Origin of the sequence: Streptosporangium sp. NPDC005286 (genome assembly GCF_040607515.1) — a bacterium.
In the GTDB taxonomy this organism is placed as follows: domain Bacteria; phylum Actinomycetota; class Actinomycetes; order Streptosporangiales; family Streptosporangiaceae; genus Streptosporangium.
Map to the genome: position 1 here is coordinate 1 of NZ_JBEXGU010000025.1, position 57,671 is coordinate 57,671.

Below are 57,671 nucleotides of genomic sequence, written 5' to 3' on the forward strand. Positions count from 1 at the left end.
GGCGGCGGGGGGGGGGGGGGCGGCCGGCGCGGCGGGGGGGGCGCGGCCCCCCCCCCCCCCGCCGGTGGTCCAGACGCCGGGTCGCTCAGAGGATCAGTTCGTAGGCCTCAGGCTTCGGCCTCCGGGTGCGTGCCCAGTACTCGAAGCTGAAACCGGGCCAGATGGTCCTGTTGACGCCGTGCTCGTCGAGATACCAGCTGTTGCAGCCGCCCTCGTTCCAGACTCGCCGGCTCAGTCGGCTCTGGAGGCGGTCGTTGTAGTCGCGCTGCGCCTCGGGGCGTACGTCGATGGCCCTGGCCTTCGTCCTCGACAGCAGGCGCAGGCAGTCGAGAACGTACCGGACCTGGGATTCGATCATGAAGACGACCGAGTTGTGGCCCAGGGCGGTGTTGGGGCCGAGCAGGAAGAACAGGTTCGGGAATCCGGCGGTGGTGATGCCGTAGTAGGCCTCCACGCCGTCCTGCCAGGCCTCCTGGATCTTCCTGCCGTTCCTGCCGATGATCCGCTGGTCCTTCAGGGTGTCGGTGACCTTGAAGCCGGTGCCGTAGACGATCACGTCGACCTCGATCTCCCTGCCGGTGGAGTCGATGATCGAGTTCTCCCGGATCTCGCGTATCCCGTCGGTGATCACCTCGACGTTGTCCCTGACCATCGCCGGGTAGTAGTCGTTGGACAGCAGCATGCGCTTGCAGCCGATCGTGTAGTTCGGGGTCAGCTTGGCACGCAGTACGGGGTCGGAGACCTTGCTGGTCAGGTGGTACAGGGCCGCCCGCTGGTGGGTCTTCATCAGGCGCGGGTCGACGGCGAAGCCCATGGCGAGACTCTCCATCGCCCAGTAGATCGAGGTGCGCAGCGTCCGTGCGGCTCCCGGCAGGGCGAGGAGCCTCTTCGCGCGTGTGGAGAAGACGAAGTCGGGCTTGGGCTGGATCCAGGGCGGCGTCCGCTGGAAGAGGTGGAGTTGAGAGACCCGCGGGGCGATCTGCGGTACGAACTGGACGGCCGATGCCCCGGTGCCGATGACCGCGACCCGCTTGCCGGTCAGGTCCACCGAGTGGTCCCACTCGGCGGAGTGGAACGAGGGGCCCGCGAAGCTCTCACGACCGGGGATCGCGGGGAAGGACGGCACGTGCAGCGCGCCGCCGCCTGAGACCACCGCGTTGGTGGTGAAGGCCTCCCCGTTCTCGATGCTCACCCGCCAGTGACGGGCCGTGTCGTCGTACTCCAGCTCGCTGACCCTCGTGCCGAGACGGAGGTGCGGCTCCAGGTCGTACTTGGCGACGCAGGCCCGCAGGTAGTCCCAGATCTCGGCCTGGCCGGAGAACATCCGAGACCAGTTCGGGTTGAGCTCGTAGGAGAAGGAGTAGAGGTGTGAGGGGACGTCGCAGGTGCAGCCCGGGTAGGTGTTGTCCCTCCATGTGCCGCCCACCTCGTGGCCCTTCTCCAGGATCACGAAGTCGTGGTAACCGGCTTCCTTGAGTTTGATCGCCATGCCGAGTCCGGCGAAGCCGGAGCCAATGATCGTGATGCCGGGGCGCGTGCTCATGCGTCTCCTTGCTGGGTTTCCGGCGGCGCCGGTCCTTCCGCGGTGCCGGGTTCTCCGGCGGCGCGGTTCGCGAAGTCTGGACGGGACGGGTGAGGCGCGGACGCGTGCGGCACGACCGAGGGGAGCATCCAGCTGTGGTTCACGCTATTGGACGCCTTGTTTATGATGGATGGCAGATCTTGTGTGGTCCATACTGGTTGAATATGACGCACCTCACATCGAGGTGATGGGCGTGTCCCTTACTCCAGGAACGCCAAAGGCGGCGGAACCGACCCGGCGCGGCGGTGGCAGCGCGCTGGTGGTGAGCGAGCGAAGGTAGCCGCTCGCGGCGGTACGCACGGACGTCCGGCGGCGCGGTCTCGGCCGCGCCGCCGGTTTCGGTGACCGAGCGGGCGATTGAGCGACCAAGCGGCCGATCCGCCACCGGCCGGTGGGGGGCGACCCCTTCAGCGGATCAGTTCGTAGGCCTCCGGCCTCAGCCTCCGGGTGCGTGCCCAGTACTCGAAGGTGAAGCCCGGCCAGATGGTCCTGTTGACGCCGTGCTCGTCGAGATACCAGCTCCGGCAGCCGCCCTCGTTCCAGACCAGGTGGTTCAGGCGCCCCTGAAGGCGGTCGTTGTAGTCGCGCTGTGCCTCGGGGCGTACGTCGATGGCCCTGGCCTTCGTCCTCGACAGCAGGCGCAGGCAGTCGAGAACGTACCGGACCTGGGATTCGATCATGAAGACGACCGAGTTGTGCCCCAGGCCGGTGTTGGGGCCGAGCAGGAAGAACAGGTTCGGGAACCCGGCGCTGGTGATGCCGTAGTAGGCCTCCACGCCGTCCTGCCAGGCCTCCTGGATCTTCCTGCCGCTCCTGCCGATGATCCGCTGCTCGTCCAGCGCCTCGACGACCTTGAAGCCGGTGCCGTAGACGATCACGTCGACCTCGATCTCCCTGCCGGTGGAGTCGATGATCGAGTTCTCCCGGATCTCCCGCACCCCTTCGATGATCAGCTCGACGTTCTCCCTGCCCAGTGCCGGGTAGTAGTCGTTGGAGATCAGGATGCGCTTGCAGCCGATCGTGTAGTCGGGGGTGAGCCTGGCGCGCAGCGCCGGGTCGGGGACCTGCTTGGCGAGGTGGCTCAGGGCCATCCTCTGGTGGACCTTCATCAGCCGCGGGTCGACGGTGAAGCCCAGCGCGCGGGTCTCCAGCACCCAGTAGATCGAGTTGCGCAGCGCCCTGGCGGCGCCGGGCAGGCCGAGGATCCGCTTCGCCCGGGGGGAGAAGGGGAAGTCGGGCTTGGGGTGGATCCAGGGAGGCGTGCGCTGGAAGAGGTGGAGGCGGGAGACCTTCCCGGCGATCTGGGGGACGAACTGGATGGCCGAGGCGCCGGTGCCGATGACCGCGACCCGCTTGCCGGTCAGGTCCACCGAGTGGTCCCACTCCGCCGAGTGGAAGGAGGGGCCCGCGAAGCTCTCGCGGCCGGGGATCGTGGGCAGCGAGGGCACGTGCAGCGCGCCGATGCCCGAGATCACGGCGTTGGTGGTGAACGGCTCCTCTCCGGCGACGCTCACCCGCCAGTCGCGGGTCGTGTCGTCGTACTCCAGCCCGACGACCTCCTTGCCGAACCGCAGGTGCTCCGCCAGGCCGTACTTGTCGACGCAGGCGCGCAGGTAGTCCCAGATCTCGGCCTGGGGCGCGAACATCCGCGACCAGCCGGGGTTGAGCTCGTACGAGAAGGAGTACATGTGCGAGGGGACGTCGCAGGCGCAGCCGGGGTAGGTGTTGTCCCGCCAGGTCCCGCCCAGGTCGCCGGCCTTCTCCAGGATGACGAAATCGTGGTATCCGGCTTCCTTGAGCTTGATCGCCATGCCCAGTCCGGCGAAGCCGGTGCCAATGATCGTGATCCCGGGATGCGTGCTCATGCGATCTCCTTGCTGACCTCTGCCGTCGGCGACCTCTCGGGCGGCACGGGCTCTCCGCCGGTTCCGGCTGCGGCGATGAGAGCGTTCCGTGCTCGTTACTATTAGATTCCGTGTCTAATTTAATGAGCGGTGGTCGCGCCGTCCATACGCGTGGCGCGGTGAGCCTCCTCACACCGACCGGTCGGCACGTTCCCGTCGTCAGGGAACGCGAAAAGCGCCGAGGGCGGTGCCGTCGGCGCTCCGGACTGTTCGGTTGTTAGAGCAGCAGGTATGCGGCCACAACGACGATGACCAGCACCGCGACCACCACGGCCGCCGTGATCGGCAGGGCGAGCGACCGCTTCTCGGGGGCGGCCTCCGGGTCCTTGCGCTGGGCGAACGCGCGGAATGCCTGGGTGTTGCCCGCGGGGTCAATCTGCTGAGGATCAGACATGGGGATGACTTTAGCGATATCGGTTGCCTCCCCAACACTGATTTGTCCACTTTCACGGGAGGCTCGTTCTCGCGCCGGGCCGAGGCGGGTGCTGAAGACCGGACCGCCTACCGGGGCGGATAGCGTGGTGTCATGCTCCGCATCCTGTTCTCCGCCCGCGTGGTGGTGCTCCACCTGCTCGCGATCGGAGCCCTCGTCGTGTGCGGGCTGCTGGGCAGGTGGCAGCTCGGCGTCTTCGAGGAGTCCGGTGGGCCCCGGGCGTCGGTCGACCCCGCCCCCGTGGCGGTCGCCACCCTCACCGCACCCGGAGAGCACATGACGGCCGACGCGGTCAGCCGCAGGGTGACCGCGGAAGGCACCTACGACGCCTCGAAGCAGCTGCTGGTGGCCGAACGCGACGGGGGCCTGTGGCTGCTCACGGCGCTCGATCTCGGCGACGGAACCTTCGTTCCCGTCGTGCGTGGCTGGGTGGCCACGGCGCAGGATCCCGCCGTGGCGGCCGTGCCGGAGGGTAGGGTGACCGTCAGCGGGCGGCTGCAGCCCTCGGAGGCCACCGACAGCGTCCAGCGCCGGACCCGGCAGCTGCCGCAGGGGCAGGTGCTGACCGTGTCGTCGGCCGAACTGATCAACCTCTGGCGGGACACGAAGCTGCGTAACGGGTTCGTGGTGGCCGCCGAGCAGTCACCGGCTCCCGCGGTCGCGGCCAAGCCGGTGAACGTCCCCCCGCCGACCCAGTCCGGGGTGCTCACCTGGCGCAACCTCGCCTATGCCGCCCAGTGGTGGATCTTCGGGCTGTTCGCGGTCTTCATGTGGTGGCACTTCGTACGCGACGCGCTGCGCGGCCGCGCGCGGGAGGACACCCCCGACCCCGCTCCCGACGCCGCTCCGGAAACCCCCGCTCTGCCCGCTCGCACCGTTCCGTGAACCGAACCCCAAGACCGAGGTAACCGACCGTGGAATCCGCTCTCAAGCCCTTTCGCATCCTGGCGTACATCGTCGGCGTGATGCTGCTCGTCCTGGTCACCTGCATCGTGCTCAGGTACGGCTTCGGCATCGAGGAGCCCTCGAAGATCGTCTCCCCGATCCACGGCTTCCTCTACATGCTCTATCTCGTGGCCGCGATGAACCTGGGCATGAAGGCGCGCTGGACGTGGCCGTACATTCTCGGGGTGATGCTCGCCGGCACCGTGCCGCTGCTCTCGTTCGTGTTCGAGCGCAAGGTCACCCGCCGGGTGGAATCGGAGCTGGTGACCGCCACCGCCTGACCGGCGGCCCCTCACGGTCCCCCGCAGGCCCGGCTGTCGCGACCCCGGAACGTGGGCTCGCGAGGCCGGGCCTCGACGGGTGGGACGGTCTTCGCGTCAGCGGCCGAGACCGCGGCGTCGGGCGCGCTTGAGCCGCTCGCGCTGGGACGGGTCGAGCATCAGGTAGCCGACGACCGGGGCGACGACGACGCCCAGGAGGATCAGCAGCGTCAGGAAACCTGGCAGGAACAGCCACGACAGGAACACCACTGCTCCGGCGCCGATCGCGTACTTCTGGATTGGCGACATCCTCAACATCCTCCGAACGCGGGGCGGACGCCCCGTCTATTTTCATTGTGCGTCGCCAGTCCAACGGTTGGACCTGCCGCGCGGTTCCAACCGAGATATATCGTGATTCCCGCTGCTCCGCCAGTGCCCTGAGCACCGCCACGCCTGCTCTGGGCGCCCCGGCACGTTCCGTGACCGTGGTCCTGCCGGGGATCGCGGCGGCCTGTCCAGATAGTGGTGGATTGGCGGTTTCGCCGGAGGCCGGAACGATCATGTTTACCGGGAACGACCACGCGACCATCTGGAGGACACGTTGTGGACGGCGCTGAGCGGGAGCCGGTGCGAGCCGAACTCGGTGCGATCGGGCAGGCGCTGGCGATCCTGGGAGACCGGTGGGTGCTGCTGATCCTGCAGCGGGCTTTCCTGCTGCGGATCCGGACCTTCGCGGGCTGGCGCGACGCACTGGGCATCTCCGAGTCGGTCCTCGCGGCCAGGCTCAGGGAACTGGTCGACCACGGCATCTTCGAGCTGTCGGCGTACCGCAACGGCCGCACCCGCTACGAGTACCGGCTGACGGAACGCGGGCTCCGGCTGTGGGCACTGCTGGTGGCCATCCAGGCGTGGGAGCGCGACTGGGTCTCCCCGGGGCGCTTTCCCCCGCTGCTGCACGAGCTGTGCGGTCAGGACGCCGAGCCCCGCCTCGGGTGCGGGGTCTGCCTGGAGCCGATGAGCGCCCGCGACACCAGGACCGAGCCGGGGCCGCAGGCCGCCTTCTCCCGGATCGGCCCGCCTCGGCGGCACCGCCGCACGGTCCGCTCCGGAACCCCGGCCGACCTGATCGGCTACTGCCCGGCGTCGATGGAGATCCTCGGCGACCGGTGGAGCACCAGCGTGCTGGCCGGGGCGTTCCTCGGCACCCGCCGCTTCGTCGACTTCCAGTCCGGCCTCGGCATCGCGCCCTCGGTGCTCACCGACCGGCTGCGCCGCTTCGTCGAGCTGGGCGTCTTCGAGCCCCGGTCCGACGGCTCCTACCGTCTCACCGACCGGGGGCTGGCCTTCTTCGAGGTCTTCGCCCTCCTGGTCGACTGGGCCCAGCGCGAGCTCCCCGCCTCCGAGGGTTCGGCCCTGTCCATCACCCACCTGCGCTGCGGCGCGGCCTTCCGGCCGGTACTGCTGTGCAGAGCCTGCGGCCGGCCACTCGAACGCCGCGAGGTCCGCTTCCTGCTGCCCGGCTGAGGTCCGGACCGGGGCTCAGCTCTCGCGGCTGAGCCTTTCGAGGATCCACCGGGTGGTCTTGAGTGCTCCCTCTCCGGTGGTGCCGTTGGCGTCTTCGGGGACGCCGCGCTGGTACTGGACGATGATCACGAGGTTGGCCGCGCGGAAGCCCACGGAGCTGTTGTAGGTCAGCTGGTTGGTGACCTCGTTGCGGTATGCCTCGGAACCGATCCCGGCCAGTGCCTCCACCGGTTTGACGTGGGTGAGGGGAGCTCCCACATCCGTCCTGGTCCGTTCGCGGGTCTCCTTGAGGAACCTCGCGTAGTTACGCCGGGCAGCCTCGTCGGAGGTGAAGCCGAAGGCGGAGATCCACAGGGTGTACCTCAGGTTCGGAGGCTGCCCGGAGTCATTGGTCTTCCATTCGCACTCTTTGCCCTTCTTTGTGGGAGTGGTGTCCAGTGCCAGGTCGTCCGCCTGCTTGGTGGAGATGAGCGCGCAGGGGTCGGGCGTGCGCGCGAAGGCGGTGGGCAGCGCGACCGGCGTGGACCCCGCAGTGGACCCCGCAGTGGACTCGGTGGCGCGGGGCCAGAACCAGTAGGCGGCGCCCAGGAGGAGCACGGCGAGGGCGGCGGCAGCGGCGGCGAGGACAGGCGTCCTGCGGGGGCCGCTGCGGACACCGGGATCCCCGTGTCCGCCGTGGGCGGGCCGGGGGGCGACCCGCTCCAGGGTCAGCCGTACCGAGGTGGCGTCGGGCCGGTGGCCGGGCCCGGCGGCGAGCAGTTCCTCGACCAGCGGGGCCAGCGGGCCGGAAGCCGTCGAGCCGCTGCCGGGCTCGGCCAGCGGCGCACCGTCCGCCGTCAGCGGAGCCGGACGGGAACCGGTGTGCGGAGCCCGGCCCTCGACGGCGGTGAACAGGGTGGCGCCCAGGTCGCGCAGCTCGTCGGCGGACCCGAGGGCGGCGACGCCGGTCAGCACCACCCGCCCGTCGGGGGCGAGCAGCACGCTGTCGGGAGCGGCGGCCAGGTGGACGCCCAGCTCGCGGGCGGCGGCCAGCGCGTCCAGCACGCGGAGCCCGATCTCGGCCGCCCGCTCGGCGGGGAGCGGGCCGTCCGCCCGGACGGACTGGAGCAGCGAGCGCCCCTCGACCGACTCCATGATCAGCCACAGCCGGTCGGGACCCGAGATCACGTCGTGCAGGGCGGTGACGCCAGGGTGCCGCAGGCCCGCGGCCGCGCGGATCTGGTCGAGGAGGCGGTCGCGGGACGGTCCGGGCGGCGGCAGCGGCACCTCGGAGATCGTGACGTCGCGGCGGAGCAGTTCGTCGCGCGAGCGCCAGCTCGTGCCCGCGCGGTCGCGGCGCTCCAGCAGGCGGTAGCGCCCGGCCAGGAGACTGGGATCGGTCACGCGAACCCTCCCGTCGCGGCGCGTTTCTCAGTCACGGCTGTTCAGCTCCTCGGAGACCTGGCGCGCGATCTTCAGAGCATCCTGCCGCAGCGCGGTTCCGGCACGCTTTCCCATCTCCGACAGGTTGACCTCGACCAGCAGGTTGCTCACCCGGAACCGGATCACGGAGTGGATCCGGTTCAGGGCGACCACGTCGTAGGAGAACGCCTCCGCCCCGACCCGGCCGATGTTCCTGAGCGGGCCGGTGGAACCCAGGAGGCCGTTGCCCTGGTCGGCGACGACCGAGGTGCGTTCGGAGACGAAGAACGCGTGAGCGGTGTCAGGGCCGCTCTTGCCGGGGGTGGGGGCCTTGTGACCGACCGCGATTCGCAACCTGCGGTCGGTACGGTTGTCGCCCAGGGGATCGTCCCAGCTGCAGTAGGGCTCACTGTTCTGGGTGGCCTTCATGGACAGCGGCGACGCGCTCGGCACCGCGACCTCGACCTGGGGTCCGGTCAGCAGCATGCACGGGTCGGGGGCGGTGGCGAACCGCCCGGCGTTCGCCGCCCGCGACGGTGCCTCGGGGGTCTCCGGCCCGCCCATGGTCAGCAGCACCGTACCGGCCACCGCCGCCGCGACCACGGCCAGCGAGGCTCCGACGATCAGGCCGGTACGGCGCGGTCTGGCCGGTGCCGGAGCCGTGGCCTGGGGTGCCGCGGCCTGGGGCGGCGGAACCTGCGGTCCGGTCGCCGGGGAGAGCGGTCCCGCCGGCAGTCCCTGGGCGACCTGCCGCAGCGCGGCGCGCAGCCCCGACTCTCCCGGGCGCTGCCGGGGATCCTTGGCCAGCATGGCCAGGAGTACGGGAGCCAGCTCCCCGGCCCGGGAAGGAAAAGGGGTCTCCTGGGTGAGTACCGCACCGATGGTGGCGACCGGTGTGTCGCGCCGGAAGGGCCCCTGGCCCTCGACCGCCGCGTACAGGGTCGCGCCCAGGGACCACAGGTCGGCGGACGGGCCGTCGCCGGTGCCGCGCAGCCGCTCGGGGGCGATGTAGCCGGGGGAGCCGACCAGCGCGTCCGGTGAGGTGAGCTGGGCGTCGCCCTCCACCGCGGCGATGCCGAAGTCGGTCAGCAGCACCCCGCCGTCCTGGGCGAGCATGATGTTGGCCGGTTTGACGTCGCGGTGCATGATGCCCCGGCTGTGCGCGAGTGCCAGCGCGTCCAGCACGGCCAGGCCGATCACGGCCACCCGGTGCGGCGGCAGCGGCCCGTCGGCGCGGATCGCGTCGTCCAGCGAACGGCCCCTGACCAGGTCCATCACGATCCACGGGCGGCCGTCCTGGGCGATGACGTCGTGGACGGCCACGATGGACGGGTGCCCGAGCCTGGCGGCGGCGCGGGCCTCGCGCATGGTGCGCTCCCGCATCTCGTCACGGTGCTCCTGAGGCAGGTGCGGGGCGAGCGTGACCTCCTTGATCGCCACCTCGCGGTGGAGGAGCTCGTCACGGGCCCGCCACACCACGCCCATCCCGCCCGCGCCGAGCCGTGCGAGCGCCCGGTAGCGGCCCGCCAGTACAGGCAGCGGGCCGGCCGCCGGGTCAGCCATCGGTCTTCAGGGACTCGGTGAGCCAGCGCGCCGCCTGCAACGCGCCTTCGGCGATCTTGCCGTCCGGGTCCTCCTTGACGCCGCCCCGCTCGTACTCGACCTCGGCGATCAGGTTGCTGATCCGGAAGACCACCGTCGTCTTGTAGGAGCCGCCGTACAGGGTGATGGGGTTGTAGCCGCTGGAGGTGAACGCCTCCTCGCCGATCCCCCGCAGGTCCTTGGGCGGGAGCGGCTTGGGGGTGGCGAACTGGCCCTTGTCGAGGATGTCCTTCTTCTTGCCGGCCAGGTACTCCTTCGCCCTCGCGACCTCCGACCCGTTCTGCTTCTGGGCGATCAGCCGGACCCGCAGGTCGTACTTCTCCACGTTGGGCTTGCGCCAGTCGTGCCGGTTGAGCCAGTCGCACGCCGAGTGTTCGACCTCCGAGCTGTTGAAGCCCGGTACCAGCTGGTTCACCTGCCTGTCGTCGAGCAGGCCGCAGGCCCGGGGCGCCGCGGCGAAGCGCCCCTTGGCCCCGGAGGGTTCGGCGGAGATGTCGTCGTCTGCGTTGGCGAGCACCGAGGTGAGCAGGATGCCGATGCTGACCGCCATGCCGAAGAGCAGCGCCCCGGTCAGCGCCACGACCGGCCGGGGCACGAGTATCCCCGTCGCCCGGGTGGAACGCTCGGTGGGCTCGTCCGCCGTCTCTCTCGCCGCGTCGGGGACGGAGGCCGGCTCGCGTGAGGTGGGGGCGTCCGGGGGGTTGGAGGGGGATGGCGGGGCACCGTGCTGGTAGGGCGGGCCCTGGGGCAGGCCCTGCCAGGCGGCCGGTGTGTCCAGGGGAGGGAGCGGGCCCTGCCAGGTGGTCGGCGCGTTCGGAGAAGGGGGCGCGGCCTGCTGGGGGGCCGGGACGTCCTGGAGGGTGAGTCCGGCGGTGACGGCGGATATCTGCTCGGTCAGGTTCTTCCTCAAGGGCGCGGTCACCTCCGCCTCGGTGACCGGAACGGTCCCGCCCTCCTGCCCTGTGGAGGGTGCTCCGAGGCCGCCCGGCGGTTGGGGGGCCGGTACCCCGGCGGCCGGGAGGGTCGCCTGCCCGAAGGCCGCCGGTGCCCCTGGGGCGGCGGGGACGGAGACCGCGGGGCCCGCGGGGCCGGAGACCTGGGAGGGCGCACCCCCGGGGGGTGGTGAGGCGAGAGGTTCTGGACGGTGCTGGGAGACGTCGAGCAGGATCTTGCGCAGGGTGTCCGGGTCGGGCCGCTGGGTGGGGTCGCCCGCGAGCAGCCGGAACAGCACGGGCGCGATCGGGCCCGCGTTGTCCAGGGAGCCGCCCGGCGACGGCGGGCGGCCCTCGACGGCGGTGTAGAGGGTCGCGCCGAGCGACCACAGGTCGGCGGCGGGGCTGGTCACGCCCTCGGGAGAGGTGAAGAGCGAGGACGGCAGGGAAGGCGGGGCGAGGATGATCTGCTCGTACGGGCCGAGCAGCACCGAGCTCGGCCGTACATCCCCGTGCAGCATGCCCTGTCTGTGCATCACCACGAGCTGGTCCAGCACGGCCACGCCGACCACCGCGGCCCGCTGCGGGGGCATCGGCCCGAACCGGGTGATCACCTGCTCCAGCGAGCTCTGCTCAAGCATGGGCGGGACCCCGGCTCCGGCGATCCCCGGCCCCGGCGCGGGAGCGGTGTGCCCGCCCGCGTGCCTGCCCTGCGATAGGGGGACGTCTGGATGGTTCATTCGCCCGCTTTCTGGTTGTTCAACGCGTTCGCGACCCACGTCGCGGCTGTGTGGGCGCCCGCCTGGATCGCCGGGCCGTCCTTGCTGCCGTCCACCACGGTGTAACCGACCTCCAGCACGAGGCTGTCCACGCGGATGATCACGTAGCTCTGCTCCAGCCTGCCTGTCATGCGGTTCTCGTAGACGTCGTAGCCGAACGACTCCTCCCCGACGGGGGCCACGGCCGTCGGCGCCGTGGAGCGGGCGGAGCGGACACCGGCCTGGATCTCCGGCCAGCTCCAGGCGCTCTCCCCGCTCGGTATGGCGCCCTGGCGCTGGTTCACGAACAGCTCGTGGGCCTGCCGGGGGCTCCTGCCCCACTGTTTGTTGGTACCGGGGAGACGCACTTCCAGTCCCATGCCCCTGGCCGCCCACTGGCAGCCCCCGTCGTTGGTGGGCTTGCCCTCGCCCGCCAGCGCGGGCAGCAGTTGCCTGGCCCTGGTACCGGGGATGAGCTCGCACACGTCCACGGGGGTGCTGAAGGCGCCGGGACTCTCGCTGAGCCTGACCACCCTCTCGGCGGACGTCGGGTCCGAGGTCAGCAGGAACGTCACCCCTAAGGTGACCCCGATGACCGCCGCGATCCCGGCCATCTCGGCGGCGGCCCATCGCATCGCACGCCCCCGGCCCGGCTCGGGTGGCCGTACCGGGGCGGGAACGGGGTCGGTGACGGCAGGGATGGCGTGGTCGGCGGGCGGCGGAGAGAGGTGCGGTGCGGCGGCTGGAATCCCGCCGACCCCGCCGACCCCGCCGACCCCGGCGGCTCCGGCGGCTCCGGCGGGCGTATGGCCGGTGGCCAGCTCCGCCAGGGAGCGGGCGACGGCGTCGAACGACGGCCGGGCCTCGGGAGCCGGGTCGAGCATGAGCATCAGCAGCGGGCCCAGCCCGCCCGCGCGCTCCGGCGGCCTGGGCGGCTCGGTGAGCACCCGGCCGATCGCCGCGATGGGGGTCTCCGCCGGGTGCGGCGGTATCCCCTCGACGGCGAAGTAGAGCGTGGCGCCGAGGGACCACAGGTCGGAGGCGGGGCCGCCGCGCTCGCCGCGCAGCTGTTCCGGCGCGATGTAGTTGGGCGAGCCGATCAGGTGGCCGGTCCGGCCCGAGGTGACCTCGCCGTCGACGACCGCGATGCCGAAGTCGGTGAGGACCGCCTTGCCGGTCCTGGCGAGGAAGACGTTGCCCGGTTTCACGTCGCGGTGGACCACCCCGGCGGCGTGGGCGGCGCCGAGCGCGCTGAGGATGCCCACGCCGATCCTGGCCACCTGGTGCACCGGCAGCGGGCTCCGGTCGCGGACCGTCTGCTCCAGGGACGCGCCCGACAGCAGCTCCATGACGAGCCAGGGCCGTTCCTGGTCGATGACCACGTCGTGGACGGTCACGATCGAGGGATGCTTGAGCCGGGCGGCGAGGTTGGCCTCGCGAAGCGCCGAGGCGAGGACCTCCTGCCGCCTGGCGGGATCGAGGTCGGGCGGGAGCCGCACCTCCTTCACCGCCACGTCACGGCCGAGCATCTCGTCGGCGGCGAGCCAGACCGTGCCCGCCCCGCCCTCGGAGAGAGGGTTGAGCAGCCGATAGCGGTCCGCCAGCACTTGAGTGTCGATCCTGCTCACCCCGTTCGCTATCCCATCGCGGACAGCAACATAGTCACTTAGCGGCACATGAACCAATGAAAAGGGATTCCGCCTGCCGCATTGAGCCCTGGTTTCCGCTTACGCGGTGTCATGGGCATCCTCACAACGCGATGGAGCCGGGACCGGGCGCCCGCACATTTCGATCGATCGAGCGTGCCGCCGACGGCCTGGAGCTGAGATCAGGCGCTCGTACGGGTGGGGGAGGTCATGTCTCCCGGTTCGACCGAGCCGCCGCTCGAATCATTGGAAATCAGACCATCTCTCGTGGGCGGTCCACAGGCGCTGCCAGAGTTTGGCGCGTTCGGCAGAGGTGACGTCGGACAGATGGAGGGCGAAGACGTCGGCCAGTATCTCGAAGTAGTCACGTTCGGTCTGCGCGGTCAGGGTGTGCTCGCGGTCGCCGACACGGGTGAGGACCAGGCCCCGCATCGCGTCGACACCGCTCGCGTCGCGCCGCTGGACCGTGGCCACCCGGACGAAGCCCGACTCGGGGGAGGTGGACAGGAACTCGTGCATCGCGGCGAACTCCGACATCTCGGCGGGTCCGATGCGGAAGTCCATGCCGAGGAAGCCGCCGCGCGGGTCGTGGTCGAACCGCCATCCGCCGGGCTCCACCTCGGAGGGGCGCAGGCCGTAGGTGAAGGGGCCCTGCCGGTAGGTGCCCTCGACGAGCGGGAGCGGGTCGTGGATCGCGTCGCCGAGGCCCTGGTCGACCAGCCACTCGCCTTTGGGGTTGTCCGGGCAGGACAGGCCGGAGACGGTGAGTACGAGATGACCGCCGTCTATGTTCGGCGACCCCTCGGCCTTGCCCTGCACCCCGCCCACGTGCCTCCTCACCCGGTAGCCGAGCGCCTCCAGCAGCAGGGAGAACGCCCCGTTGAGGTGGTAGCAGTAGCCGCCCCGGCCCCCGATGATCCGCGCGGCCGACTCCGCGGGGTCGACGGTCGTCGGCCGGCCCAGCCAGATCTCCAGGCATTCGTACGGCACTCGCTGCACGTGTGCCCGGTGTAGCAGGTGCAGTGACTCCACGCTCGGGGGTCCGTCGACCCTGACGCCGATCCTGCGGAGGTACGCGGTGACATCGATCACTCCGTCACGGTAACGCCGGAACGGTCGTGGACCTAGCGATGCCGGGGCGTGGCGCGTCCGGTGAGGGCAGGCACGGCGCACGGCCCGGGTACCGACACGGCCGGCGCCGGGGGTAGGCCGTATGGCGCCGGCCACCCGGTCGCCGGTCCCGCCGGGACGATGCCCGTTTATCCGGTTGAGGATGGGACGGGCACATCGGTAGCCTGGCCGTCCCTTCGAGCGTGAGGAGGTGAGGAGCACATGTTCGCCGCCCTGGTCACGCGCTCCCGCCTCGGGCGACAGGCCGCCTGAGACCCGGGAAGCGCACCCGCTTTCTGGAGCTTTCCTTGTCCGAACTGCTTTTCCGTCCGCTCGACGCGGACGAGTTCGACCTGTTCCACCGTTACGGCGCGCTGCCCGCCTCCGGCGTGGGCGCCCGCAACCTGCCCTTCGACAAGCTCGACTACCGGTCCGGATGGGTCTGGGTCGCGCTGCGCGGCGACGAGGTCGTCGCCAGGGCCGGATTCTGGGGGCCTCCAGGCTCCGAGCATCCCTTCAGCCTCGACTGGTTCGACCCCGGGTTCGGGCCCGACCGGGTCGAGGTGGGCGCCGCCCTGCTGCGGGCCGCGTACGCGGCGCTGGTCACGCCCGGGTACGCCACGCCGTCCGGCACCCGGCCCGACTACCACCTGTTCCTGCCCGCCGACTGGCGTGAGCGTCCCGACGCGCTCGCCGACGCCTCCGACCGGATCGCCGCCGCCGAGCGGGCCGGGTTGCGGCAGTCCGTCGAGCGGCTCAACCTGCGCTGGTCTCCCGAGTACGGCCTGCCGCCCAGGCCCGCCCGGCTCACCTTCGCCCCGGTGGACGACGACGAGGTGATGCTGGACCTGCTGGCACGCGTCACCGAGGGCAGTCTCGACGACTGGGACCGGCGCCACCTCGCGGAGCAGGGCGCGCGGGCGACGGCCGAGCAGACCGTGACCGACGTCGCGAACATGCCGGGCGGGCGTGGCCGGTGGCGGCTCGCCCGTGACACGTCGGGGGAACTCGTCGGCGTCGTGATGCCCACCCGCAACTCCAGGAGCGCCACGATCGGCTATCTCGGGGTGGACCCGGCCCACCGCGGCCATGGCTACGCCGACGACCTGGCCATCGAGGCGTTGCACATCTTCAGCGCCGAGGGTGAGCCCGAGGTGAACGACAACACCGATGTGGGCAACAAGCCGATGGCCGCCTCGTTCGCCCGGATCGGCTACCGGATCACCGGCCGCCGCCTGATCCTCGCCTGACCTCCGGCCCGGGCGGGGCCTTCGATCTCGCGGAGGTCCCGCCCGGTGGCGATGGCGAGCCTGGTGAGTGCGCAGAACCTTCACAATTCACCGCAGGTCTTCTGCACGGCTCCGGTCTACGCTGCCGAGCATGGCAACCCCTCAGCAACGACGTGTCCTCGTGGTCGAGGACGACGAGACGATCGCGCGGGCCGTACGCCACAGGCTGGCCGCCGAGGGCTTCGACGTGCTGGTCGTCGGGGACGGGGAGGCGGCGCTGGTCGCCTACGCGAAGACGGGGCCCGACGTGGTGGTGCTCGACCGGCTGCTGCCCGGCCTCGACGGTCTCGAGGTGTGCCGGCGGATGCAGGCGGCCAGACCGGTCCCGGTGCTCATGCTCACCGCACTGGGCGAGGAGACCGACCTGCTCGTGGGGCTCGGGGTCGGGGCCGACGACTACATGGCCAAGCCGTTCAGCATGCGCGAGCTGGTCGCCCGGGTGCACGCCCTGCTCCGCCGGGTCGAGCGGGCCTCCCAGCTGGCCGTGGCCGACACGGTCATCCGCGTCGCCGACGTCGAGATAGACACCGCCGAGCGCCGGGTCTACGTGCGGGGCGACGAGGCCCAGCTGACCAGGACCGAGTTCGACCTGCTCTGCCGCCTCGCCGAGCGCCCCGGCCAGGTCTTCGAGCGGGAGCGGCTGCTGGCGGACATCTGGGGCTTCTCCGAGGCCGCGGCGACCCGTACCGTCGACAGCCACGTCCGTGCCCTGCGCCGCAAGCTCGGCCCCGGCGTCGTCCGTACCGTTCACGGCGTCGGTTACGCCCTCGTCCGGCAGTGAACGCACGCCCGGGGGCACCCCTCGCCGGCTCAGACCGCCCCGGCGACCTCAGGTTCGCGACCTCCGCTGCGGAACGGAGCACAGACAAGCGGTGAACACGTATCACGCCGTCGACGCGGGTTCCGATACGGCCCTGAAACGCGCTCGCGTCCGGCGGGGATTCCGTCCGCGCCGGGCGGGGAGCCCCCGGTCCGAACCGATCGCCCTCCCCGGCACTCAACCCCTTTATGCCCTTTCCCTCCGACACCGGGATGCGCCGACCCTTGAGACCTCTCGACTTCCTTGGCCGGATCAAGGTGAAGCTCGGCATGGTGATCCTGCTGGCCGTGGTGGCGGCGTTCGTCGTCAACGAGGTCGGCCTCAACGCCGGCTACTCGCGCAACGTGCGCGTCGCGGTGGCCGCCGTGTTCGCGCTGATCATGGTGCAACTGCTCGCGCGGGGGATGACCAAGCCGCTCCGCGAGATGGCCGCCGCCGCGCAGACCATCGCCAAGGGCCGGTACGGCCTGCGGGTCACCGCGACCTCCCGTGACGAGGTCGGCGAGCTCGCCCGAGCCTTCAACGCGATGGCCGCCGATCTGGGCGAGGTCGACCGGCAGCGGCGGGATCTGGTGGCCAACGTCAGCCACGAGCTCCGCACGCCGATCACCGCGCTCCGGGCGGTGCTGGAGAACGTGGTCGACGGGGTCTCGGAGCCCGATCCCGTCACCCTCGGCACCGCGCTCGCCCAGACCGAGCGGCTGGGCCGGTTGGTCGCGCAGCTGCTCGACCTGTCCCGGCTGGAGTCCGGTGCCCGGCTGATCGAACGTGAGGACGTCGAGCTGCGCCCGCTCTGCGAGCAGGCCCTCCGGGAGGCCGTGCTGGCCAGGGAGGGCGTGGCGGCCCGCTGCGAGGTCCCGGAAGGACTGAGCGTGCGCGCCGACCCGGACCTGCTCGCGCAGGTCCTCGCCAACCTGCTGGACAACGCGGTGCGGCACAGTCCCGACGGCGGGACCGTGGTGCTGGCGGCGGCGGCCAGGGGAGAGGGCGTCCGGCTCCGGGTGAGCGACCAGGGACCGGGGATCGCGGCCGAGGACCGGGCGCGGGCGTTCGAGCGCTTCTCCCGCCTGGACGCCGGACGGGCCGCCGACGACGGCGGCGCCGGGCTGGGCCTGGCCATCACCAAGGAGATCGTCGAACTCCACGGCGGCTCCATCCACGTCGAAGACGATCCCGGCTGCCACATAGTGACCGACCTTCCGGAAAGGATTGAGATGAACCCCCCGTCTCCGCCTGCCAAGGACGATTCCTCCTCCGAGGTGAACTCCGCGGCGGTGCACGACGGCGCCCCGGACAAGGCTCCTGCGAGTAAGGCTCATACGCCTTCTGTATCGGACAGGACCCCTGTGCGCGAGATCGCGGATCCCGTCGTCCCGACGCCTTCCGCCCCTGGAAAGGCCCAGGTGAGCGAGGTCCCCGAGGACCTCGCCGCCGCCACGCCTTCCGCCCCGCACGCGAGCGGCACAGCAACGGGGATCGGCGAGCGTCACGAGGTCACCGGGAGCGCTCAGGAACGGGAACCTCATGAGATCTCAGGGGATGCTCAGCAGCCGGATCCTCGCGAGGCCGCCGGGATCGACTCCGGTTCCGGTGAACCGGCCGGGGCCGACAAGGCATCCGGGGCCTTGGGGCCGACCGTGACCGGTGCTCCTCGACGGGAGGTCGCCGCCGGGGAGCCTGGGCACCAGGTGGTGTCCGTCCCCATGTCCGCCCCCACGGACTCCGAAGCCTCCGCTCCCGAGTCCGACGCGCCCGCCGTGCCACCTCCTCCGTCCTCTTCGCCCGCGCAGCCGTTTCCCCCCCAGCCGGTCCTCGTCCGGGACAGGCGGGACGGGGACGTGCGCCGGGAGCAGGTCGTGGTGCGGAACTGGCTCGGGGCCTTCAGCGGTCTCTTCCTCGGGGGTGTCGCCGGGCTGGTCTGCGCGGTGATCGTGGGTATCGGCCTCGCGAGCATCGACGTCCTGCTGGCCGCGTTCGTCGGTGCCGTCCTCTTCATGATCGGCGTGTTCGTCGGCACGGTCATCGGCGCGACCACGCCCACCAACGAGATCTGGTCCGCCGGCGAACCGCTCTCGCACCGGCCTCCCGCGCGGGGACCCGTCGCGCAGCGCGTCACCGTACCGGAGGTCCAGGAGAAGGAGGGAGCGGCGCAGCCGGTGGGCGCCAGGAGCGGCTCCCCGGGAGCCCCGGGGGGTTTCGCGCCGATCCGGGAGGAATACCGACCGGCTGTTCAGCCACCGGGAAGACCCGGAGGCTCCGGCGGGTACGAGGCGCCGCCGGTCTTCCCCCGGCCCGACCTGCCGGACACTCCCCGGTGGGTGCTGCCGGTCTCCGCCGCCGTCGGGCTGCTCGCCGCGATCGCGGTGCCGTACAGCAGGGCCGGTCTCGGACTCGTGCTGGTGTCGGTCGCCATGGGGGCGGCGGCGATTCCCGCGGTGCGCAGCAGGATCACCCCGTGGTCGGCGGGGATGGGGGCGATCGCCTACGGGCTGGTCGCGACGGTGATGTTCAGGGACGCCGACTGGCTGGTCGGGGTGGTCCTGCTGGCCGGGTTCCTGCTGGCCGCGCTCGCTCTGTCGGGGGCCGGGCGCGGCTGGCTCGGGGTGCTCAGGGGAGGCGCGTCGGTGCTCCTCGGCCTGCTGCCGGTGCCGTGGTTCCTCGGTGCGAGGCTGAAGGGTCTCGCGGACCGCAGGAGGGTGGTCCCCCTGCTGTTCGGGGGCGGACTGACCGTCGTGCTGCTGGCGGTGTTCGGGGCGCTGTTCGCCTCGGCGGACGCGGTCTTCGCCGAGGCCGTCCAGCAGGTGTTCAGCGCGCAGGCCTGGGCCGAGTCGCTGCCGCTGCGGATCCTGCTCTTCGTGGTCTTCGCGGTCGTGGTGGCCTCTGCCGTGCTGGTCGGCCTGCGGCCGGTGGCCGAGCCGAAGGCCCCCGACCTGAAGGTCACGGTCGGCCGCGGTATCTGGGTGACCCCGCTGACGGCGCTCAACCTGCTGTTCGCCACGTTCGTGGGGATGCAGCTCACCGTGCTGTTCGGCACCACCCGGTGGGTGGTCTCCGCCACCGGGCTGACCTACGCCGAGTACGCGCGTTCGGGATTCTTCCAGCTCGTCGTCGTCAGCGTGTTCGTGCTGGCGATCGTCGCGGTCGCCTCGGGAACGCTGGATCTCAAGGGCTTCGACCGGTGGCTGATGGCCGGGCTGCTCGGCCTGCTCTGCGTGCTGACCCTGGTGATCCTCTTCTCCGCGCTGCACCGCCTGGACCTGTACGCCGAGGCCTACGGGCTCTCCCGGCTGCGGGCCTCGGTGGCGGCGACGGTCTGGTGGCTGGGCGGGGTCTTCGCCCTGGTCCTCGCGGCGGGCGCGGCCCGGCTCACCAGGCGTGGGCACGCGCGCTGGCTGCCCAGGACCCTCGTGCTGATGACGAGCGCCTCGCTGCTGGCGTTCGCGGTGTGGAACCCCGACCTGCGGGTCGCGGAGACCCAGATCGCGGTACGGGGTGTGGACCGGATCGACCTCGAATACCTGGGCGCCCTCGGCGCCGAGGCCGTACCCGTACTGGACCGGCTGCCCGAGCCGTCCCGCAGCTGCGTCCTGCTGGACGTGATCGCGGCCAACGACCTCGCCGGACCCGACCCCTGGAACGGCTGGAACCTGGCCCGGCGCGAGGCGAGGGAACTCCTGGCCCGGCGACCGGTGATCAGGAACGCCTCGTGCTCGCAGAGCATCTCCCGCCTGGAGATCCCCAACCAGGACTGAGCGACTTCGGGGGCCGCCGGGCCGGACGACTCGTCCGCCGGCGGCCCGCACCGCACGGGTGCTCGACCGAACCGATCCTGGGTTACCGGCCGGTCCCCCCGCCACCAGCAGGCTCCAAGCCATCGACAAGACGCCCCCGACAGGCTGGGCGGCGAACGTCATCACCCCTCACAGGGGCGACGTGAACGGCTAGCACCACAGGCTCGATTTCCGCCTAGAGCCCGCCTGCCAACGGGAAACGAGGAGCACATGAACAACATCCTGTCCAGGGTGGGCACTCTGGCCGCCGGGCTGACACTCGTCGCGGCCCTTGCGTCTCCGGCCCAGGCCGCCGAGCCCCCCGCTCTCGGCGCCGATACGGCCGCCGCCGGACCCCTCCTCAAGATCGTGTTCGGCTCGCTTCAGGCCTTCGACCTGGAGGAGAGCGGCGAGGACGAGATCCGTGTGCGGATCATAGGTCAGAACGGCGCTGAGTACATCGGCTGGCCCACCAACGGCGACGAGGCCGATACCAAGGCCGGAACCTGCTGGGTATGGGAGTATTCGGTGTGCACCGCCGGCTCCACAGAGCGCGCCGCCGGGGCGTACAAGAGCCAGACCACCGTCGCCGGAGGCTCGTTCACCATCGAGGTGTGGGAGGACGACTACATCGGCGACGACCTGCTGTTGCGCATCCCGGTGACCGCCACGGGCGGCTATCAGGAGATCGACGCCTACTCCCCCGCCGGCAAGGGATTCTCCTACCGGTTCAGGGGACACCTGGAGCCCGCGTAACAAGGTCCGCCGACTCCGCACGCGGTCCGCGCCGGGCCACGTGCGGTTTCCGGTGAAGCTCCATGCCGTGCCGGCCCGGATTGAGCCGATCGGAACAAGCGCCTTGACCACTTTCCAGTCTTGATTCGCTTCTTCCGCGTGCGGCGTGGTGACTTCAGGACCAGCGACCGATCACGTTCGTCTGCTGCCGTGTCAAGCTTGATGCCGCCGCGCCTCAACAGATTCCCTCCACCGGGCACGGTCTGAACCTCTGGAGGGACTACAGCCTCCAGATGTTCAAGAGCTGCCCGGCCATCGGGGAGGTGGTGGATCGAGACCCGGATCTATGGCACTACCTCGCACCTTTGCGCACTGCTCCGGCCACCTGATCTTCAGGCCGGTCCCCGCACGCCCGGCGCCCACGGCCGCGGGAAGGATGCGGCCCCCGCTGGAGGGCGGGGGCCGTATCGGTTCGTGCGAGGGTCAGGGCACCCAGTGGTTGCCGGTTACGGTGATCATGACTTGGAGTTGGATGCTGGTCGAGTAGTAGTCGCTGGCGGTGAACGGGGTGTTGAGCATCTTGGTCCACAGGGCGTCCAGCCAGGCCTGGCTGCCGGAGTCGGTCATCGCCGCCACCGCGAACGGGGCGAAGTAGGCCGGCTCGCTGCCGCTGGAGATCTGGGTGCCGTTGAGCGAGTAGCCGACCGCGATGTTGTTCGGGTTGCCGCCGGTCTTGCTCTTGATCCAGGTGTTGAGCTTGCGCGCGGCGGCGAGGGACTTGGCGTCGCCGCTGGTCACCGCGTCGTTGCCGATCCGCCACGGGTCACGGCAGGCGTTCCACCAGAACTTGCCGTCGTTAGGGTCCTCCAGGACCTGGCCGGGGGCCGGCTTCGGGGTGGTGTTGGTGTTGACCACGAAGTCGGCCAGCAGGCCGGTGCTCGCCGCGTAGGTCGACTGCTGGGAGGCGATCAGGTTCTGGTGGTTGGTACGGACGGTGTCCCAGGTCGTGTCGCCGGTGGCCTTGCGGAACGCCCTGAAGTGGTCGATCATCCAGTCCGAGGAGCGGCTGATCCAGTAGTACTGGTCGCCCGAGCTGCTCCAGTCGCCGAGCTTCATCAGCTTGGTGGTCGGGTTGACCTCACCGGCCTTGATCGCGTTGATGTGGTTGATCGCGAGCTGCTTGTAGTTGTAGGTGCCCGTGCTGCCCCACTGCCGGTCGGCCAGGAGCAGGCCGTAGGCCACGTCCAGGTCGCCGTCGGTGGCCGAGTCGCCGCCGTTGACACTCTGGCAGGCGGTGTTCTGCTCGGCGGCGAGCAGACCGGGGGTGATCGACGACGGGTGTGCCAGCACGTACTTCACCAGGCCGTCGAAGATCTTCTTCGCGTCCGGGTCGGCCCCGGCCATCGTGGCGGTGATGACCATGCCATAGCCCTGCGCCTCGGCCACGTACGGGTGGTCGGCGTCGGGGGAGATGATCTGGTACCAGCCGTTGCCGCAGTTCTGCTTGACGAAGGCGGCCTTCCAGCGCTGGTAGTAGTCGATCACCTTCTGGTCGAGCGTGGCCTGGGCGCCGCCGGGGCGCAGCATCCCGGCCGCGTAGGGAATCGTGTGCGAGCCGAACGGCACGCCGGGGCCGCCGGGAGTGATCGTCGGGGTCGGACTCGGGGTGGTGCCGCCGGTGCTGCCGTAGACCTCCATCTCGTACAGCGAGTAGCCGTAGACGGTGCCGCGCGCGGTGCCGTACATCCGCACGTAGCGGCCGGTGCCGGACAGGGTCAGGTCGTCGACGCCACCGTCGCCGGAGGTGGTGGAGTAGACGGAGGTCCAGACGTTGCCGTCGGGAGAGGTCTCGATCCGGTACGACTTGCCGTACGCGGCCTCCCAGGTCAGCTTGACCCGGGAGATCGTGGCGGAGCCGCCGAGGTCGACGCGGAGCCACTCGGGGTCGTGGCCCTCGGCGGAGGCCCAGCGGGTGGCGGTGTTGCCGTCGAAGGCGGCCGAGGGGAGGAACGTGGCGTCCTCGTTGGAGGACGAGGTGGCCGGACGGCCCTGGGACAGCAGGGAGTCGGCGGCGAAGCCGGGCGGGGCCGCCAGCACGAACACCGATGCGATCAGTGCCGACGCCAGTGCCAGAACGAGGACGGTCGAGGGGCGTTGGAGACGCGGTCTCGCATGCACAGGGGGTGCCCTCTCTACGATCATCTAGTTAGGAAAGGTTCCTAACTAGGAAAAGATGCCACCATCCATGACACGTCACGGTCAAGAGGGCAGGGGGCCCAAATTCCCGGTTGCGTGCGATGTAGCGGAAAACCAGGGAGAACGCAGACAGGTGACGGGTGCCTCGAACACCTTCCCGGTGATTGAATCCGGGCATGTCGTTTGATGTGTTGATCAGGGATGGCTGGGTACTCGACGGCACCGGTGCCCCGGCCTGCCGGGCCGACGTCGGCGTCACCGGTGACCGGATCGCGGCCGTGGGCCGCCTGGACGCGGCGGCGGCCACCACGGTGGTCGAGGCCGCCGGGCGCCATGTCATGCCCGGCCTCGTGGACTGCCACGCCCACGGCGACGCCCTCGTCCTCGACAAGGAGGTGCAGCTCGCCGCGCTCCGGCAGGGGGTGACCACCTTCGTCCTCGGCCAGGACGGGCTCTCCTTCGCACCCTCCACCACTCCGGAGACCTTCGCCTACGCCACCCGCTACTTCGCGGCGGTCAACGGCGTCCACCCCTCGGCCGACGGGCCGATCGGCGTCGGGGAACTGCTCGACGGCTACGACAGGGCGACCGCGCTGAACACCGCCTACCTGCTGCCGCACGGCACGATCCGGTACGACGTGATGGGCGCCGCCGAACGGGCCGCCTCCGCCGACGAGCTGGCCGCGATGCTGGCCCGCGTCGAGCGCGGCCTGGCCGAGGGAGCGGCCGGCCTCTCCACCGGGCTGGAGTACGCCCCCGGCCGCTATGCCGACGCCGCCGAGCTCGCCGCGCTCTGCGCGCCGCTCGGCCGCCTGCCGTACGTGACGCACATGCGCGGGTACGGGGCGGCGGCCCCGGAGGGGATGGCCGAGGTGACCGACATCGCCCGGCGCTCGGGTGTCGCGGTGCACGTCTCGCACTACCACGGCCCGGCCGCGATCCTCCTGCCACTGGTCGACGAGGCCCGGCTCCGGGGGCTGGACATCACCTTCGACACCTATCCCTATCTGCGGGGCAGCACCATCCTGGCGATGGTCGCGCTGCCTCGGTGGGTCCCGGCCGCCGACGTCGACCGGGCGCTGGAGACGCTGGAGTCCGAACGGATCGAGTGGGACGAGAGGCTCTGGCCGAGGGTCACCCTCTCCCACGTGCCAGGTGCCGAGTGGGCCGAGGGGCTGACGCTGCCCGAGGCCGCCGACGAGGCGGGGCTGGAGCCGGGAGAGTTCTGCCGCCGGATCCTGATCGACACCCGGCTGGAGGTCGGATGCATGGTGGCCCGCCCCGACGAGGGCCCCGAGGGGGAGGCCTCGGTCCGCGCGATCCTGCGCCACCCGGCGCACACCGGCGGCTCCGACGGCATCTACGTGGGCGGCCACCCCCACCCCCGGGGCTACGGGGCGTTCGCCAGGATGCTCGGCCACCACGTCCGCCAGACCGGGGACTGGACCCTGGAGCAGGCGGCGGTCCACCTTGCCTCGCACCCGGCACGCCGCTTCGGCCTCGAAGGGCGCGGGCTCGTCCGCCCAGGACAGGTCGCCGACCTGGTCGTCCTCGACGCGGGAGCGGTCGCCGACCTGGCCACCTACGCCGCCCCGCGCACCCCGGCCACCGGGATCGGCGACGTCCTCGTCTCCGGGGTCCCGGTCCTCGCCGGAGGCCAGCTCACCGGCGCCACCCCCGGCAGGGCGCTGCGCCCCTGAAAACCGCGCTCCTGAAAAGCCACAGCCCCGAAAGCCGTAGCTCTGACGAGCCGCGGCTCTGACAACACGGCACCGGAGAGGGCGCCAGGAGGATAGGGTCCTCAGGGCGACCAACGGGGATGTGACCTCCCACGCCCGGATTCAACGGCCGATGGCCCGCTAAATCCGCACAGGTGACCACAGGAAGGGCCGGGACGTGAAGGGGATCGTGGATCCCGAGGGGGCGCTGGGGGCCTCGCTGTTCGGCGGGGCGTTCACCTTTCCGGTGATGGTGGCCCACAGAAGCGCGCTGGAGCACAACATCGCGACGCTCGCGGCCTTCACCGGGGCGTACGGGCTGATCTTCGCCCCGCATGCCAAGACCACCATGTCGCCAGAGCTCATCAGGGCGCAGCTGGAGGCGGGCGCGTGGGGGATGACCGTCGCCACCCCCAGCCAGGCGCTCACCCTGCGTGAGTTCGGAGTCGCAAGGATCGTCCTCGCCAACCAGGTCTTCGACCCCGCGGGGCTGGACGCACTCGCCGCGCAGCTGGCGGAGGACCCCGCGTTCGAGGTCCTCTGCTTCGTCGACTCGGTGGCCGGGGTCGAGACGCTCTCCCGGCACGCCGGGGCCAGGCCGTTCCGGGTCCTGGCGGAGCTGGGCCATGAGGGCGGCCGGGGCGGCAGCCGTACCCTCGCCGAGTTGCTGGAGGTCGCCTCTGCGGCGCAGACGGCCGAGGGCGTGCAACTGGCCGGCGTCGCCGGGTACGAGGGTTCGCTGGGATCCACCGGCGAGGTGCGGGCCTACCTGTACCGGTTGCTGGAGGCGCTGGAGCACCTGCGGGTGCGCGACCCGATCCTGTCCGTGGGCGGCAGCCAGTGGTTCGACGTGATCGGCCGCGAGCTCGCCACCTGCCGGGCCAGGGTCATGTTGCGCAGCGGCGCCTACGTCTCCCACGACGACGGCTACTACCGCGAGCGCACCCCGTACACCCGGATGGACGGGGAACTGCGCGCCGCGCTGGAGATCTGGGCACACGTGCTGAGCGTTCCCGAGCCCGGCCTGGCCGTGGTCGGGTTCGGCAAGCGCGACGCCCCCTTCGACGAGGGGCTGCCGATCCCGCGCGGAGCCGTCGCGGACGCGACGGTGCTCAAGGTCCAGGACCAGCACACGGTCCTGAGACTGGCGCCGGGATCGCCGGTGAAGCCGGGGGACCTGGTGTCGTTCGGCATCTCCCATCCGTGCACCGCCTTCGACAAGTGGCGGGTCATGCCGGTGGTCGACGAGGAGTACGTCGTCGTCGATCTGATAAACACCTTTTTCTGATCCCCCTTTTCCCCTTTTGAGGAGTGACGAGATGAGCGGCAAGCAGGAGCTGCGTACCGACGAGGGTGCGGCGCCCGTGGGGGCGTACTCGCAGGGCCTCGTGGTCGGCGATTTCGTCTACACCTCGGGCATGGGGCCGCTGAGCCCCGAGACCGGCGAGGTCGTCGGGACCGAGGTGGCCGAACAGACGCATCAGGTGATGCGCAACCTCGGCGCCATCCTCGCGGCGCACGGCCTTGGCTTCGACGACGTGGTGAAGTCGACGGTGCACCTGCAGCACCTCAAGCGTGACTTCGCCGCCTACAACGAGGCGTACAAGTCGTATTTCACCCGCCCTTATCCCGTCCGCACGACCGTCGGCTCCGACCTGATGGACATCCTTGTCGAGATCGACTTCGTGGCCTACAAGCCGCGTTAGAGTCTGACCGACTTCATGGGAGGGCGGCGGCTTGGACAGCTCGCTATACGTCTACGTCGAGGACGTACGCGGGGAGGGCATGGAGGCGGTCCTTGACCGGATCACCGGATACGGCCTGACGGGGATGACCGTGGCCGCGGCATACCGCCGCGCCCGCGACGTCACCCCGCACGGCCGCTCCCGGGTGACGCTCCGCAGCGACGGCGCGCACTTCACGCCGCCCGCCGACCTGTTCGGCGAGCTGCGGCTGGTCCCGCCGGTCCAGGAAGGCGCGGAAGAGGAGCCGCTGGCCGCGCTCCGCCTGGCCACCGCCGAGCGGGGACTCGCGCTGCACGGCTGGACCGTCTTCCTGCAGAACACCACGCTCGGCCTGGCCAACCCCGACGTGACGGTACGCAACTGCTTCGGTGACCGGAGCTCGCCCGTGGACCTGTGCCCCTCCCACCCCGACGTCCGGCGGTACGCGGTCGCGCTGGGCAGGGCGGTGGCCAGGCAGGGCGTCGACAGCGTGGTGGCCGAGGCGCTGCACTTCTCGACGTTCGGCCACGGCTACCACCACGAGCGCAGCTTCGTCCCGCTCGGGCCGATGGACACGTTCCTGCTCGGCCTCTGCTTCTGCGACTTCTGCATGCGCGGAGCGGCCGGCCTGGGGGTCAACGCCGAGGTGGCACGCGAGGAGTGCACCAGGATCGTGGGCGCCGTCCTCGACGGCGACCCGCCCGCCCAGGGCGAGGTGACCCGCGCGGCACTGACCGCGTACGCGGGTCCCGAGGTGGTCGCCTACGCGCGGGCCCGCTCCGAGGTGGTGACCTCGCTGGTCTCCGACGTCTCCACCGCCGTCACCGCCGAGGGCTCACGACTGGTCTTCCTGGACGCCACCGGCTCCGTCAAGGGCTACCGCGACGGTCTGCCCTCGCCGGGGCTCGCCGCGCACGACTCCTGGCAGCTCGGCGTCGACCTGGTCGCCCTCGGCGACCTGGTGCCCTCGCTCGGCGTGCTCGCCTACGCCCGCGACGCGGGCAGGGTGGCGGACGACGTGGTCGCCTACCGCCGCTCGACGGGCAAGGACAGGGAACTGCGGGTCGTCCTCCGGCCCGGTCTCCCCGACACCGACTCGGCCGAGCGCCTCGCGGCCAAGGTCCGCGCCGTGCGGGCCTCGGGGGCGGACGCGGTCGACTTCTACGCGTACGGGCTCATGCCCTACCCGATCCTGGACCGCATCCCGGGCGCGCTCTCCGCCTGACCTCACCTGACCTCACCGGGCGAGGGAGCCGTCCAGGACGGCGCTCACGGCCCGGGCGGCGAAGTCCTCGTCGAGGGGGAGGGCGCGGAAGACCGCGCGCAGCCAGACCGCCCCGGCGAGCAGGTCCACGATGAGCATGGGGTCGGCCTCGGCCGACAGCTCGCCGCGCCGCCGCGCGCGGTCGAAGACGGCCTCCTCCCGCGCGAACCGGTCGGCGAAGAAGCTCCGGGTCGCCTCTGCCAGCTCGGGGTGGTGGACGGCGGCGCCGAGGGCGGCCACCGCGACATCGGAGGCCGGGGGACGGGTGAGCAGCGCGGCCACCCCCTCGACCAGGGCCTCCAGATCGCCCCTGAGACCGCCGGTGTCCGGTGGCTCCATCGTGAGCAGGTCGGCCTCGACCAGGGCGGCGGCCAGCAGCGCCGCCTTCGACGGCCACCAGCGGTAGATCGTGGTCTTGTTGACCCCCGACCGCTCCGCCACTCCCTCCACGGTCAGGCCCTCATAGCCCTTGGCCGCGAGCAGTTCGAGCGTCGCCTGGAAGATCTGCTGTTCCTTACGGGGTGCCATGCGTCCAACCATAACAACGCAACGGTGCGTTGTGTTTTAATCGAGACATCCATCTGAACCGGAGGTCTCATGCTCCCCATCGTTTTCGTCCACGGCATCCGGCTCAGCGCGACCATGTGGGGCCCCGTCATCTCCCGCCTCGACCGTCCCGCGGTGGCGGTCGACCTGCCCGGCCACGGCACCCGCTCCGGCGAGCCGTTCACGATGGACGCGGCGACGTCGGCGGTCGCCGACGCCGTCGACGCGCTGGGCGGCCGGGCACTGGTGGCCGGTCTCTCGCTCGGCGGGTACGTCGGCATCGCCACCGCCGAGCGCTTCCCCGGGCGGGTGGCGGGGCTGATGGCGATGGGATGCACGGCCCGTGGCCCGGCGGCGGCCGGAACCTACCGGTTCGCCGCCTCGCTCGCCGCCAGGAACCCGTCGCTCGCGAACCGGATCAGCTCCTACGGCCTCCGCCGCCTCCTGCCAGGTCCCGTCGGGGAGGCGATGGTGGCGGGTGGGCTCTCCTGCGAGGTGATGCCCCAGGTCGTCGAGGCCGTCACCGGCCACGACCAGCTCGCTGCGCTGGCCGCCTACCCGGGACGCGTCTGGCTGGTCAACGGCGCCCGGGACCCGTTCCGGGCGAACGAGCGCGACTTTCTCCGGGCCTGCCGGAACGGGCGCCTGATCCTGATCCCCCGCCGGGGGCACCTGGGCGTGCTGGCGGCCCCCGGGCCGCTGGCCCGCCTGGCGGGGGACCTGTGCGACCAGCTGGGTTCGTACGTTCAGACGGAGCGGCCGGAGAGCGCGGTCGCGACGCCGAGGACGAGGTAGACGACCCCGCTGAAGTGGCCGAGCAGGGCCGACCTGATCCTCAGCCGGCTGCCGAGGGCGCCCGCGGCCATGGCGTAGATCAGGTCGGAGAGCAGGCCCAGGACCAGCAGGGTCGCGCCCAGGACGGCGATCTGCAGCGGCACCGCACCCGCCTCCGGCTCCACGAACTGCGGCAGGAACGCCAGGAAGAAGAGGATGACCTTGGGGTTGAGCAGGTTGACGACCATGCCCTCAAGGAAGATCGCCCGCAGCGGCTGCGGGGCCGTCTCCCCGGCCGTGAGCTCCTGCCTGCTCGTCAGCGCCCGGACGCCCAGATAGACCAGGTAGGCCACACCGGCCCACTTGATCACGTTGAACAGGGTCGCGGACTGTGCGATCACGTACGAGAGACCGGCCGCCGCCGCGGCGATGTGCACCAGCGTGCCGACCTCCACGCCGAACGCGCTCGCGACACCGGCGGCACGGCCCTGCGAGACGGCCCGGGTGATGATGTAGATGTGGTTCGGGCCCGGCACCAGGACCAGTGCCAGCGACGCGACCGAGAAGATCAGTAATGTGGACGGGGAGACCATGCTCCGACCTTAGAAGCGTCCGTCTCCCCGTCGTCAGGGCCAATACGCGGACGCCTCGGGGTACCAATCGGGTCCCCGCGTCAGCTGGAACCGGCCCCGCCGATGTCTTGTGAAGTGTTCCGGCCGGGCTATCGATCCCGGCGCCGACGCGACGTCGACCGCGGTGCGGAACCGGCCGGAATCGGCCCCGCCGGTGCACGTCTCGGGTGATCGATCCCCGGGCCGGTGCGATGTCGACCATCCATTCCCGTCGGTGCCACGTGCGATACTCGCCGACGGGGGGTAGCAAAGCGTGCAAAACGTTCTTATTGGGCGGGCGGCAGAACTCAATCGGCTGACCGTCGTGCTCGACACCGCCGCGGCGGGGCAGGCCGGAGTCGCCCTGCTGGGGGGTGACGCGGGCATCGGCAAGACCCGGATGGTCACCGAGCTGGCCGAGCGGGCCGAGGCCGCCGGATTCGCCGTGCTCATCGGGCAGTGCGCCGAACTCGGTGACGCCCTTCCGTACCTCCCGCTCGCCGACGCCCTGCGCTCCGTGCGCGGGGAGCTGCGCGCGGAGCTCGACGCGCGGCCGGTCCTCGGCAGGCTGCTGCCCGGCGGCACCGACGCCGGTGGGGAGAGCACCTCGGGCCTGACGCAGCAGCAGCTCTTCGGCTCGATGCTCGGCTTCCTGGCCGCGCGGCCGGTGCTGCTGGTGCTCGAAGACCTGCACTGGGCCGACCAGTCCACCCGCGACCTGCTGGTTTTTCTCAGCCGGGTGCTGCAGACCGAGCCGGTCTGCCTCGTCGGCACCTACCGCACGGACGACCTGCACCGCCGGCACCCGCTCCGCAGGGTCCTCGCCGAGCTCAAGCGGCTCCCCTCGGTGACCTCCGTGGAGCTTGATCCCCTCGACCGCCACGAGATGACCGACTATCTGGCCGCGCTCGGGGGTACCGACGCCCGCGTGCTGCGGGAGGTCGTCGACCGGGCCGAGGGCAACCCCTTCTACGCCCAGGAGTTGCTGGAGGCGGTCTCCGCCGGCTGCTCGATGCCCGACGGCCTGGCCGGTCTGCTGCTCTCCCGGGTGGAGCTGCTCTCCGATCCCGCGCAGGGGGTGCTCCGCGGCGCGGCCGTCGCGGGCCGCCGGGCCGACCACGACCTGCTCCAGGAGGCCTCGGGCCTCGATGACCTGGCCTTCGAGGAGGCCATGCGGGAGATCGTCTCGCGCGGTCTGCTCCGCCCCGACGGGGAATACGGCTACGCCTTCCGGCACGCGCTCCTGCAGGAGGTCGTCTACACCGACCTGCTGCCCGGCGAGCGGATCAGGACGCACGCCGAGTTCGCCCGCCTGCTGACCGCCCGAGGAGGTTCCGCGGCCGAGCTCGCCCACCACTACCTGGCGGGACACGACCTGCCGGGGGCGCTGGCGGCGTCGGTGGAGGCCGGGCGGAGGGCCGAACGGCTGGGCGCCCCGGCCGAGGCACACCGCCACTTCGACCGGGCGCTCGGCCTCTGGGACCGGGTCCCCGACGCCGAGCGCCTGGCCGGGATCGACCACGTCGGCCTCGCCAGGCGCAGCGCCGACGCGGCGGCCGACAGCGGCGACAACCACCGGGCGATCTCCCAGCTCCGGCGCCTGCCGTCCTCCGCCGAGGTCAACGAGCGGCTCGCGTACGTCCTCATCGACACCGAGGACGTCCCGGGCGCGATCGCCGCCGCACACGCGGCCGTCGCGGCGGCACCGGAGGGGCCCGTGCTCGCCCGCGCGCTCGCCACCTACGCTCGTTCGCTCTACTGGACCGAGCGGCACGACGAGGTCGAGGCCCTGGCCGGTCGCGCCCTGGAGACGGCCCGTGCCAGCGGCGCCGCCGACGCGGAGACCAGCGCGCTGACCACTCTCGCGATCCTCGCGGCCCTCGCCGACGACATCCCCCGAGCCAAGGAACTGCTCGCCCGCGCCACCGCGGAGAGTTCGGGCAACCTCGGCATCGATCTGCGGGCCATCTTCAACCAGGCCCGCCTCCAGTACGAGAACGGAGACCTGGCCGAGGCGGCGGTCACCACCGACCGGGGACTGCGGCTGGCGCACGAGACCGGGCTCAACTGGAGCACCTTCGGCACCGATTTGCGCTTCCTGCGGCTTCTGATCCACTACGTCGCGGGGGAGTGGGACCAGGCGGAGAAGGTCGCCTCCGGGTTCGGTGTCCGCGTCGGCACCCCGGCGGAGGCGCTGCTGTCGTCCTTCGCGCTCTTCGTCGAGGTGGCCAGGGGCCTGCCCGTCGTCGAGGAGCGCCTGTCCTGGCTGGAGCCCTTCTGGCCCGACGATGTCACGGTCACCTCCATGGGCCGCGGCCTGGCCGCCGAGCACGCGCTGTGGCGCGGCGATCCGGAGAGCGCGCTCGAACACGCCCTCGCGGGGCTCGACGCCCATATTCCCAACGACCCGGCCGTGATCCGGCTCAGCAGCACCGCCCTGTGGGCGCTGACGGACCTGGGGCGCGCCGACGAGGCCGACGCCCTTCTGGAACGGGCCAGGGTGCCCGCCGACGTCGGCCCCGGCTCCGTCCGCCGGGGGCCGATGGGCCCCGAGGGGCTGGCCTGGCTGGCCCGGGCCGAGGCCGAGTGGCACCGGGCGCACGGCCGCCTCGACGTCGCGGCGTGGCGCGCGGTGGTCGAGGCGTTCGACTTCGGGTTCGTCTACGAGGTCGCTCGCTCGCGGTGGCGGCTGGCCGAGGCGCTGCTCGTCGCGGGCGACCGCGTCGCGGCCCTGAAGGAATGGGAACTCGCCGTCGAGGCCGCCGAGTCACTGCGCGCCCAGCCGCTCGCCGCCGCCCTGGCCGAGCTGGGCCGCAGGGCGCGCTTCGTCTCCGCGTCGCCGACCCTGCTCACGGCTCGTGAGCAGGAGGTGCTCGCCCTGGTGGCCGAGGGACTGCCCAACCGGGAGATCGGCGAGCGGCTGTTCATCGCACAGAAGACGGTGAGCGTGCACGTCTCCAACATTCTCGCCAAGCTGGGCGTCTCCTCCCGTACCCAGGCCGCCGCCGTGGCCCGCAGGGACGGCCTGCTCTGACCGCCCGCCGTCAGCCGGCTCGCCCCGCCACCGTGATCGCGGCCTGTCCTGGCCTGCCCGGTGTGGCTGGACTCGTCCTGATCGGCCGCGCGATCACGACCTGCTCCGGCCGGATTCGCGTGATCGGGGCCTGCTCCGTCCCGCCTGGCGGTCAGGGGTCCCGCTGACCGGCGTGGTCGGGCGCCGGGTCAGGACCTGCGCTAACCGCTGCGGGCGGTCAGGGCCAGATCGCGGACGACCTGGATCAGCTCGGCGGGGTCGAAGGGTTTCGTCAGGTAGGCGTCGACCCCGATCCCGAGGCCCCGCCGCTTGTCGTCCTCCTGCGCCCGCGCGGTGATCAGGACCACCTTGATGTGCCTGGTCCCCTTGTCGCCCCGCAGCCTGGTGGCGGTCATCCAGCCGTCCAGCCTGGGCATCATGACGTCCAGCGTGATGACGTCGGGCATCACGTCCAGCACCCGGTCCAGGCAGTCCTGCCCGTCGGAGGCCGTGTCGACCTGGAACCCCTCCAGGGTCAGGTTGACCGCGATGAGCTGCCGGATGACGTCGTCGTCATCCACTACCAACACCCTGCCCAGAACCTCTCCCACGGCGTGAGGCTAACTCCTCTTTCCCGCCCCCGCGCGGGTTTCCGCGGATGTGTACGCACAGCTGTCCACAGGCGACAGGTTTTCCACAGAACCGCGTTCGGCTCCTTGGTGATCACTTCCGCACGCCGATCCTGGGGCCTCGATCCTTCATCGAGCCCAAGGAGGGCGTGCGTGATCACGGCATTCGTCACCGTCTCCATCCTCTCGGCGGCCCTCGCGGGGAGCTTCCAGGTCCCCGCGCCCCGCCTCTCCCCGGAAGCCTGCGGCGCCTGGGCCGGCCTTCTCTCCACGACGGCCCCGCGCCGGCTGCTGGAGGAGGTCCGCGTCACCCTCACCGCCGTCTGCGGGGCTCGGCGCACCGTTCTCCCGGATACCGGAGCCACCTTGACAGACCACCCCGCGCCGACACCGCCCGGTGCCGCCCTCCCGGACACAGACGGCAACCGGTCGACGACCTTCTCGGATCCGGGCGGCGGATGGCCGAATAGCGGACTGAAGGCCCGCTTCCAGGGCGAGCATGACGAATGGCCGGGAAGCGACGGCCCTCCGGGAGACGACCACTCCCACCGGCTCGCCACCCCTCCGGTTTCCCCTGCCGGTGCTGCCGCAGGCTCTCTCGCCGGCGCTTCGGTAGATCCTCCCGTCGGTTCGAGTTCCGCTTCCGCTCCTTCAGCGAAGCGGAGCTCCTCCCGGCCGGAATCCTCGCGAGCGCTCGCCGAGCGGTCACAGCGCCCACCACGCGGGAGGAGAACGCCGTCCGGCGGATGGGCGGCGTCCTCACCCGGACGGAAAACCCCATCCAGGGGGCGGGCGGCGTCTGCACGCGGGCAGGCGGTGCTCTCGCGTGGACGCGGCGCGCCCTCGCTGGGACAGATCGCGGCGGTCGCGGCGCTCCGTCAGGTCGGCAGGCCGTACGTCTGGGGTGGCGGTTCGAGCGCCGGCCCGACCGGCGGGGGCTTCGACTGCTCCGGGCTCGCCCTGCACGCCTGGTCCAGGGCCGGGGTCAGGCTCACCCACTACACCGGAACCCAGTTCAGGCAGGGCCGCCGGGTGCCGTTCTCGCAGCTCCGCCCGGGAGACCTGGTCTTCTTCGGCGGGGGCGCCAAGGATCCCACCCACGTGGGGGTCTACGTGAAGGACGGCGTCATGGTCCACGCGCCCGGAAAGGGCGGCGTCGTCAGAACGACCGACTTCGCCACCTCGGCCTACTACCTCTCCCGCTATCGGGGTGCCGTCCGCCCCTCCCCGAGCCGGCCCGCCGGATGACTCTCCACCCCCGAATCCTCTCCAAAGATCGTTCGCTCTCCGTAGTGAGTGTCGGTTAACCCCAGGATGCTGGTAATGTAATGACGCGTTGGCCCCCTTAGCTCAGGGGATAGAGCACCGGCCTCCGGAGCCGGGAGCGCAAGTTCGAATCTTGCAGGGGGCACACAAGCCAGGCCAGCCCGAACTTGGGTCTGACCTGGGGCTAGAACGCCGAAACGGGCGGGACTCCAGTCTCACGGGGTCCCGCCCGTTCTCATTGGCGCTCGCTGGTTGTGGACCGGTCGTGGACCTTCTTGCCCGCGTCCCTGCCCGTTGACCATCTGGGGATCGTCGGTGGTGCCCATATGGCTCAACGTAGCCCGCCGGCGTACCGGGTGATCGCCAGAATCGCCATGTCGTCATCGCGCGGGCCGCCGGTCCAGCGCTCGACATCGCGTACCAGGGCCTCGACCACCTCCCCTGGCTGCCGGAACAAACCCCGGCTGGCGAGCCGGCTCACCGGGTCGTAGAAAGTGCCGTAACGGCCCCGGGCCTCCGTCACTCCATCGGTGACCAGCAGGAGCGTGCTCCCGGTCGGGAACGGCCGGCGTTCCGGCTCTGCCCGCGGCACGCCCAGGCCGCTCATGCCCAGGGGAAGACTCGGCTCGCCGGGATCCAGCGAGGACACCGTGTCACCCTCAAGGAGGTACGGCGGGGGGTGGCCGCAGTTCAGCAGCTGCACACTGTCCGCGTCCGGTGTGATCTCGCCGAGCACCGCTGTGACGAACCCCTCCATGCGGATGCTCTCCTCGCGCGACGCGGCCTCTTTGACCAGCGCGCGCTCCATACGCTCGGCCAGCAGCACGAGGTCGGCCGCCTGGTCCGCCGCCTCCCGGAATGTGCCCAGCAGTACGGCCACCGTGCCGACCGCGCCCAGGCCCTTGCCTCGCACGTCTGCGATCAGCAGCCTGGTGCCGTACGGGGTTTCCTGTACGGCGTAGGCGTCTCCGCCGATCAGTGCCTCGATCTGCGCGGCCTTGTAGAGCGCGGCGACGGCCAGCGGGCCGATACGCGCCGGCGGGGCGGGCAGCACGGCACACTGGGCGGCCTCGGCGACGGAGCGCATCACTTCCAGTCGGCGGCTGTGGCTGGTGACCACGCGGTTCACCCCGAGGCCGACGAGCGTGGTGAACACCGCGCTGATCAATGAGAGCGTGCCGACGACATGACCGAAGTAACCATCCTTGATCAACAACACCAGCTGGACCAGGACGATGGCCGCTGCGACCGCGAAGGTGTGCCGGAGCGAGAGCAGCGCCCCTGCCGCCACGACCGCGGCGCCCAGAAGGTAGTCGCCCCAGTAGTAGCGCGGGGACAGCACGTTGAGGACGGTGCCGATGACGATCATGGCGGTCGGTATGAAGGAGACGTACCGGGGCCAGCTCGTAGTGAGTGGGTTCATCCGAGCCCCGATTCCACATCCGATCGACCCATATGTGGGGAAGGCCATGTGAATCCCCTGGGGTTCCCCCAGGTCCTGGCTTTGATCCTTTCTAGTGAACGTTGAATCGCCTGTCGAGGCGACACTCCCAGGGCGTTCGTCCGGGTGGTGACCGGGCCCGTCCGCAAGGAACTTGACAGCCTGTGCCGATCGGGCGGATCGGCGAGGGCGGTAAGGGCCACGTGCGGCATGGCACGATGCAAAGTGCTCGACCTTGAGGGAACGACGAGTGCGGGATTCGGTTTCGCGCCTACCGTGAATACGAAGCACCTGGCCGCTTCGTCTCGACCGGCTCCGCCTCGAACAGCCCATCCCCGCCACGCGTAGCGGGATCATCTCGCATGGAAGACCACGAGATGCGGGTGGATTGCCCCGGGTCGTGTCACTTCTCGCTGGAGAACCGCTCCCATGCGGACTGGCGGGTGATCCCGAGAGCTTCGCCGATCTTGATCCAGGTGACGCCGCGTCGGCGCAGTTCCTGCACCCACGAGCGCAGGTCGGCCTCGGCCTGGTCGATGTGCGCGGCGACGCGCGGAATGTGGCTCAGCATCTCCCCGTCCGTCAACGACTCCCAGACGGGCACGCGCGGTCCTGGGGGGTTGCCGAGGCTCCCGTCGATGATCGACGCGGCGAGCGCCACGCACTCGTTGCAGATATACACTCCAGGGCCGGCGACCAGCTTGTCGACCTTGGTGTCCGGCTTGCCGCAGAAGGAACACCGAGCGAGTTCGGCCGGGGTGTCGGGCGGTGTCACAGCGCACTCCTAAGGTGTCAGGGATTCCCTGACAATTTAGCTCGTCAGGGAATCCCTGACAACTGGTATGCGCGTTGCATCCTTCCGAAACGCCTCGCTGACGACACCCCGGTAGCGTTACCGAGACACGCTCGGACTGCCGTTGCAGGACGGTGGAAGACGTGGAAATCCGGCAGGCGGTGTAGTTCCGGGCGGTGGGGACGAACTGCCGGCGGGTCACCGGTTCCTGCCGCCACCCAGCGAACGGGTCCACGGTGGGTGGGATGCGCAGTCTGGCCTGTTGGCGTGTCCCAAGGCTCCGAGGCCGGCAAGCCCCCGCTGGTCCCACTCCAGGCCAGGGTGTGTGTCCCGGACGGGACGGGACACCACTCCCGGGTGGGCGAGGCGCGCCGTGTGGCACTCTGAGCGATGTGTCCGATCCCTTTCCCGCCGGTCGTGTCCCGGCCCCGCCAGGGCCCGCCCCCGGCGGCCATGGCGTTTCCATGACCGGCGGTGCCTCTGCCGTGGATCGGCGCCTGGCGGTTGGGGCGTCGGTTCTCGCCGCGCTCTGCGTCGTGGTGTGTGGGGCCGCCACCTGGCTTGATGTGGTGGCCGGGGCGGTGACGCGGCCCGAGCCGATGGACTGGGCGGTGTGGTCCTCGACGGTGCCCGGCGTGGCCCTCGCGATCGCCGGGACCGTGCTGGCGGTGCGCCTGCCCCGCCACCTCATGACCTGGCTGCTCATCGCCGGAGGCGTCGTCGCCGCCGTGAACGGCCTGGCCGCCGCGTACGCGGTGCTGTCGCTGACCCGCCACGGCGGCGCGCTGCCGCTGACCCCGGCCGCGGTCTACGCCGGGGCGCGGCTGGGGCCGCTGCTGAACCTGCTCCCGCTGCTGGTGCTGCTGTTCTTTCCTGATGGGCGGCTGCCATCACCGCGGTGGCGATGGGCCGCGTGGCTGTCGCTGGGGGCCACGGGCCTGGCGGTCGCGGTGTTCCTCGCCGTCCCGTGGCGGATCGAATTGCCGGGCACGAATTGGCCGGGACTTGACCCGCCGTTCCCGCCACTCCCGGATGCGGTATGGCGCTCGGCGCTGGCGGCGGTGCCGGCGCTGCTGGTGGTGAGCCTGCTGGTGTCGGTGGTGGCCTTCGCCTGGCGGTTCCGGGGCTCGGCGGGCGTTCGGCGGGCGCAGCTTCGCTGGATGCTGATGGCGGCGCTGCTGAACGCGACACTGATCCTGGCTTCCGCCGTGGTGGACGGGCTGCCGCAGGACCTGTCGTTCGTCGTCTCCCTGGTGGCGGTCGCAGCGGCGGTCGTGGTGGCGGTGAGCCGGTACCGGCTTTATGACATTGATCCGGTGCTCGGCTGGACCCTCCTGTACGGCGGGCTCGCGGTCGCCGTCGTGGCGATCGACGTGCCGGTCTTCGTGAGCCTGGGGGCGATCATCGACGAGCCGGTGGCGGCGGTCCTGGCGGCGGTCCTGGTCGGGGTGGTCTACGCGCCGCTGCGGGAGCGGGTCCGGCGGTGGGTGAACCGGGGGCTGATGGGGCGGACGGAGCCGTACGAGGTGGTCTCGGCCCTCGCCCGGCGGCTTGAGGAGTCCGTGCGGCCGGAGGAGCTGTTGCTGCAGGTGGCGAAAGCGGTGTCGGCGGTATTCCGCTCGCCGTACGTGCGGGTCGAACTGGACCGGGCGGATGGGAAGACCGTCGTGGTGGAACACGGCACGCCCGGCGAGGACGTCGTAGTGCTGCCGTTCGCCTACCGTGACGCGCCGATCGGGCGGCTTGTCCTGGTACTGCGCGCGGGTGCGCGGCCGGCCGAATCCGACCAGCGGCTGCTGGCCGACGTGGTACGGCAGGCCGCCGCGGCTGTGCGGGCGACTGCGCTGACCGAGGAACTGCAGCACAGCCGCGAGCGTCTGGTCACCGGCGTGGCCGAGGAGCGGCGCAGGCTGCGCCGGGACCTGCACGACGGGCTGGGGCCCACGCTGGCCGCCGCCGCGCTGAAGGTGGAGGCGGCGCACAACCTGCTGACCCGGGATCCCGGCACCGCCCGGGAGGCGTTGGAGCAGGTGAGGAAGGATCTTGCCACGATGTTGGGGGACGTGCGACGGCTCGTGCACGATCTGCGGCCGCCGGCTCTGGATCAGTTCGGCCTGGCCGGGGCGCTGCGGCAGGAGGCCGCCCGGTTCCGTGGCGATGGGCTCGCCGTGCGGGTGGAGGTGGAGGGGGACCTGACGGGATTGTCCGCCGCGAGCGAGGTGGCGGCGTACCGGATCGTCTGCGAGGCTCTGACCAACGTCGCCCGGCACGCGGGCGCGGACACCTGCCACGTGCGTGTCGCCGTGGCGGGGAACGAGTTGGAGGTCGAGGTGACCGACGATGGGCGCGGGGTCCTGCCGGGCGCCGTGGTCGGGGTGGGTCTGGTCGGCATGCGTGAGCGCGCGGAGGAGTTGGGCGGCCAGTGCGCGGTCGGGGTCGGCCGCGGCGGCGGAACCCGGGTCCACGCCGTCCTGCCCGTCGGGACCGTGACCTCCTCGTGACGCCGCGGGTGCTGATCGCCGACGATCATCCCGTGTACCGGGACGGTCTGCGCATGATGCTCGCCTCGACTGACCAGGCCGAGGTGGTGGGGATCGCCGCGGACGGGGAGGAGGCCGTCGCCGAGGCCGTCCGGCTGCGCCCTCAGGTCGTGGTGATGGACCTGAGGATGCCCAGGATGGACGGTGTGCAGGCCACCGAGCGGATCGTCGCCACCTGCCCGGACACGCACGTGCTGGTGCTCACGATGCACGAGGACGACGAGAGCGTCTTCGCCGCCATGCTCGCCGGCGCTCGCGGCTACCTGCTCAAGGGGGCTGAGCAGACGGAGATCCTGCGCGCCATCATGGCGGTGGCCGGCGGGGAGGTGATCTTCGGGCCGGCACTCGCGGGACGGGTGACGCGCTACTTCGCCCGGCTGGCTGTGGCCCGTCCGGTCCGAGAGGGGCCGTTCCCCCAGCTCACCGTTCGGGAACGGGAGATACTCGACCTGATCGCGGCCGGCCTGTCCAACCGGATGATCGCCGAGCGGCTGTCGCTGGCGCCCAAGACGGTGCGTAACAACGTGTCCAGTGTTTTCGCCAAGCTCCAGGTCGCCGACCGCGCCCAGGCCATCATCCAGGCCCGCGAGGCCGGCCTTGGCCGGTGACCGGCGTGCTCTCGGCCTCGTTCGGGCGGCGCCCTCGCAAGGGTGAGTGAGGGTTGGTCGACGCTGGCTGCACGCAGCCCGTCCCGCGTGCCTGGGAGCGATGTCCCCGCCGCCCCGGGACGCCTGGCCCAGGTCACGCCGGGCCAGCTCGGGACCGCGCGCATGGCCGCGCTCCCTGGGCGCCCGGGACGCACGGCCGGGATCGTGTTGCCACCGACAAGCAACGGAGGAACACCAATGTCCAGCCGCATCGTGCCCAGCAACGTCAATCCCAACGAGCCCGTCGCGATCCAACGTACCGCGGACCCGGCATGGATCCGGATCGCCGGACTGCTGCTGGCCGCCGGGGCCGCCTCCTGGGCGGTCGGCACCGTCATCGTGGGGGACAAGATCGAGGAAGGCATCCAGACCCTCGACACCATCACCGGGATGCTGTTCGCCGTGGGCCTGTTCGCCTTCGTCTGGACGGTGCTGGCCACCCGCGGCGCCGGCGACGGGTGGGCCCGGATCGTTCCGGTCGGCCTGCTCGTGCTGCTCCCCGGCGCGTTCCTGCTCAACGCGCTGTCCTTCGGCTACGCCACCCACGACGATTTCCCGCTGCCGCTGATGATCCTGGACGCCTGCTGGCCGCTCAGTCAGCTCGGCATGCTGGTCCTGGGCATTGTCCTCGCGGTCAAGGGCCGCTACCAGGGAGCGCTGCGGTGGCTGCCGTTGCTGGCGGGCATGTGGTTCCCGGTGACCATGGTGGCCCAGATCTTCGGCGGCTCGACCGTCTCGGTGTACGTCAGCGCGGCGTGGCTGCTCGGCATGCATGCCCACCTGGGTGTCCGCCTCGCCGTTCGTCCCGTCTCACGGTCGTGATCCTCCGCCGCCACGACCCCGCGGCGGAGTGACCTCGAGTCGACCGCTCAGAACGGAGGTTCGTCGTCGGGTTCGGGATCGACGAGGGTGGCCGCGATCGCCTCGACGCGACTGTCCAACCGGCCGGGGCTTGCCAGGATCTCCCCGGTGCGGGGGTCGAAGGCGAGCTCGTCCGTGACGTGTGCGGGGGTGTCGGAGGCACTCGGGCACCAGCGGGAAACCGGGCAGAACCGGCACCAGGCTCCCGGGGCGGCGCGGAAGGCGACATCGCGGTGCCAGGGCCGGACCCGGTCAAGGACGACCGCCTGGGCGGTCGAGACGGTCGCCGGGTCGGTCACGTCGAAGGTGAGCACCTCGGCGGAGTCCGGGGTGAGCTGCTCCAACTCGACCAGCCCGTCGGTGTCCCCGAAGACGCCGGCGGCGATCAGGCGGACCGCCAGGGCGAGCTGGGGGACCATCTCCAGCGCGTTTCCCGCGGTGATGCCGCGCGGTACGGCCGACGTCTTCTGCTCGCGGTAGACGAGGCGTCCGCCCACCCGGCGGAGGAGATCCGGGTGGGCGAGCACCATCACATCGGCCCGCGCGTCGTACGCGGCGATCTTCGGCTCGGGTCTGACCTCGGTGACCTCGTCCGGGCCGCGCAGCGGGCATACCGCCAGATGCCGGAGCAGGTACGGCCGGGCCCGGTGGTACTCCTGGCGCTCCATCAACTCGTCGGCGAGGCCGCAGTCATCGGCGTCCACCTCCGGCAGGTCCGCGGGAACGCAGGTCCTTCCCCGGCCGTGTGCGGCCTCAAGCCACGCGTGCACGTGCTGGCCGCGCTCGGCCGCCGGGCTCGTCTCCCAGTCGCCGGGCAGCCGGAGCTCTCGCAGGTGAGCCTGTGCCGGGCAGACCTGGTAGTACCGGGATGTCGTGATCGACCATGTCCGCCGGTGCGTGCCCCGGTCGTCGAGGCCGAGCAGGCCTGGCGCGTGCGCGAGGTCCCCGCAGGAGGCCCGTACCTTGCACTCGGCGCAGTCTCGCCCCGGGGTCCGGCCGCCACCGGCCAGCAGCCGGGCCGTCGCGGGTCTGACGTTCGAGGTGTAGGCGCCGCGGATCTCCTCCAGATCCGTCGTGTCGACAAGGACCCGGTCCGTGCCGGTGGTCAACCCGACCTCGACCACCCGCACTCGCCGGGGGACGGGAACGGGCCGTACCGGGACGGGGATGGCGCGATGCAGCTCCGACGGGTCCGTCACCTGCTTGCCGGCCGCCGCCACGTACGCCATCGCCTGGGTGGACGGAATATCCGTGCCGCCCAGGGGGCGGCGCAGGCGCATCCGCCGGAACTCCACCGTCGTACCGTCCGGTGCGCCGTACCACCGGCCCCACACGGTGAGGGATCGCATCTCCGCGGGGGACCGGCCGCCCTGGACGATCCGCGGCCGGTGCTCGGGCCGGAGCTCCACCCCCTCGGAGGCGAGTGTGGCGGCCAGGCTCTCGGAGACCTCCAGGTAGGTGTGGCAGGCGTGCTCGATCCAGTTGGCGACCCCCGGATGCACGGTGTCGCGGGCGTTTCCGAGGGTCCTCAGCAGAGCCTCGTCGATCGGGGCGGCCTCGAACTCGACAGCGTTGAGCACGTCCATCACCAGGCCGAGCGGAAAGGTCTCCCAGGGCGCGTACCTACGCCTCTCGGAGACCCGCGGCCACAGCTTCGGGCGAGCCTTGACCGCCGCGAAGTCTCCGCAGTCGCCGTCCCGGCGGTCGAGCAGGCTCGCCGACAGCCTGACGACATCGGGATTTCCGGTGAATTCGGTGCTGGGGGGCTGACTCAACGCACTCTCCTCGGTATGGGGGAAGTAGAGAGGTGCTACTGCGCTGTAACACAGTGAAACATATTGTGAATTAGAGTCACAACTTTTTGGGGTGATGAGCGGAAATTTTCCGATGAAACGCGACAATCGGGTATCCGTCAGGGGAGAGGCCCGGTCCTGTTCGCGGTCCGTGCTTAACGGTGGGTTACTACCGTTCGTCCGCTGAATGAACGGAAGTTGACCCGCTTCTCAGACGACTCTCATCGAGGGCACGTAGAACGACGTCATGAACGGTTCGGCCGCGGTGAAGGCGCTGGTCGTCGGTGACGGGCCTGACGTCCGTGAGCCGCCGTCCCGGGCGTTCCGGCCGGGCGGCCTCGCCATGCGGACCGCCGCTCACGGGACGTGCGCGTCCGGGGCGTTCCGTGCCGGGGGCTCGGACACGTCGCTCCCGGGTTCGCACCGTGACATGTCCGCCGACGCTCTCTCGAATGGAGCAACATGCTGCGCAGACTCCGCAGGTCGTCCGCGATCGCAGACAGCCCCGCAGACCCCGGGGACGGTGGCGGGGAGGGGCGGGTGTCCGATGCCGGGCGCGCGCTGCGTGCGCCGAGCAGGCTGCACGCGTTCAACCGGTACGAGATCAAGTATCTGGTCGACACCGCTCTGGTGGACGAGCTCCGGGGCGAGATGGAGCGGCGACTCGACCGGGACGCTCACAGCGGGGACGAGGGGTACGGCATCTGGAGTGTCTACTACGACACCCGCGGGCTCCGCTTCTACTGGGAGAAGATCGAGGGCCTGAAGTTCCGGCGCAAGTTGCGGATCAGGCACTACGGCGACCGTTTCAAGGTCGCCGCGGACACCCCGGTGTTCGTCGAGATCAAGCAGCGGGTCAACCGCGTCACCCAGAAGCGCCGGGTCTGCCTGCCGTACGCCGACGCGCTGCGGTTGTGCGACGGGCGTGAGCCGGTCGAGCACACCGAGGCGGAGCGGCCCTTCGTCGAGGAGGTTCTGGACCTGGTCTGCCGGCTCGATCTGCGGGCCACCGCGATGACCGGCTACCAGCGGCACGCCTATGTGGGCCGGGACGCCGATGTCGGCCTCCGGGTCACCTTCGACCAGCGCGTACGGGGCCGTGACCGGGATTTCCACATCGGTGCCGACGCCCAGAACCGGTTCATCGTCCCGCCCACCAAATCGATCATCGAGGTCAAGGCGAACGAGCGGGTTCCCTACTGGCTCACCGATCTGACCGCCAAACGGAACCTGCAGGTGGTGCGGGTCTCCAAGTACTGCCAGAGCGTGGAGGCCTTCGGCCGGACCCCTCGGTCGATCTTCCATGTCCCTGACCATGACCCCCACTCCGCCTGATGGAGGCGTAACCCCCATGAACTTTGATTTTCAGGACCTGTCCGGCACCTTCAGCGTGATGGACATCGCCATCGCGATGTCGCTGTCGTTCGTGCTCAGCGTGATGATCGGCTGGGTGTACCGGGCGACGCACCGCAACGTCTCCTACAGTCAGTCCTACGTCCAGACGCTGGTCATCCTCGGCATGATCATCTCGCTGATCATGCTGGTCGTCGGTTCCAACATCGCGCGCGCGTTCGCACTGGTCGGCGCGCTCTCCGTGGTCCGGTTCCGCAACGCGATCAAGGAGACCCGGGATGTCGGCTTCATCTTCCTGGTGATGGCCGTCGGCATGGCCGTGGGCACCCGCTTCTACGTTCTGGCCGCCGTCGCCGCCGTGGCGATCTCGCTGGTCATCATGATCATGAGTCGTTTCAACTGGTTCCACCTGAACGTCCAGCGCCAGGTGGTCAAGGTCCAGGTGCCCTCGGACGAGGATTACACCCACACGATCCAGGACGTGCTGATCCGGCACACCGACGAGTTCGAACTGGTGAGCATGGAGTCGATCCGCGGTGGCGCGCTGACCGAGCTGATGTACACGGTCAAGATCAAGAAGGGCGGCGAGCCCGCGAACCTGATCTTGGCCCTGCGGGAGCGCAACAGCGGCCAGCCGGTCACGGTTCTGACCGGGTACGACCAGACCGACCTGTAGGCCGCCGTGACCATTCCCAAGAACCGGCCGCGGCTGCGGCACCGGATTCCGGTCAGGCTCCGGCACCACTGGAGGGTGGTCGCCCTCTTCGCCGTGTTCCTGCTGGTGGTGGGTGCGGGCTTCGGCACCGGGACGATCCGGCCCTACGTGACCACCGGGCAGGTCAGCGCGGCGCGGACGGTCACCCAGGACATCGCGGGCACCCAGGACGTCTTCGACACCGCGATCTCGCACAGCGTCCAGATCACGTTCAAGGACGGGGCCTATCGGGACATGCTGGAGGAGTATTTCAAGGAGGGGGAGAAGAAGTACGTAGAGGCCGACCTGGTCATCGACGGGACCACCCTGCCGAGCGTGGGCATCCGGCTGAAGGGCAACTCCACGCTGATGGGGCTCACCTGGAACGGCAAGTCCCGCACCGGGGGGCGGGGCGGCGCCCCCGGCGGCGGGCGCCCGGGGAACTTCCAGCCGCCGGAGGGCTTCCAGCCTCCCGAGGGTTTCCAGCCGCCGGAGGGATTTCAGCCGCCGGACGGCGGTGCGGGTGGTGGCGGGGCAGGACCCGGGCGGGGTCCGGGTGGTCCGATGACCGCGCTCAAGGCGGAGGAACCCGAGAACCTGCCCTGGCTGATCAGCTTTGACGAGTTCGTGGAGGGGCGCCGCTACCAGGGGCACTCGCAGCTGGCCGTGCGTCCCGCGACCGGGCAGTCCTCGACCCTGCTGAACGAGGCACTGGCGATCTCGCTGGTCGGCGCGGCCGGCGAGCCGACCCAGCGGTACGCCTACAGCTCGTTCACGGTCAACGGCCGTTCCTCGTCTCCGCGTCTGCTGGTGGAGTATCTCGACGAGGGATACGCGGAGAGGCTCGGCGACGGCGTGCTGTACAAGTCGCTCGCCTCAAGTGGCTTCAGCTACAAGGGGGAGGACCAGACCGCCTACGGCACCGACTTCAAACAGGTCAACAAGGTGGGAGGTAAGGACCTGCAACCGGTCATCGACCTGGTCAAGTGGGTGGAGCAAGCCTCCGACGAGGAGTTCGCCGCCGGGCTGGCCGACCGGGTGGACGTGGAGTCCTTCGCCCGCTATCTCGTCCTGCAGAACCTGATGGTCAACTTCGATGACATGAGCGGTCCCGGGCGTAACTACTACCTGTGGTACGACCTGGACGGCAAGAAGTTCACCGTCATCACCTGGGACCTCAACTTCGCCTTCAACGGCAACGCCACGGCGGGGCCGAACGACGCGATCGGCATGGGGTTCGGCGGGGGCGGCCCGACGCGGGGGGCGGGTTCCCAGGCTCAGCCGGCACAGGGCTCGCGGTCCCAGCCGGCCGGGAACGGGCAGCCACAGGTTCAGCCGACGCGGAGCGGGCGGCCGCAGGACGGTGCCGGTCAGGAGGGCGGCGCCCGTCAGAACAACCCGATGGGCGGGCCGCGGATGGGCCACGCGCTGAAGGACAGGTTCCTGAAGACGCCCGCCTTCAAGAAGGTCTACGAGGAGCAGTACCGGAACCTGTACCAGAAGCTCCTGGGAGGCGGGGCCGCAGCCACGCTGCTCGACGACATCGTGAAGTCCTACCGGCTGAACGAGGGCGCCGACACCGCCAAGGTCGAGGCCGACGCCACGTCGCTCCGTACGACCCTCAAGACCCGCGCCGAGGCGCTGGGCTCGGACAAGGTGATCGCCGGCGGATGATCCTGCGAGGAACGGCGGGATCCCGCGTCCCGGTCTCCCGCCGTTCCTCCGCGCACTCCCTTTCCCCGGGGCCTCACCGGCATGCGATGATCCACAGTGGTCGGCGAAGGTGCTCCGGTTGGCCGGTGCGACACGGGCACGGCGACGCCTCCGACGGTCACCGGCGTGACGTGCCCGCGTACGCCGGGCCCGCTCGTGTACGGCATGTCGCGAAGATGAACAAGCATCGATGGGGAGGCGCGCATGGAGCACGTCCTGCGGGAGATCGCCAGCCAGCCCGAGTGCTGGCGGCGGGCGCTGGAGCTCGGCGCGGCGGGCCCGGCGGGCCTGCCGGAGGCGGGCGAGCGGGTCGCCGTGATCGGCTGCGGCACCTCGCTCTACATGGCACAGGCCTACGCGGTCCTGCGCGAGCGGTCGGGGCGGGGGGAGACCGACGCGTTCGCCGCCTCCGAGCTGCCCGCGCGCCGCTACGACCGGCTGGTGGCGATCACCAGGTCCGGGACCACCACGGAGGTGCTGCACGCCCTCGGCGCGGCCGGGGACATCCCGACGGTCGCCGTCACCGCCGACCCCGCGACCCCGGTGTCCGGCCTGGCGGAGACGGTGATCGCGCTGGAGTTCGCCGACGAGCGCTCCGTGGTGCAGACCAGGTTCGCCACCAGCGGGCTCGCCCTGCTCCGCGCGCACCTCGGGGAGGCTCCCGCCGACCTGGCCGCGCAGGCCGAGGCCGCGCTCGCCGCGCCGCTCCCCGAGGGGGCGCTCTCGCGGCGGCAGTTCACCTTCCTCGGCAGCGGGTGGACCAACGGCCTGGCCCAGGAGGCGGCACTGAAGCTGAGGGAGTCGGCCCTGGCCTGGTCGGAGGCGTACCCCGCGATGGAGTACCGGCACGGGCCGATCAGCATCGCCGACGAGAACAGCCTGGTGTGGTTCTTCGGCGGTCCGAAGGAACTGCGTGAGGAGTTGACCCGCACCGGGGCCCTGACCACGGCCGCGGAACTCGACCCGCTGGCCGACCTCGTCCGGGCCCAGCGCCTGGCGGTCGAGTTGTCCCGATCGCGCGGTCTCGACCCGGACAGTCCACGCAACCTGAGCCGTTCGGTGATTCTCACGTAACCGATGAGGACCACGACGCGCGGATCGGCGTCGTTGGTTCTCACGTGGTCTGGGGAAGCGGCCGCCACCTGGGGAGCGTGCGCGTGCGGTGTTCAGCGCCGTCGGACGCCGCTCGCGATCCAGCGGCGGACCACGGCCAGCGCCAGCGGGAGCGGTACGGTGCCCGCGCCGAGACCCACGTCGACCAGCAGGTCGAACACCTCCTTGCGGCGGGCGGCCGTGTCGATCGCCGCGTCGATGAAGCCGGGCGACTGGGCGGCGAGGGCGAGCACGTCCGTGGTGCGCAGGTGCCGCCCGAGTGCCTTCCTCAGCTCGCGCCGGTAGGCGGGCAGCGGGTCGGCGGCGGCCCGCACGGCCGCCTCGCCGGCGAGGCGGCCGGAGACCAGGGCGTAGTAGATGCCCTCGCCGGTGAGCGGGTTGATGAGACCGGCGGCGTCACCGGCGAGCAACACCCGCCCCGAGCCCGGCCTCGGCCGCCCCGGGGACAGGGGCAGGTGGTGGGCGCGCAGGTCGTGGGCGCTCAGGTGGGGCAGCAGTTCGGCGAGCCGGCCGTGCAGCACCTCGCGGCCCGGCCGGCCGGTGGCGCGCAGCCTGGGCAGGAGCATCCCGAAGCCGACGTTGGCGGTGCCGTCGCCGATGGGGAACGACCACGCGTACGCGGGCCACCCGTCCTGCTGCATGAAGATGGACTGCACGTCGTCGTCGGCGGGCACGTCGGCGTAGCCGCGTACGGCGATCGCGGTGTGCCTGTCGGGAGCGGGGGAGACGCCGATGAGGCGCCGCATCGTCGAGTTGGCCCCGTCGGCGGCGACGGCGGCGCGGGCGGTGACGGTGCCGTCGAGGACGATGTGGCCGTCGAGGACGGCGAGCGAGCGGACGTGGTGGCGGCGGACCTCGACACCGCGGGCACGGGCGGCGTCGACGAGGCGGGCGTCGAAGACCCTGCGGGGAACGACGTGGTTGGGCCGGGCGGAGGTGGCCGAGACGCGCGCGCCGCCGGGGGAGACCACCGCCAGGCGCTGCGTCGGCCGGTAGTCGGCGATGAGGTCGGGGATGCCCAGCAGGGCGAGCTCGTCACGGCAGTGGGCGGCGATGCCGTCACCACAGGCCTTGTCGCGGGGGAAGTCGGCCCGATCGAGCAGGAGCACCCGCGCGTCAGGCCGGAGCTGCCTCGCGCGCAGCGCGGCCGCCGCCCCCGCAGGCCCACCGCCGACGACCGCCAGATCCCACACGTCGTTCATCTGGGTGAACCTTCCCTGTACGCCCCTGCGGAACCGCCTGGCCATCACTCCCTCTGAGCAGAGGGCTCGCAGACTCGGATCGGGTTCGCATGGACACCGTCGTCGGTCTCGTCGTCGGTCTCGCCGCCGGGCGTGCCGGAGATCCGGCGCCCCGCACGCTCCTGCCGGGAATCATCCGGCCAGGAGCCGCTAGAGGCGGTTCAGGGCGGGAAGCAGTTCCTTCTCGGACCAGTCGAAGAACATGCCCTGCTGCTCGTGGCCGATCTGGACCAGGGCGACGTGCGTGAAACCGGCGTCGGTGTAGGCGCGCACCGCCTCCACCACGGCGTCCACGTCGGGACCGCACGGCACCCTCGCCGCGATGTCCTCCGGCCGCACGGTCTGGGCGCCGGCGGCGAAGTTGACGGGCCCGGGGAGCTCGGCCATGACCTTCCAGCCGGCCACGGACCAGCGCCACAGCCGGTGCGCCCGCTCCATGGCGGTCGCCACGTCGGGGTCGTAGCAGATCGCAAGCTGGCCGTAGACGGGCTTGCCCGCGCCGCCTGCGTCGGCGAACCCGCGCACCAGGTCCGCGTCGGGGTCGATCGCGACCAGCGCGTCCCCGTGCTCGGCGGCGATGTTCCCCGAACGGCCGCCGGAGGCGGCGATCGCCAGCGGGACGGGCTGCTCGGGCAGGTCGAACAGCTTGGCCGAGTCGACGTCGAAGAACTCGCCACGGTAGTTGACGTACTCGCCCTCGAACAGCTCCCTGATGATCTGTATGGCCTCCCTGAACATCAGGTGCCGGGTGTCGGCCGACGGCCAGCCCTCCCCGATGACGTGCTCGTTGAGGTTCTCCCCCGCGCCCAGCCCCAGCGTGAAGCGGCCCTCGCTCAGCACCCCCATGGTCGCCGCCTTCTGCGCCACCACCGCCGGGTGGTAGCGCATGATCGGGCAGGTCACGTACGTCATCAGGGGCAGCCGCGCGGTGGCCTGCGCGGCCGCGCCGAGCACCGACCAGGCGTACGGGGAGTGCCCCATCTCCTCCAGCCACGGGAAGTAGTGGTCGGAGATGACCGCGTAGTCGAAGCCGACCCGCTCGGCCGTGACGACGTCCTCGACCAGCTGCCTGGCGGGCGTCTGCTCGCACATCATCGTGTAACCGATTTCTGCCATACCCGGCCCCTTACCCCGCTCCGGTGAGGCGTCGCCGGCAGGGTCGAAGATCTCGCCGTCCTTTACGCTTCCCCCGCTCAGGCCTGCTTCACCGGCTCGGGCTCCGGGGCGCTCACGCCGGGTGGGTGCTCGGGGACGGTGGAGGCGAGCGGGACCTCCGCGCCGCTGACCATGCCCAGCTGGACGGTCTGGCGAGGCAGCACGAGGTCCAGCAGCCAGCTCCCGGCGATGCGCGCCCGGCCGTGCGGGACGGCCAGCAGGTGGTAACCCCGGGTTACCGCCTTGGCGACCATGCCCGACAGCGGCACGCCCAGCGGGTTCGCGGCGGCGGCGGCCCCGCCCAGGTCGACGACGAACCCCAGGTCGTTGTGCCGGTACGGCCGGAGCCGTCCGCGACCGTACGAGGCGGCGATGTTGTGGGCGGCACGTCTGCCCTGGCGGCCGGCGTGCTGGGCGGTCATCGCGGTGTACTCGCCGGGGCGGGTGAGGTCCGGCACCGCGGCCGCGTCGCCGCAGGCGTAGATCTCCGGGTGTCCCGGCACCCGCAGGTATTCGTCGACGAGCAGCCGCCCCTTCTCGGTCGGCAGCCCCAGCGACTCCACCATCGGGTCGGGGCGTACGCCGACGCACCAGATCAGTGACCGGGTCGCCACGAACTCCCCGTCGGAGAGTTCGACGCCGTCCGCCGTCGCCTCGGCCACACTCGTACCGGTGCGGATCTCCATGCCCCGCTCCGACAGCGTCCGGTGCGCGGTCCGCGACAGGCGCTCGTCGAGTTCGGGGAGGATGCGCGGGGCGATGTCGGCGAGGATCCAGCGCACCGGCTGGTCACGCAGCTCCGGCAGCCTCCTGCGGGTGTCGAGGGTGAGCAGCTGGCCCTGAGCCGCCACCTCGGTACCGGTGTACCCGGCGCCCACGACCACGAAGGTGCACCGGGCCCTGCGCTCCTCGGGGTCGTCGGAGATGGCGGCGAGCTCGATCTGGCGGATCAGGTGGTCGCGCAGGTAGAGGGCCTCGGCGATGCTGCGGAAACCGTGGGCGTGCTCGGCGACGCCGGGTATGGGAAGCAGTTTGTTGACGCTGCCGACCGCGATCACCAGGCGGTCGTAGCTCAGCTCGCGGGGGGTGCCCTCGGCGTCCGTGCACCTCAGGCGGCGCGCCTCGATGTCGACGGTGCCCGCGGTGGCGAGCAGATGCCGCACGCCGGGGTGGTTTCCCGCCAACGGGATCGCCACCTTGCGCGGGTCGAGGATCCCCGCCGCGACCTCGGGCAGCAGCGGCAGGTAGAGGAAGTAGTCGGTCGGGTTGATCAGGACGATCTCGATCGCGCCCTTCGCGATCCTGGAAAGGGTGCGAGCCGCTGTGAAGCCCGCGAACCCTCCTCCGATCACGACGACTCGCTGTCGCTGGGTCATGAGGTGGTTCCTTTCGACGCTCCGTATTCCAGCGGAGTGCCCTCTCTGCTCCCGGGTCAAGCACGGTGGGTCGTCCGGTGTTGCCCACTCGGACCGGTTAGGTCCGGATGAGGGCGATTAATCGCCAGGTCAGCGCGCGGGCAAGATGGCGGAAGGGGGCGAGTGGGAGCGGCCTTTCCTGGGGATGGCGGGATGGAAGGCGGCGGGGATCGGATGCCGCGCCGGTTCGAGGACGGGCCGGTTTGTGGACGAGCCGGTTCCCGAGGGGGGTGGGCTGTGACGACCTCCGAGCAGTCACGTGAGGAGCCGCCGATCTCACCGCCGGCGCCGCCCAACCGAGTGCCGGGCTCACTGGTCGTGAACTGGCTGACCAGCACCGACCACAAGGTGATCGGTTACCTGTACATGATCACCTCATTCGTCTTCTTCATGGTCGCCGGGCTCATGGCCATGATCATCCGGGCGGAGCTCATGCAGCCGGGCATGCAGGTGGTGAGCCTGGAGCGCTACAACCAGATGTTCACCATGCACGGCGGGGCCATGCTGCTGCTGTTCGCGACCCCGCTGTTCGCCGGGTTCGCCAACGTGATCATGCCGCTGCAGATCGGGTCGCCCGACGTGGCGTTCCCCCGGCTCAACATGGTGAGCTACTGGCTCTTCCTCTTCGGCGGCATCATCGTCCTGTTCGGTTTCATCACCAGCGGCGGTGCCGCCGACTTCGGCTGGACGTCGTACACGCCGCTCTCCACGGCGCCGTACTCCCCGCAGGTCGGCGGTGATCTGTGGATCGTCGGCCTGGTGATGGCGGGTCTCGGCACGATCCTCGGCTCGGTCAACTTCATCACCACGATCATCTGCATGCGGGCCCCCGGGATGACGATGTTCCGCATGCCGATCTTCACCTGGAACGTGCTGCTGACCGGTCTGATGGTGTTGATCGCCTTCCCGATACTGTCCGCCGCGCTGCTCGCCCTGGAGGCCGGCCGCAGGCACGGCGCCCGCATCTATGACCCGCAGACCGGGGGAGCGATGCTCTGGCAGCACCTGTTCTGGTTCTTCGGCCATCCGGAGGTCTACATCATCGCGCTGCCGTTCTTCGGCATCATCAGCGAGGTGATCCCGGTCTTCAGCCGCAAGCCGATCTTCGGCTACATCGGTCTGGTCGGTGCGACCATCGCGATCGCGGGCCTGTCGATGACGGTCTGGGCGCACCACATGTTCGCCACCGGCCATGTGTTACTGCCGTTCTTCTCCTTCATGTCGTTCCTGATCGCCGTCCCGACGGGGGTGAAGTTCTTCAACTGGGTCGGCACCATGTGGCGCGGGCACATATCCATGGAATCACCGATGATGTTCGCGGTCGGCTTCCTGGTCACCTTCCTGCTCGGCGGGCTGACCGGGGTCATCCTGGCCTCCCCGCCGCTCGACTTCCAGGTGCACGACTCGTACTTCGTGGTCGCGCACTTCCACTACGTGGTCTTCGGCACCGTGGTGTTCGCGATGTTCGCGGGCTTCTACTTCTGGTGGCCGAAGATGACCGGCAAGATGCTGAACGAGAAGCTGGGCAAGCTGCACTTCTGGCTGCTGTTCATCGGTTTCCAGGCGACCTTCCTGGTCCAGCACTGGCTGGGCGCGCAGGGCATGCCGCGCCGCTACGGCGACTACAGCCCGATCGACGGGTTCACCACGCTCAACCTGGTCTCCTCGATCGGCGCGTTCGTGCTCGGCGCCTCCACGCTGCCGTTCCTCTACAACATCTGGCACACCGCGCGCCGCGCCCCGCGGGTGACCGTGGACGATCCGTGGGGTTTCGGCAACTCGCTGGAGTGGGCCACCTCCTGCCCGCCGCCCCGGCACAACTTCACCTCGATCCCGGCCATCCGCTCGGAGCGGCCGGCCTTCGACCTGCATCACCCGAGGATCGGGGACCGGCCGCGCCGGCTCGACCCGACAGCCGGGCTCCAGAAGGAGATCTGAGCCGCGCTCAACAGGGGCGGCCAAGGGCGGTCCTGGTGGTCTCCTCCGGGTACGGCGACAGGCGTACGGCGTCGGCGGGGGAGAGCAGGCCCGCCGCCACCCGCTCGCACAGGCGGCCGAGGGCGGTGATCTCCGCGTGCTGGGCCGCGGCGAACGCGCGGTCGACCGGGTCGCCGTGGCCGGGAACGACGACGCCACCGCCGCCACTGCCGTCGCTGTCGCCGTCGCCGAGGAGGTCGAGCAGCCCGGCGAGGGTGGCCGGCCATTCGAGGGGATAGGCGTCCTCGTAGGCAGGTGGGGCACCGTTCTCCACCAGGTCCCCGGCGAAGACCACGCCGGCGTCCGGCACGTGGACGACCAGGTCGTTGCCGGAGTGGCCGCGGCCGAGGTGGGCCAGGACGACCGGGCGACCACCGACGGCCAGCTCCGCCCGGCCGGTCACCAGGTGGTCCGGCAGCGCGATCCCGGTCTTCGCGATGTCACCGGCGATGTCCGCGCGTCCCCGATCCCGGTAGTGGCGGGCCCACTCGTCCCTGGCCCGGCCGCCGTTCTCGGCCAGGTCGGTCCGGCAGCCCTCGTGCGCCCAGACGGGGCAGTCGAGGAACGGCCGGGTACCGAAGCTGTGGTCGAAGTGCGAGTGGGTGATCGCCACCGCCCACGGGGCGGATGTCACCCGCCTGACCTCCGAGACCAGCTCGGCCCCCTGCCGCTCGTCTCCCCGCGTGTCGACCACCAGGCAACCGCCGTCGCCCACGACCAGCCCCACCGACAGGTCCAGCTCGGCGTACCGCCGCACCAGCACCCGGTCCGCCACCTCGACCCATCGCCCTTCCACGGGGCGTATTCTCCCCGATCGCCGGCCACGGGGCACCGTGGAGGCGGTCAGGCGTCGGCGAACCAAGAGCCGTGGAAGCCGGTGGGCACCCGGCGTGGCAGCCGCACCGTCGCCACGGACTCCAGCGTGCCGGCGTCCAGCACCCACAGCGCCGAGTCGTCGCCCGAGGTGACGATCGACATCAGCCAGCCGTTGTCCTCGGCCCGCCCGTTCTCCGCCGGTACGAACACGGCCTCGCCCGCCTCGCCGCCGGTATCCCGTAGAAGGCTCGCGCCGGTGCCCGTGTTGTACTTGACGATCCCGTTGCCGGTGACGGTGTACAGGTAGCGGCTGGGAAGACCGATGCGCGCCTCATTGACCGAGGGGAACTCGATCGGGCGGTCGTCGAGCGGCTCCTCCTTCGCGACGCCACCGGCCGGATCGAGCGTCCAGCGGTACAGGCTCGCCCCACGCTCGACGGCTCCCTCGGCGCCGGGGCCGGGAACGTCGATGGGTCCCGCGGCCCCGGTGTCGTCGCTGACGCCCGCCCACGCGTTCTGGAAGTTCCGCGGGATGTAGCGGGCCGCCTCCAGGACCACCCGGCCCGCCGCGTCCTCGTAGGCGTTGCCCACGTGGAAGACGTAGCACGGGTCCACGTCGAACCAGCGCACCCGGCCGTCGGCCCGGCCCATGACGCCGAGGCGGGCACGGTGGGCGTCGTCCCACCGGTAGGGCACGCTCCCGCCCGCCATCGCCACCTCCATGTCGAAGACCACCGGCAGGTCCAGCCAGACCACGTGGTTCTCGGTGATCGCGAAGTCGTGCATCATCACCGCCCCGGGAATCTCGATCTCCCGGCTCTCGACCAGTTCGCCCTCGGCCGACAGCCGGTGGTAGGTGAGGTACGGGGGGACGACCCCGTGGCCGAAGAACAGCAGTTCCCCGGTGCGCGGGTCCTTCTTGGGGTGGGCGGTCATGGCGGTGGCCAGCCTGCCGCCGAAGTCACAGGCGCCGACCGTCTCCAGCTCGGGGGTGATCTCGTACGGCAGGCCGCTCTCGACCAGCGCGAAGATCCGCTCGGAGTGCCGGATCACGCTGGTGTTGGCGATGACGGCGGCCAGGTCGGGACCTTCCGGAGTCATGAAGGGGGCGTTGTCGGTGAAGCTGGTGGTCCGCACCCACCGGTTGCGGTACCACTCGGCGCGGCCGTCGCGCAGCCGGACGCCGTGCAGCATGCCGTGCCCGGTGAACCAGTGGCCGGGGTCCTGGCCCGGCAGCGGGTTGGGGCCGTTGCGGAGGTAGCGCCCGCTCAGCTCGGCGGGGAGGGCTCCCTCGACCTGGAGGTCATGGGCGTCGATCTCATCGGGAACCGGCGCGAGGTTTCCCTGTAGGTAGGACGGGGTCATAATCCTTCTTCGATATTCCATCTATGACATGTCAAAACTAGAAGTTCCGTTAATGACATGTCAACGTAGGAACTTAGAATGCCGTCATGAGCCTCCGACACGCGCTGCTTGGCCTGCTCTCCGAAGGTCCGGCGAGCGGATACGACCTGATGAAGGTCTTCGACGCCTCCCTCGCCAACGTCTGGCCCGCGACCCAGAGCCAGCTCTACGGCGAGCTGGGCCGCCTGGTCGAGGCCGGGCTGATCGAGGCCGTCGCCGAGGGGCCGAGGGGCCGCAGGGAGTACGAGCTGACCGAGCCGGGCATGGCCGAGCTGCGCCGTTGGATGCTCGAGGTCGAGCCCAAGCCGCTCCGCCGCAGTGACATGATGCTCCGGGTCTTCTTCCTCGGCGTGGTCGACCCCGCCGAGGCGGGCGCGTATCTGCGGCGGCAGGGCGCGGCGGCCGCCGAGAATCACGAGCGGCTCAGCCGGGTGCCCCCGTACCTCGGTTCCCCCCACCTGCTCTCCGCCCACGGGCGGCTCGCCCTGGAGTGGGGTCTGCGCTTCTCCGCCCTGCAGCACGAGTGGGCGGAGTGGGCCGCCCGCGAGATCGAGGCCACCGTGTCGGGCGACCGGGCCCCGGACGCCGAGCCGGACGCGAAGGACCCCTCCCAGGCCCGGTGAGGGCGGGTCAGGCCAGGACCCGGCCGACCATCCGTGCGTACATCCGGCCCGGGCTCGGCACCGACGACGGGTGCAGGAAGCCAGGGAGCATCGGCAGGTCCACCGCGAAGGGCTGCAGTCGCTCGTAGAGGACGTCGGCGCCCGCGGGACGGTTGTCGGGGTCCTTCTCCAGCAGGTCGGCGACGAGGCGGTTCAGCTCGGCGGGAACCCCCGGGACCTCGGGCGGGCGCTCCTTCACCTGGCGCTCGAACACGGCGTACTCGGTGGGACCGGTGAACAGCTGGCGGCCCGTCAGCATCTCGTGGAGCACGCATCCGAGGGCGTAGAGGTCGCTGCGGGGACCGGACAGGCCGCGCTGGATCTGCTCGGGTGCCATGTACGACGGGGTGCCGAGAATCTGGCCGACCCGGGTGAACTGCGTCGAGTCGGCCTCGCGGAGCACCGCCAGGCCGAAGTCGAGGACCTTGACGCTCCCGTCGGGGCAGAGCATCAGGTTGGTCGGCTTCAGGTCGCGATGGCAGACGGACAACGCGTGGGCCGCGGTCAGCACCGCGCAGGCCTGGGCGGCGATCGCCGCGGCCCAGGGCACGGGGAGCGGGCCGTGCTCGCTGACCACGTCGGCCACGGTGACGCCCTCGATGAACTGCATCACCTGGAACAGTCGCTGGTCGAAGGTGCCGAAGTCGTACAGGACCGGTGCGCCGGGGTGCTCCAGCCTGGCCAGGATGCGGGCCTCGCGCAGGAAACGCCGCTTCAGCTCCTCGTCGGGGCCGGTGAGGAACCTCAGGAACTTGACGGCCACCCTGCGGTCGAGATGCCTGTCATGGCCGCCGTAGACGGCCCCCATGCCCCCCTGGCCGAGAGGGAGGTCGTCGAGCACGTATCGGTCGCCGATGACCATCGACCCTCCCCTGGACGTGCGGGCATCACGCCCCTTGGTCGCACGGCCGGAGATGGCCGTCGACCAGTCCGTCAAAGCCTAGCCGGATCAGCGTTTCCCCCAGCGCCCTCGTCGCGCGCAGTCTGTCCTCCAGTTCGAACAGCTCGCGGAAGGCCGTGCCGTACATCCGCTGGTCGGACAGGGGCAGCATGGGCACCCTCGCCCGCCGCACGTCGAGGCGGCTGGAACTGGGATGGACCCTGGCCGCGTCGGCCGAGCGCAGGAAACCGGCCAGGAACCCGGAGTCGAGCCGCTGCGGGTCGACCCGGTACAGCGTGAGCTGCGGGCCGAGCGCCGCTCCGCTCTGGGTGATCACCCTGACCGCGCCGAGCACCGTGGTCACCACGTCGCCGGGCCTGATCATGATCAGTGCCGGGTCGAGGGTGGTACGGCCGGAGGGTGAGGCGCCCGCCGCGGTGTCGTCGGCGGTCAGCACGGGGAGAGGGCCCTCGTCCGCCGACATCCTCGGCGGCGCCTGCAGGATCGTGATCAGCCCCGCCTTGGCCAGCTCGCCGACCGTGGTGGTCGGCAGGTCCTGCCGCTCGGCGAGCAGCTCCAGGGCGGGAGTGGCCTCCGACAGCGTGGCCGAGGTCTCCATGAACCTGGCCAGGGCCTCGGTGAAGTCGCGCGGGAAGTCGAGGCCGCTGTGCTGCGGGCGGTGCCTGGCCGGGGCTAGGTCGACCTCGTCGTCGAGCAGGTC

46 protein-coding genes and 1 tRNA gene (1 of these 47 running past the window's edge) are annotated in these 57,671 nt (G+C 70.9%); 24 read left to right on the top strand and 23 right to left on the bottom strand.

The genetic code is table 11. From position 1 onward, the window contains the following. Positions 1-85: 85 nt before the first annotated feature. The 3 genes from ABZU75_RS12310 to ABZU75_RS12320 form a co-directional block, all read right to left on the bottom strand. Positions 86-1,543 (bottom strand): NAD(P)/FAD-dependent oxidoreductase, encoded by a 1,458-nt coding sequence (locus ABZU75_RS12310; RefSeq protein ID WP_355552672.1) that lies wholly within the window; start codon positions 1,541-1,543, stop codon positions 86-88. Between the two features lie 446 nt (positions 1,544-1,989). Beyond that, positions 1,990-3,447, bottom strand: a complete 1,458-nt coding sequence (locus ABZU75_RS12315; protein WP_355552674.1) for an NAD(P)/FAD-dependent oxidoreductase — start codon at positions 3,445-3,447, stop codon at positions 1,990-1,992. A 256-nt stretch (positions 3,448-3,703) separates the two neighbouring features. After that, complete coding sequence (locus ABZU75_RS12320) at positions 3,704-3,880, bottom strand: hypothetical protein (RefSeq protein ID WP_169750083.1); 177 nt, start codon at positions 3,878-3,880, stop codon at positions 3,704-3,706. A gap of 132 nt (positions 3,881-4,012) precedes the next feature. On the opposite strand from ABZU75_RS12320, the gene ABZU75_RS12325 reads away from it, so the two are divergent. Further along, a complete protein-coding gene (locus tag ABZU75_RS12325; RefSeq protein WP_350962342.1) occupies positions 4,013-4,804 on the top strand; it encodes an SURF1 family protein in 792 nt (263 codons plus the stop codon). Between the two features lie 29 nt (positions 4,805-4,833). After that, complete coding sequence (locus ABZU75_RS12330) at positions 4,834-5,145, top strand: DUF3817 domain-containing protein (RefSeq protein ID WP_350928141.1); 312 nt, start codon at positions 4,834-4,836, stop codon at positions 5,143-5,145. 96 nt (positions 5,146-5,241) lie between these two features. Here ABZU75_RS12330 and ABZU75_RS12335 read toward each other — a convergent pair whose 3' ends face one another. After that, positions 5,242-5,433 carry a hypothetical protein gene (locus ABZU75_RS12335; RefSeq protein WP_030906954.1) on the bottom strand — a complete coding sequence of 64 codons (192 nt, stop codon included), beginning with the start codon at positions 5,431-5,433 and terminating at the stop codon, positions 5,242-5,244. A 294-nt stretch (positions 5,434-5,727) separates the two neighbouring features. Here ABZU75_RS12335 and ABZU75_RS12340 point away from each other — a divergent pair, with 294 nt between their 5' ends. Continuing rightward, entirely contained in the window at positions 5,728-6,648 is a 921-nt protein-coding gene (locus tag ABZU75_RS12340) for a helix-turn-helix domain-containing protein (protein WP_355552682.1), read from the top strand. 15 nt (positions 6,649-6,663) lie between these two features. Here ABZU75_RS12340 and ABZU75_RS12345 read toward each other — a convergent pair whose 3' ends face one another. From ABZU75_RS12345 to ABZU75_RS12365, 5 genes are all read right to left on the bottom strand, one after another. Beyond that, positions 6,664-8,031, bottom strand: coding sequence for a hypothetical protein (locus ABZU75_RS12345; RefSeq protein WP_355552685.1), 1,368 nt, complete (start codon positions 8,029-8,031; stop codon positions 6,664-6,666). 27 nt (positions 8,032-8,058) lie between these two features. Then, positions 8,059-9,612, bottom strand: coding sequence for a serine/threonine-protein kinase (locus ABZU75_RS12350; protein WP_355552688.1), 1,554 nt, complete (start codon positions 9,610-9,612; stop codon positions 8,059-8,061). Further along, the gene (locus ABZU75_RS12355; RefSeq protein ID WP_355552691.1) at positions 9,605-11,323 is read right to left on the bottom strand and encodes a hypothetical protein; all 1,719 of its coding nucleotides are present in this window, start codon (positions 11,321-11,323) and stop codon (positions 9,605-9,607) included. The genes ABZU75_RS12350 and ABZU75_RS12355 overlap by 8 nt, the downstream gene beginning before the upstream one ends. Further along, positions 11,320-12,969 (bottom strand): serine/threonine-protein kinase, encoded by a 1,650-nt coding sequence (locus tag ABZU75_RS12360; RefSeq protein WP_355552694.1) that lies wholly within the window; start codon positions 12,967-12,969, stop codon positions 11,320-11,322. The genes ABZU75_RS12355 and ABZU75_RS12360 overlap by 4 nt, the downstream gene beginning before the upstream one ends. Positions 12,970-13,230: 261 nt before the next feature. Further along, a complete protein-coding gene (locus ABZU75_RS12365) occupies positions 13,231-14,079 on the bottom strand; it encodes an arylamine N-acetyltransferase (RefSeq protein WP_355552697.1) in 849 nt (282 codons plus the stop codon). Between the two features lie 326 nt (positions 14,080-14,405). On the opposite strand from ABZU75_RS12365, the gene ABZU75_RS12370 reads away from it, so the two are divergent. From ABZU75_RS12370 to ABZU75_RS12385, 4 genes are all read left to right on the top strand, one after another. Then, positions 14,406-15,347: a GNAT family N-acetyltransferase gene (locus ABZU75_RS12370; protein WP_355552700.1), complete on the top strand. Its 942-nt coding sequence runs from the start codon at positions 14,406-14,408 to the stop codon at positions 15,345-15,347. A 130-nt stretch (positions 15,348-15,477) separates the two neighbouring features. Continuing rightward, positions 15,478-16,167, top strand: coding sequence for a response regulator transcription factor (locus tag ABZU75_RS12375; RefSeq protein ID WP_326636357.1), 690 nt, complete (start codon positions 15,478-15,480; stop codon positions 16,165-16,167). 263 nt (positions 16,168-16,430) lie between these two features. Continuing rightward, positions 16,431-19,958, top strand: a complete 3,528-nt coding sequence (locus ABZU75_RS12380; RefSeq protein ID WP_355552705.1) for a DUF4153 domain-containing protein — start codon at positions 16,431-16,433, stop codon at positions 19,956-19,958. A gap of 249 nt (positions 19,959-20,207) precedes the next feature. Further along, positions 20,208-20,732 (top strand): hypothetical protein, encoded by a 525-nt coding sequence (locus tag ABZU75_RS12385; RefSeq protein WP_355552708.1) that lies wholly within the window; start codon positions 20,208-20,210, stop codon positions 20,730-20,732. A 462-nt stretch (positions 20,733-21,194) separates the two neighbouring features. On the opposite strand, the gene ABZU75_RS12390 is transcribed toward ABZU75_RS12385, so the two are convergent. Then, positions 21,195-22,889 (bottom strand): glycosyl hydrolase family 8, encoded by a 1,695-nt coding sequence (locus ABZU75_RS12390; protein ID WP_355552711.1) that lies wholly within the window; start codon positions 22,887-22,889, stop codon positions 21,195-21,197. 194 nt (positions 22,890-23,083) lie between these two features. Here ABZU75_RS12390 and ABZU75_RS12395 point away from each other — a divergent pair, with 194 nt between their 5' ends. The 4 genes from ABZU75_RS12395 (at position 23,084) to ABZU75_RS12410 (ending at position 27,574) form a co-directional block, all read left to right on the top strand. Then, positions 23,084-24,607, top strand: a complete 1,524-nt coding sequence (locus tag ABZU75_RS12395) for an amidohydrolase family protein (RefSeq protein ID WP_355552714.1) — start codon at positions 23,084-23,086, stop codon at positions 24,605-24,607. 196 nt (positions 24,608-24,803) lie between these two features. Further along, complete coding sequence (locus ABZU75_RS12400) at positions 24,804-25,913, top strand: alanine racemase (RefSeq protein ID WP_355552717.1); 1,110 nt, start codon at positions 24,804-24,806, stop codon at positions 25,911-25,913. A 31-nt stretch (positions 25,914-25,944) separates the two neighbouring features. Next, positions 25,945-26,331, top strand: a complete 387-nt coding sequence (locus ABZU75_RS12405) for a Rid family detoxifying hydrolase (protein ID WP_030906870.1) — start codon at positions 25,945-25,947, stop codon at positions 26,329-26,331. A gap of 31 nt (positions 26,332-26,362) precedes the next feature. Next, on the top strand, positions 26,363-27,574 hold the full coding sequence (locus tag ABZU75_RS12410; RefSeq protein ID WP_350928100.1) for a hypothetical protein: 1,212 nt from the start codon (positions 26,363-26,365) through the stop codon (positions 27,572-27,574). A gap of 12 nt (positions 27,575-27,586) precedes the next feature. Here ABZU75_RS12410 and ABZU75_RS12415 read toward each other — a convergent pair whose 3' ends face one another. Continuing rightward, positions 27,587-28,141 carry a TetR/AcrR family transcriptional regulator gene (locus tag ABZU75_RS12415; RefSeq protein WP_355552722.1) on the bottom strand — a complete coding sequence of 185 codons (555 nt, stop codon included), beginning with the start codon at positions 28,139-28,141 and terminating at the stop codon, positions 27,587-27,589. A 69-nt stretch (positions 28,142-28,210) separates the two neighbouring features. Between ABZU75_RS12415 and ABZU75_RS12420 the strand changes: the two genes are divergently transcribed. Further along, on the top strand, positions 28,211-28,954 hold the full coding sequence (locus ABZU75_RS12420; protein ID WP_355552725.1) for an alpha/beta hydrolase: 744 nt from the start codon (positions 28,211-28,213) through the stop codon (positions 28,952-28,954). Here ABZU75_RS12420 and ABZU75_RS12425 read toward each other — a convergent pair. Next, positions 28,906-29,526 (bottom strand): LysE family translocator, encoded by a 621-nt coding sequence (locus ABZU75_RS12425; RefSeq protein WP_355552728.1) that lies wholly within the window; start codon positions 29,524-29,526, stop codon positions 28,906-28,908. The two genes, ABZU75_RS12420 and ABZU75_RS12425, sit on opposite strands and share 49 nt — an antisense overlap. Positions 29,527-29,818: 292 nt before the next feature. Here ABZU75_RS12425 and ABZU75_RS12430 point away from each other — a divergent pair, with 292 nt between their 5' ends. After that, positions 29,819-32,578: an AAA family ATPase gene (locus tag ABZU75_RS12430; protein ID WP_355552731.1), complete on the top strand. Its 2,760-nt coding sequence runs from the start codon at positions 29,819-29,821 to the stop codon at positions 32,576-32,578. A 200-nt stretch (positions 32,579-32,778) separates the two neighbouring features. On the opposite strand, the gene ABZU75_RS12435 is transcribed toward ABZU75_RS12430, so the two are convergent. Next, positions 32,779-33,168: a response regulator gene (locus tag ABZU75_RS12435; protein ID WP_350928090.1), complete on the bottom strand. Its 390-nt coding sequence runs from the start codon at positions 33,166-33,168 to the stop codon at positions 32,779-32,781. A gap of 834 nt (positions 33,169-34,002) precedes the next feature. Here ABZU75_RS12435 and ABZU75_RS12440 point away from each other — a divergent pair. Together ABZU75_RS12440 and ABZU75_RS12445 are read left to right on the top strand one after the other, a co-directional pair. Next, positions 34,003-34,434 (top strand): C40 family peptidase, encoded by a 432-nt coding sequence (locus ABZU75_RS12440; protein ID WP_355552736.1) that lies wholly within the window; start codon positions 34,003-34,005, stop codon positions 34,432-34,434. 91 nt (positions 34,435-34,525) lie between these two features. After that, positions 34,526-34,597, top strand: a tRNA-Arg gene (locus ABZU75_RS12445). A gap of 186 nt (positions 34,598-34,783) precedes the next feature. Here the strand turns inward: ABZU75_RS12445 and ABZU75_RS12450 are convergent. After that, positions 34,784-35,875 carry a PP2C family protein-serine/threonine phosphatase gene (locus ABZU75_RS12450; protein ID WP_355552739.1) on the bottom strand — a complete coding sequence of 364 codons (1,092 nt, stop codon included), beginning with the start codon at positions 35,873-35,875 and terminating at the stop codon, positions 34,784-34,786. Positions 35,876-36,296: 421 nt separating this feature from the next. Next, positions 36,297-36,668 carry a ClpX C4-type zinc finger protein gene (locus tag ABZU75_RS12455; protein ID WP_355552742.1) on the bottom strand — a complete coding sequence of 124 codons (372 nt, stop codon included), beginning with the start codon at positions 36,666-36,668 and terminating at the stop codon, positions 36,297-36,299. A gap of 503 nt (positions 36,669-37,171) precedes the next feature. On the opposite strand from ABZU75_RS12455, the gene ABZU75_RS12460 reads away from it, so the two are divergent. The 3 genes from ABZU75_RS12460 to ABZU75_RS12470 all read left to right on the top strand — a co-directional run bounded on the left by ABZU75_RS12460 (position 37,172) and on the right by ABZU75_RS12470 (position 40,695). Continuing rightward, entirely contained in the window at positions 37,172-39,187 is a 2,016-nt protein-coding gene (locus ABZU75_RS12460) for a histidine kinase (protein WP_355552745.1), read from the top strand. A gap of 8 nt (positions 39,188-39,195) precedes the next feature. Beyond that, entirely contained in the window at positions 39,196-39,834 is a 639-nt protein-coding gene (locus ABZU75_RS12465) for a response regulator transcription factor (protein ID WP_355552824.1), read from the top strand. Between the two features lie 237 nt (positions 39,835-40,071). Beyond that, positions 40,072-40,695 carry a hypothetical protein gene (locus ABZU75_RS12470; RefSeq protein ID WP_355552748.1) on the top strand — a complete coding sequence of 208 codons (624 nt, stop codon included), beginning with the start codon at positions 40,072-40,074 and terminating at the stop codon, positions 40,693-40,695. A gap of 47 nt (positions 40,696-40,742) precedes the next feature. Here ABZU75_RS12470 and ABZU75_RS12475 read toward each other — a convergent pair whose 3' ends face one another. After that, complete coding sequence (locus ABZU75_RS12475; protein WP_355552751.1) at positions 40,743-42,509, bottom strand: PD-(D/E)XK nuclease family protein; 1,767 nt, start codon at positions 42,507-42,509, stop codon at positions 40,743-40,745. A gap of 480 nt (positions 42,510-42,989) precedes the next feature. Between ABZU75_RS12475 and ABZU75_RS12480 the strand changes: the two genes are divergently transcribed. The 4 genes from ABZU75_RS12480 to ABZU75_RS12495 all read left to right on the top strand — a co-directional run bounded on the left by ABZU75_RS12480 (position 42,990) and on the right by ABZU75_RS12495 (position 47,361). Beyond that, positions 42,990-43,862 carry a polyphosphate polymerase domain-containing protein gene (locus tag ABZU75_RS12480; RefSeq protein ID WP_355552754.1) on the top strand — a complete coding sequence of 291 codons (873 nt, stop codon included), beginning with the start codon at positions 42,990-42,992 and terminating at the stop codon, positions 43,860-43,862. A 16-nt stretch (positions 43,863-43,878) separates the two neighbouring features. Beyond that, positions 43,879-44,556 (top strand): DUF4956 domain-containing protein, encoded by a 678-nt coding sequence (locus tag ABZU75_RS12485; protein WP_355552757.1) that lies wholly within the window; start codon positions 43,879-43,881, stop codon positions 44,554-44,556. A gap of 6 nt (positions 44,557-44,562) precedes the next feature. Next, positions 44,563-46,248, top strand: a complete 1,686-nt coding sequence (locus ABZU75_RS12490; RefSeq protein WP_355552760.1) for a CotH kinase family protein — start codon at positions 44,563-44,565, stop codon at positions 46,246-46,248. 243 nt (positions 46,249-46,491) lie between these two features. Then, positions 46,492-47,361: a sugar isomerase gene (locus ABZU75_RS12495; protein ID WP_355552763.1), complete on the top strand. Its 870-nt coding sequence runs from the start codon at positions 46,492-46,494 to the stop codon at positions 47,359-47,361. A 92-nt stretch (positions 47,362-47,453) separates the two neighbouring features. On the opposite strand, the gene ABZU75_RS12500 is transcribed toward ABZU75_RS12495, so the two are convergent. The 3 genes from ABZU75_RS12500 to ABZU75_RS12510 all read right to left on the bottom strand — a co-directional run bounded on the left by ABZU75_RS12500 (position 47,454) and on the right by ABZU75_RS12510 (position 51,172). Continuing rightward, on the bottom strand, positions 47,454-48,647 hold the full coding sequence (locus ABZU75_RS12500; RefSeq protein WP_355552766.1) for a geranylgeranyl reductase family protein: 1,194 nt from the start codon (positions 48,645-48,647) through the stop codon (positions 47,454-47,456). A 144-nt stretch (positions 48,648-48,791) separates the two neighbouring features. Continuing rightward, entirely contained in the window at positions 48,792-49,757 is a 966-nt protein-coding gene (locus ABZU75_RS12505; protein WP_355552769.1) for an LLM class F420-dependent oxidoreductase, read from the bottom strand. A 77-nt stretch (positions 49,758-49,834) separates the two neighbouring features. Further along, complete coding sequence (locus ABZU75_RS12510; RefSeq protein WP_355552772.1) at positions 49,835-51,172, bottom strand: NAD(P)/FAD-dependent oxidoreductase; 1,338 nt, start codon at positions 51,170-51,172, stop codon at positions 49,835-49,837. A gap of 312 nt (positions 51,173-51,484) precedes the next feature. On the opposite strand from ABZU75_RS12510, the gene ctaD reads away from it, so the two are divergent. Further along, positions 51,485-53,149, top strand: coding sequence for a cytochrome c oxidase subunit I (ctaD, locus tag ABZU75_RS12515; RefSeq protein WP_355552827.1), 1,665 nt, complete (start codon positions 51,485-51,487; stop codon positions 53,147-53,149). A 7-nt stretch (positions 53,150-53,156) separates the two neighbouring features. Here the strand turns inward: ctaD and ABZU75_RS12520 are convergent, their stop codons facing one another. Together ABZU75_RS12520 and ABZU75_RS12525 are read right to left on the bottom strand one after the other, a co-directional pair. Continuing rightward, positions 53,157-53,984: an MBL fold metallo-hydrolase gene (locus ABZU75_RS12520; RefSeq protein WP_355552775.1), complete on the bottom strand. Its 828-nt coding sequence runs from the start codon at positions 53,982-53,984 to the stop codon at positions 53,157-53,159. A 47-nt stretch (positions 53,985-54,031) separates the two neighbouring features. Continuing rightward, a complete protein-coding gene (locus ABZU75_RS12525; RefSeq protein ID WP_355552778.1) occupies positions 54,032-55,369 on the bottom strand; it encodes a carotenoid oxygenase family protein in 1,338 nt (445 codons plus the stop codon). A gap of 86 nt (positions 55,370-55,455) precedes the next feature. On the opposite strand from ABZU75_RS12525, the gene ABZU75_RS12530 reads away from it, so the two are divergent. After that, complete coding sequence (locus ABZU75_RS12530) at positions 55,456-56,031, top strand: PadR family transcriptional regulator (RefSeq protein ID WP_355552781.1); 576 nt, start codon at positions 55,456-55,458, stop codon at positions 56,029-56,031. Positions 56,032-56,038: 7 nt separating this feature from the next. Here ABZU75_RS12530 and ABZU75_RS12535 read toward each other — a convergent pair whose 3' ends face one another. Then, the gene (locus ABZU75_RS12535) at positions 56,039-56,932 is read right to left on the bottom strand and encodes a serine/threonine-protein kinase (RefSeq protein ID WP_350928038.1); all 894 of its coding nucleotides are present in this window, start codon (positions 56,930-56,932) and stop codon (positions 56,039-56,041) included. Between the two features lie 25 nt (positions 56,933-56,957). After that, positions 56,958-57,671: the 3' end of an N-6 DNA methylase gene (locus ABZU75_RS12540; RefSeq protein WP_355552786.1), read on the bottom strand. Its footprint extends 1,230 nt past the window's final position; the window shows 714 of its 1,944 coding nt (coding positions 1,231-1,944); the start codon falls outside the window, past its right edge — the gene reads right to left on this strand; the stop codon is at positions 56,958-56,960.

Coding starts and splice junctions, on each gene's coding strand:
- ABZU75_RS12420 (WP_355552725.1), top strand. CDS start 28,211: ATGCTCCCCATCGTTTTCGTCCACGGCATCCGGCTCAGCGCGACCATG.
- ABZU75_RS12510 (WP_355552772.1), bottom strand. CDS start 51,172: ATGACCCAGCGACAGCGAGTCGTCGTGATCGGAGGAGGGTTCGCGGGC.
- ABZU75_RS12315 (WP_355552674.1), bottom strand. CDS start 3,447: ATGAGCACGCATCCCGGGATCACGATCATTGGCACCGGCTTCGCCGGA.
- ABZU75_RS12480 (WP_355552754.1), top strand. CDS start 42,990: ATGCTGCGCAGACTCCGCAGGTCGTCCGCGATCGCAGACAGCCCCGCA.
- ABZU75_RS12500 (WP_355552766.1), bottom strand. CDS start 48,647: ATGGCCAGGCGGTTCCGCAGGGGCGTACAGGGAAGGTTCACCCAGATG.
- ABZU75_RS12395 (WP_355552714.1), top strand. CDS start 23,084: ATGTCGTTTGATGTGTTGATCAGGGATGGCTGGGTACTCGACGGCACC.
- ABZU75_RS12405 (WP_030906870.1), top strand. CDS start 25,945: ATGAGCGGCAAGCAGGAGCTGCGTACCGACGAGGGTGCGGCGCCCGTG.
- ABZU75_RS12530 (WP_355552781.1), top strand. CDS start 55,456: ATGAGCCTCCGACACGCGCTGCTTGGCCTGCTCTCCGAAGGTCCGGCG.
- ABZU75_RS12320 (WP_169750083.1), bottom strand. CDS start 3,880: ATGTCTGATCCTCAGCAGATTGACCCCGCGGGCAACACCCAGGCATTC.
- ABZU75_RS12415 (WP_355552722.1), bottom strand. CDS start 28,141: ATGGCACCCCGTAAGGAACAGCAGATCTTCCAGGCGACGCTCGAACTG.
- ABZU75_RS12525 (WP_355552778.1), bottom strand. CDS start 55,369: ATGACCCCGTCCTACCTACAGGGAAACCTCGCGCCGGTTCCCGATGAG.
- ABZU75_RS12355 (WP_355552691.1), bottom strand. CDS start 11,323: ATGAACCATCCAGACGTCCCCCTATCGCAGGGCAGGCACGCGGGCGGG.
- ABZU75_RS12350 (WP_355552688.1), bottom strand. CDS start 9,612: ATGGCTGACCCGGCGGCCGGCCCGCTGCCTGTACTGGCGGGCCGCTAC.
- ABZU75_RS12375 (WP_326636357.1), top strand. CDS start 15,478: ATGGCAACCCCTCAGCAACGACGTGTCCTCGTGGTCGAGGACGACGAG.
- ABZU75_RS12495 (WP_355552763.1), top strand. CDS start 46,492: ATGGAGCACGTCCTGCGGGAGATCGCCAGCCAGCCCGAGTGCTGGCGG.
- ABZU75_RS12310 (WP_355552672.1), bottom strand. CDS start 1,543: ATGAGCACGCGCCCCGGCATCACGATCATTGGCTCCGGCTTCGCCGGA.
- ABZU75_RS12505 (WP_355552769.1), bottom strand. CDS start 49,757: ATGGCAGAAATCGGTTACACGATGATGTGCGAGCAGACGCCCGCCAGG.
- ABZU75_RS12325 (WP_350962342.1), top strand. CDS start 4,013: ATGCTCCGCATCCTGTTCTCCGCCCGCGTGGTGGTGCTCCACCTGCTC.
- ABZU75_RS12485 (WP_355552757.1), top strand. CDS start 43,879: ATGAACTTTGATTTTCAGGACCTGTCCGGCACCTTCAGCGTGATGGAC.
- ABZU75_RS12450 (WP_355552739.1), bottom strand. CDS start 35,875: ATGAACCCACTCACTACGAGCTGGCCCCGGTACGTCTCCTTCATACCG.
- ABZU75_RS12335 (WP_030906954.1), bottom strand. CDS start 5,433: ATGTCGCCAATCCAGAAGTACGCGATCGGCGCCGGAGCAGTGGTGTTC.
- ABZU75_RS12535 (WP_350928038.1), bottom strand. CDS start 56,932: ATGGTCATCGGCGACCGATACGTGCTCGACGACCTCCCTCTCGGCCAG.
- ABZU75_RS12385 (WP_355552708.1), top strand. CDS start 20,208: ATGAACAACATCCTGTCCAGGGTGGGCACTCTGGCCGCCGGGCTGACA.
- ABZU75_RS12425 (WP_355552728.1), bottom strand. CDS start 29,526: ATGGTCTCCCCGTCCACATTACTGATCTTCTCGGTCGCGTCGCTGGCA.
- ABZU75_RS12470 (WP_355552748.1), top strand. CDS start 40,072: ATGTCCAGCCGCATCGTGCCCAGCAACGTCAATCCCAACGAGCCCGTC.